Genomic DNA, 57,671 nt, shown 5'->3' on the forward strand with positions numbered 1-57,671 from the left:
AGATATAATAATAATATTATGGCGGTTGTGGCGAAGTGGTTAACGCACCTGATTGTGGTTCAGGCATTCGTGGGTTCGATTCCCATCAGTCGCCCCATATTATTGGGGTATAGCCAAGCGGTAAGGCAACGGATTTTGATTCCGTCATGCCCTGGTTCGAATCCAGGTACCCCAGTTAAATTTGCGGAAGTAGTTCAGTGGTAGAACACCACCTTGCCAAGGTGGGGGTCGCGAGTTCGAACCTCGTCTTCCGCTCCATTTTCTATTTACGGCGGCATAGCCAAGTGGTAAGGCACAGGTCTGCAACACCTCTACCACCGGTTCAAATCCGGTTGCCGCCTCCAATTATTTTTAAAATAACTACATATAATCTATAATAATATTATGCCGGTGTGGCGGAATTGGCAGACGCGCACGACTCAAAATCGTGTTCTTTCGAGAGTGTCGGTTCGACCCCGACCACCGGTATCCTAAATAAGCAAGTATATCAAGGGTTCTCATCTAATGAGGGCTCTTTTTTGTTGTCAAAATTTCTTTCATTAAGGGAAGAACCCTGATGGAATTTAAGGTGCAAAATATTCTAGAACCACAGTCGTTCAATGTTAGCTATGAAGGTGCTGGCTTTCTAAATTAGATATTGCAAACTTGGTAGAGGAATTATCTATAATTGAGATTGATGAGGGGTTTGAGTAGGTATCTGCAAATTTTAAAGAAGAGGGTAAAGTACTAAAAGAGAGGAGGGAAATTTCCCTCCTCTTTTTTATTATTAGTAATTATAGAAACAAAATTTGGATTTATTTATTTTCATTCTGAAGAAACACATAAAAATTTAACAGGTGTACTTGTGAGATTCAACCAATAATGTGGACTACTAGAGTCGATGATAATGGAGTCATGTTCGTTTAAATGATATTCTTCATCATTTATTTGTACAGTCAGTATGCCGTCTAAAACATACAGAAATTCTTTTCCGTGATGAGTAAATTGATTCCCCTTGTTTTCTCCGGGATTTAGAATTATAAAAAGTGGGTTAAAGCCAAGTCCTGTATGATTGCCGGACAAGTCCTTGTAAATGAATTGGTTGACGGTCAAATCCGCACTGCTATTAATTCCACGAATGACAGTTGGCTGCTTTTGTTTTGTTTCTGTGCTGAAAAAGTAACTAGGATTTACTTGAAGTACTTCAGATATTTTCTTAAGCGATTCTAGTGTTAGAGATGATTTCATACGCTCAACTTGTGATAAAAAACTGATGGATAGATCAGTCTTGTCTGCAATTTCCTTAAGGGTCAATTTTCTTTCTTTTCGTAGGCTTTTAATTTTATCTCCAATTGTTTTGTCCATAACAATACCTCATCTCAATTTATGTAAAGTATACATCATTATATATTTTAAAAAATAAAGTTGACAGAATATTACCTCTAATCTAATATTAGGTTATTATAATTTAAGTAATACTTCAAATATATTGAACTTTCACTTAAATTATAAAACATATGTTAATAAATAACTAGAGTCTCTTTTTATAAGTCATTTTGAAATAGTATTTTAAAAATTGGATTGGAGAGATTTAAATGATCATTAAAAAAGTATATACAACAGTTGATGTACATGTTGCAGGCGAACCATTACGAATTATAACGGATGGGCTACCCGAGATAAAAGGTGATACTCAATTGGAAAGACGTGCTTACTGCATGGAACATCTTGATTACATAAGAGAAGTACTGATGCTTGAACCAAGGGGGCATCACGGTATGTATGGATGTATTATTACGCCCCCTGCGAGCCCTCATGCAGATTTTGGAGTACTGTTTATGCACAATGAAGGTTGGAGCACGATGTGTGGACATGGAATTGTTGGTGTAATCACGATGGGGATAGAAACAGGTCGTTTCATCGTGACAGAAGAAAATCAGAAATTTATCATCGATAGTCCTGCAGGTGAAATAGTAGCCTATGCAAAATGCAATGGTTCTATTGTAGAAGCGGTTTCTTTTGAAAATGTTCCGTCATTTGTATTGGAAAAGGATATGCCTGTAAGTATTGATGGTTATGAATTCAATGTTGATATCTCATTTGGAGGTGCTTTCTACGCAGTTGTTAAAAGCAAAGAGATGAGTTTGAAAGTAAATACCAAAGATTTACCTGCAATTCAAAAATGGGGAACGAAAATCAAACGATATATCGAAGATAAAATAGATGTAGTTCATCCACTTGAAAGTGGCCTTCGTGGCATTTATGGTGTTATTTTCTCAGATGATCCAGTAGGAGAGAATGCAAATTTGCGTAATGTTACAATTTTTGCTGATGAACAAATCGACCGTTCACCTTGTGGTACAGGTACGTGCGCAAGACTGGCAAGCCTTTATGCACATGGTGAATTGGAAGATAAGGGAAGCTTTGTTCACGAAAGCATCACAGATGGCCAATTCATTGGTGAGATATTATCGATTAGCAATGTAGCGGGGTATGAAGCGGTTATTCCAAAAGTTACAGGAGAAGCTTTCCTGACAGGTTTCCACCAATTTTTAGTTGATCCACGCGACACTTTGCCAAGAGGATTCTTATTGGAAGAGATTTGATAGTTTCGTAGCTTTAAAGAAAGAAGGGGTGGTGCAAAAAGAAGAATAATTTTATTCAATTAACTATTTATGTTGCTGTATCATCACTTATTGATACTGGAAACATAGTAAATAATATTGAGGATGATTTAACGGGAACCGCAATTGTGCATTCACGTTTTGGTGATGAAATAGAATCTCTTGAAGAAGCTAAGGATGCATCCTTTCCAGAATCAAATATGGTGGTTCAATAATCTCGCAGAGCAACATGTATTTGTTAGGTAGTTCAGTACTGGAGGAAAAGATATGTTGATTTTAAGTGCACGTGAACAAAAGAATTTGATGGATATGAATGAGGTAATGGACTGTGTTGCGCAAGCATTAAATGAGTTTTCCGCCTCGAGAACAGAGACACCAATTCGGTTGTCACTTCCTTTTGGCCTAGCAAATACAGGGCTTGTCATGCCTTCCGTTGCCAAAGAGTTGCAAACAATGGGTGTTAAATATGTAACGGTGGTTCCCGATAATAAGAAAACTGGCAAAACCATTCAGGGTGTTGTTTTATTATCTGATATTGAAACTGGTGAACCGTTAGCTTTGCTTGAAGGCTCTTTTTTAACTCTTATTCGAACAGGTGCTTTATCAGGTGTTGCGACAAAGTATTTTGCACGTGAGAATGCGAAAGTATTAGGTGTTATTGGAACTGGTGAGCAAGCAAAAGGTTTGTGTGAAGCAGTTTTAGCTGCAAGAGATATTGAAGAAATTCATTTATTTAATCGTAGCGATTCAAAAGCAAAAGAGTTTGCTCAATTCTTAGAAGAAAAGTTTAAAGTGAAAGCAGTTCTTTGTGATAATCCTAATGAAGTGGTACGAAAAGCAGATATTCTAGTGACTGCAACGAGCTCGACAATCCCGGTCTTCACCGAAGCATTGAAACCAGGTACGCACGTAAACGCGGTGGGCTCATTCCGTCCAACGATGCAGGAATTACCGTCAAGTGCAATTGCTTCAGCACATAAAGTTATTGTAGAAGCAAAAGACGCAGCTCTGGAAGAAACAGGAGATTTACATGTGCCGATTCAAGAAGGAGTATTTTCTGAAACTGGTATTCATGCAGAGCTTGGAAAAGTGGTAAGTGGGGAGCGGCCAGGTAGAGAAAAGGATGAGGAAATTACCATTTTTAAATCTGTGGGTCTTGCGATTGCGGATATAGTTGTCGCTAAATATTTGTATGATAAGGCCATTGCGAATAAAGCAGGGGTACATGTGGAATTATAAGCAAATTTATAATCGCGAGTAATGAGGAATTTGAGAAGGTTCCTGTAACATTTTAAGAAATAGATGTTTAGAAGAGAGAGGGGAAAGAGTGCTCCTCTTTTTTTGTGCATTTCTACATATAGACCCCCCTAGCAATTTACTAGATGGTAGAAGTTCTGAGGTTAACAGTTCTCAATGGAATTAAAGTATTATATTGTAACTTAATTAAAGTGTACTTCCAGCAGACTTATAATACTTCGTGAATAAGTAAATCAAGGAATGCTTCTTTATTCGCTTTTCATATATAGAGTTTGATAAAGTAGAGATAAGAAACAGAATATATTATTAGGAGTTTTAAGAAATGAAAATACGTCCAAAGAGATTGCAGGTTGGAGATACGGTTGGGATTATTGCACCTGCTAGTCCACCAAATTTTGAGAAGTTAACAAAGTCATTCGCTTTTTTAGAGGAGCTTGGCCTGAAATATGTTATTGGAAAGTCTGTACAACTGCAGAATGGTTATTTGGCAGGAACTGATGAGGAGCGTTTATCTGATTTACACGAAATGATTGAAGATCCTAATATTGCTGCTATTCTCTGTGCTAGTGGTGGGTATGGTGCTGCACGTATTGCAGAACGCATTGATTATCAATTATTAGAGGAGAATCCTAAAATCTTCTGGGGATTTTCAGATATTACGTATTTACATACCGCTTTTGGTTTGTATTCTGATATTGTAACTTTCCATGGTCCAACTTTATCAAGTATGGGGCGAGAAGATGTAGCAGAACGTTCTAAGCATATGTTTAAGCAGTTGTTTGAACCTGCTGAGATTCACTATGAAGAAGATATCTCTATGCTTACAACAGTATCTGGTGGGGCTGTAAGAGGGGAACTAACAGGAGGAAATCTAACACTAATTGTCAGCAGTATTGGTACTAAGTATGAAATCGATACTAAAGGAAAAATATTGCTTATTGAAGATATTGGTTTAGAGCCGGCTCAAATTGATGGTCTTCTCAATCAGTTAAAGCTTTCACGCAAGTTAGATGAAGTAGCAGGTGTTATTATCGGAGAGTTTACGAACGCAGAGCCTAAAGAATACGTAGATTCACTCACAATAGATGAAGTATTTACTCATTATTTTGGCAAGTTAGGTAAACCAGTTGTGAAAGGCTTCAAAATTGGACATTGTGAACCAAATGTAGCAATTCCATTAGGTGTGGATGCTATTTTAGATGCAGATCGTAAGCATTTAGCTATTTTACCGGGTGTTCAGTGATACCTTACAATTAAATAATTTCACAGCTTAAATAATAGTTGGAAATTCAATGCTCTTAGGCATAATTCTTTAATCGTTACCTTATAATACAATAACTTCTTGTTAATAAAATTCGATTTACACAAAAAACATTTACAATATAACTCATCTCTCATAGAGGTGAGTTTTTTTATTTGTTTCTATTAGTATATCCAGTTAATGATTGAATGCAAAAGTAAATACATTATTTTTTAAATAATTGATATTAAAGTAAAAATCTGTTAATGTATTTTTATAATATTATCAGAATATTATAAAAATGATAGGGGTGATAGAGTGAAGTATTTTTTATCAGTAGACATGGAAGGGATTACGGGTTTACCGGATTACACATTTGTATCTCAATCAGAAAATAATTATGAACACTCTAGAAAAATTATGACAGATGAGGCCAATGCAATAATTGGTGCTGCTTTTAAAAGTGGAGCGAAAGAAGTGCTAGTAAACGATAGCCATTCCAAAATGAATAATTTGTTAGTTGAGGAATTGCATGAGGATGCAGATTTGATCACGGGAGATTTAAAGCCGCTCTCAATGGTTCAAAACGTAGATAAAACATTTGATGGTGTAATGTTTGCAGGATATCATGCGAGAGCAGGACAACCTGGAGTAATGAGCCATTCAATGACATTTAGTATTCGAACAATTTTCATTGATGATGTGGAAATTGGTGAAATTGGCTTTAATTCATATGTGGCTGGTTATTTTGGAGTGCCAGTTATTTTTCTAGCTGGTGATGATTGTGCTTGTCGTGAGATTGAGGCACTTATTCCTGGTGTTGTAACTGCAGCAGTAAAAGAATCAATTTCAAGATCGGCTGTGAAGACATTACATCCTAAAAAAGCACGAGCATTGTTAGCTGAAAAAACGGCTGAAGCGATTGCGAAAAAAGATTCAATTAAACCACTTGTACCACCAGCTACACCAACATTACGCATTGAATTTACAAATTATGGACAGGCCGAATGGGCAGCGTTAATGCCAGGAACGAGGATTATTGAAGGAACAACAATGGTGGAGTTTAAGGCAAAAGATATTCTAGAGGCATATAGAGCAATGCTAGTAATGGCAGAGTTGGCATACCAAACACGTTATTGCTGACAAGGAGGAGGTGGGTTTGAATGATTCAATATATAATAAAGCGCTTCTTCATGATGATTTTAACAGTGTTGCTTATTGCGACATTGACGTTTTTTTTAATGCATGCAATTCCAGGGTCACCATTTGATGATGATCGTACTTCAAATCCTACAATTCAAGAAAATCTAGAAAAATACTATAAGCTAGATCAGCCATTGCCGGTGCAATATGCGAACTATTTAAAGGCTATTGTTACCTTTGATTTTGGTCCTTCGATTAAGAAACCAAATGACTCAGTTAATAGCTTATTGGCCAGGGGATTCCCTATTTCATTTGAGCTAGGAATCATAACGATACTAGTAGCGGTTATATCAGGGGTAACGTTAGGCACTTTAGCAGCACTCCGGCATAACGGAATAATTGATTATCTTGCGATGACTTTTGCGGTTATAGGTATTTCTATTCCAAACTTTATTTTAGCAACTTTACTTATTCAAATTTTTGCAGGTGAACTGAAGTGGTTACCCGCGGCAACTTGGCAAAGCCCGCTTCATATGATATTGCCTACTTTAGCATTAGCAACAGGACCTATGGCGATTATTGCAAGGCTTACTCGCTCTAGCATGTTAGAGGTACTAACACAGGATTATATAAAGATGGCGAGAGCAAAAGGTTTGAAACCGTCTAGAATTATTATCCGGCATGCACTACGAAATGCCATGATGCCTGTCGTGACAATTATGGGGACGATGCTAGCAGGAATATTAACAGGTACCTTCGTTATTGAACGTATTTTCGCAATTCCAGGTATGGGAAAATACTTCGTTGAAAGTATTAATAATCGTGACTATCCCGTAATTATGGGCTCAACTGTTTTTTATAGTGCATTTTTAGTATTCATGTTATTCCTAGTCGATATTGTATATGGCATATTAGATCCGCGTATTAAATTGCACAAAAAAGAAGGTGAATCATCATGACCAATGTAAAAGACATTGAAATAAAAGACGAGTGGTTTAAGCCTAAAGCGAAGAACTTGGAAAACGCTGAAATGGTTGTAAGGCCGTCATTATCGTATTGGGCAGATGCTTGGCGTAAGCTAAAAAAGAATAAGCTAGCAATGTTAGGGATGTTTTTTTTAATATTTCTTGCCATTATGGCGATATTTGTTCCGATATTTTCTCCGTATTTAGTTACAGCAACTGATTACCCTAGTCAAAATAAAGCGCCTTCTATGACGCATTGGTTTGGAACGGATGAAGCAGGGCGAGATGTGTTTACAAGAACATGGTACGGCGCACGAATTTCTTTGTTTGTAGGTTTGATGGCAGCACTTATAGATTTTTTTATAGGTATTATTTATGGAGGTATTAGTGGTTACAAGGGCGGCAAAGTGGATTTAATTATGATGCGTATCATTGAAGTTTTATATGGTCTTCCACATTTACTTGTAGTTATTTTGTTAATGGTCGTAATGGGATCTAGCTTAACGACAATTATTGTTGCCTTAACAATTACAGGATGGGTAGGAATGGCACGTATTGTACGTGGTCAAGTGTTGCAATTAAAGAATTATGAATTTGTAACAGCTTCTAAGTCTTTTGGGGCTAAGACTTCACGCATCATACGAAAAAATCTGTTACCAAACACTATGGGACCAATTATTGTACAGATGACACTGACAGTGCCGAGTGCAATTTTTGCAGAAGCATTTCTAAGTTTTTTAGGCTTAGGCATTAGTGCGCCATTTGCTAGCTGGGGTGTAATGGCAAACGATGCATTGCCTGTTATTTTGTCGGGACATTGGTGGAGATTATTTTTCCCAGCACTATTTATTTCATTAACAATGTTTGCATTTAATGTTCTTGGTGATGGGCTACAAGATGCACTTGATCCAAAATTAAGGGGGTGAGTGGCATGGTACGTGAACAAGCGCTGCACAACAATTCTATGGGGCAGCCAACATTCGAGGGAAAAGAGAGATTGAAAGAAAAAATCTTACAAGTGGAAGATTTACAAGTGACTTTTACTACATTTGGCGGCGTAGTTCAGGCTGTAAGGGGTGTCACATTTGATTTGCATAAAGGTGAGACACTTGCCATTGTAGGAGAATCTGGTTGTGGTAAAAGCGTTACATCAAATGCGATTATGGGATTAATTCCACAACCCCCCGGGAAAATTACAAACGGCAAAGTAATCTTTAAAGGAAAAGATTTAACTTCTTTTAAAAAATCTGATCTTCGTAAAATCCAAGGGCTAGATGTGTCTATGATTTTTCAAGATCCAATGACCGCATTAAATCCAACGATGACAATTGGAGAACAATTGACTGAAGGGCTACGTACGCATCATAAGATAAGTAAGGCGGAAGCTAAAACTAAGGCTATTGAAATGCTCTTACTTGTAGGAATATCAAACCCTAGTGAACGATTAAATCAGTACCCCCATCAGTTTTCTGGTGGTATGAGGCAGAGAATTGTTATAGCAATCGCATTAATTTGTGAACCTACCTTATTAATAGCGGATGAACCAACAACAGCTTTAGATGTAACCATTCAAGCACAAATTTTGGAACTGTTTGAAGAGATTCAAAAGAAAACAGGCGTCTCCATTATCTTAATAACACATGACTTGGGTGTGGTTGCTAAAATAGCCGATCGGATTGCAGTTATGTACGCAGGCAAGATTATTGAAATAGGTACGAAGCGAGAAATATTTTATGAACCTACACACCCTTATACAAAAGGATTATTAAATTCAGTTCCTAGACTAGATTTAGTAGAGGAAGAATTAGAGCCGATTGAAGGAACACCACCTGATTTATTTGCACCACCAGCAGGCTGTGCTTTTACAGCGAGATGTCCATATGCGATGGAAGTATGTAATCATGTATATCCAGTGGCAACATCGCTATCTGAGAAGCATAAGGTAGATTGTTGGTTACAAGATGAACGTGCAAAAGGATTATTTAACTGAAAATGGTGAGGGGCACATTGTGCTTAATATATTTCACAAAAGAGTTAAAGGGGGATTATTTATGAAAAAGTGGTTAACAGTTTTATTCGTAGCAGTATTTGCAATTGTTTTATCAGCTTGTACGGCAAATAAAGAAGCAGGCAAAGAACCGTCATCCACTGAGGGTGGGGGAGATGCCAAGGAAAAAGTACTTTACTTAAATAACGGTAGTGAACCAACTTCTTTCGATCCGTCTGTCGGTTTTAATGCAGTATCTTGGAATGCATTAAATAACTTGATGGAAGGTTTAGTTCGCTTTAATGACAAAGATCAACCTGTAGAAGCGACAGCTGAAAAGATTGCTGTTTCTGATGATGGATTAACTTATACTTTTACAATCCGAGATGGAGCAAAATGGTCAAATGGCGATGCAGTAACAGCGGGAGATTTTGTTTTTGGATGGCTACATATGCTTGATCCAGAAACAGCTTCACCAGCCGCATTCTTAGCTTATCCAATTGATGGCGCTGAAGCTTATAACACTGGAAAGGGTAAAGCGGAGGAAGTAGCTATTAAAGCGACTGATGATAAGACATTTGAAGTGAAGCTGAATGCACCAACTGATGCGTTCTTGAGCATAATTACTAATCCAAGTTTCTTCCCGGTAAATGAGAAAGTTGCAAAGGAAAATCCAAAATGGTTTGCAGAAGCAGATTCATTTGTCGGTAATGGACCATTCAATTTATCAGAATGGGAGCATGATGTGAAATTTGTATTTAAAAAGAATGATCATTATTGGGATAAAGACACTGTAAAGCTTGATAAAGTTGATTGGGCAATGGTGAATGATACGAATACTGAATATCAAATGTACAAATCAGATGAGCTAGATGTATCGAGTGTACCTGCTGAGCTAGCAGAACAGTTAAAAAACGATAAAGAGTTACATGTAGAAGACCAAGCAGGCATATACTTCTACCGATTTAATGTAGAGAAAAAGCCATTTACTAACAAAAAAATTCGCCAAGCTTTTGCTAAGGCAGTAGACCAAGAAAATATCGTGCAATATGTAACGAAAAATGGTGAGAAAGCAGCGCATGGTTTTGTAACATATGGCTTCACAGGTCCAGACGGTAAAGAATTCCGAGAATCAGTTGGAGACCTAGTCTCTTTAGATAAAGAAGAGGCAAAGAAATTATTACAAGAAGGTATGAAAGAAGAAGGCTGGTCTAAGCTTCCAAAAGTGACATTAACGTATTCAACAAGCCCAGAACATCAAAATATTGCGGTAGCTTTACAAAGTCAAATTAAAGATGCACTAGGTGTAGATGCAAAACTACAAAACGTAGAAGCTAGTGTATTCTTAGCTGAACAAAAAGAGCTGAAGCATCAAACATCTCGTTCATCATTCTTATATGACTATGCAGATCCAATCAATGCAATTGAAAGTTTTATTACAGATTCCCCTATGAACCGTACAGCATGGTCAAACAAAAAATTTGATAGCTTGATTAAATCTGCTAAACAAGAAACAGATGCAACAAAACGATGGGAAACTCTACAAGAAGCAGAGCGTGTGTTAATCGACGAAGCGCCAATTGTACCATTATATTTCTATAATCAAGTGTCATTAGAGAAATCTAATGTATCAGGTATTGTTCGCCATCCAGTTGGATATACGGAACTGAAATGGGCAGACAAAAACTAAAGAGTAGCGGTGCCTATTATAGGCACTGCACTTTCTTGAATAAGTGAGGGAGTGTATATATTACGTTCCTTGATTTATTTTAGAAAGGGAGGAAATGATGATGAAAAATAGACCTATGAGACTTCAAAAGGGTGACACGATCGGAATTATAGCGCCATCAAGTCCACCAAACCTGGAAAGTTTACAACATTCACTCACATTTCTTGAAGGGCTTGGGTTGCATTATAAATTTGGTCCATCCGTAGAGAATACTCATGGTTATTTAGCAGGTACTGATGAAGAGAGACTAAATGATCTACATGCTATGTTCGCGGACCCTACAATTGCTGGCATCATTTGTGCAGGTGGTGGTTACGGCTCAGCACGTTATACGGATAAAATAGACTTTCAGCTCCTTGCAAATAATCCTAAAATCCTCTGGGGTTATTCGGATATTACATTTCTACATACAGCGATAGGAAAGTACTCTAATTTCATTACCTTTCATGGCCCAATGCTAGCTTCGGATGTTGGAAGACATACATTCCAAGAAAAGTCAGGTCAAATGTTCAAACAACTTTTCCAACCAATGGAGTTACAGTATACAGAGGATTACTCACCATTAGAGACAATGGTTGCAGGAGTGGCAAAAGGAGAAATTACAGGTGGTAACTTAAGTCTTTTATCAAACGGACTTGGAACAGAATTTGAAGTCGATACGAAAGGAAAACTTCTATTAATTGAGGATGTAGATGAAGAACCTTATAGAATAGATTGTATGCTAAATCAATTACGACAAGCGGGTAAATTGCAAGATGCAGCAGGCATTATTGTAGGTGATTTTAGCAATACTGAGCCGAAAAAGAGAAAAGTCTCATTGAATCTGGAGGAAGTGTTAACTCACTATTTAGGCGCTTTAAATGTACCAGTAGTAAAGGGCTTTAAAATTGGGCATTGTGAACCTCATTTTGCAATACCACTAGGCGCAGAAGCTATTTTGAATGCGAATGATAAAACACTGACCATTTTACCAGGGGTCCAATAAGTGAAGGGGTGACACGTCATGATTATCCAAGCTATTGATGTATTTCAAGTTGCGGTACCATTAAAAAAACCATTTAAAACTGCGTTACGCACAGTAACGGTCGCAGAATCCATTTATGTACGTGTAACAGTAGAAGATGGGCGGGTAGGTTGGGGAGAGGCACCACCAACATTTGTCATCACAGGTGAAACTTTAGCTAGTATTCAATATGCAATTGAAGAGGTGTTTGCACCATTATTAAACGGGCAGGATCTCCGATTTTATGAGCAGGTTTTTAAAAAGCTTCATACTGCTTTGGTTGGAAATACAAGTGCTAAGGCGGCAATTGATATGGCATTGTATGATCTAATTGCACAACGATCAGATCTACCCCTATATCAATTCTTGGGTGGAAATAAAAAGGAGATAGAAACCGATTATACAGTAAGCGTAAATGCTCCCGAGGAAATGTCAGCTGATGCAGCAAAATATATCGCTAATGGATTTCAAGTATTGAAAGTAAAAGTGGGTATCGGTGAAATAACTGATGATATTGCTAGGATAAAAGCAATTCGAGATGAAATTGGCTATACAACGAAACTTCGACTAGATGCCAATCAAGGTTGGAATGCAAAGGAAGCTGTGTACGCCATTTCTAAAATGGAAGACTTAGGTCTAGATATAGAATTGATTGAACAACCCGTAATAGCACATGATGTGCATGGGTTAAAATTTGTAACGGATCATACATTAACACCGATTATGGCTGATGAAAGTGTCTTTTCAGTTCATGATGCAAAAACTATTTTAGAAATGCGTGCAGCAGATTTAATTAATATTAAATTGATGAAAGCAGGAGGGATTTATCAAGCCCTGAAAATCAATGCATTAGCAGAAAGCTATGGGGTGCAATGTATGACAGGGAGTATGATAGAAACCAAAATTGGTATTACCGCCGCAGCACATTTTGCTGCTAGTCAACCAAATATACAATATTACGATTTTGATGCCCCTCTAATGTTGAAATTTGAAACAATCAAGGGCGGCGTAACATATAAAGAAAGAAATATTAGCTTCTCAGAACGTAGTGGATTAGGCATTGAAGAAGTATATACAGGGGGGACTAAATGACCACATTACATAATATTTGGCATTGCTCAGTTGCAGTAGCATCTATTTGGACGAAACCAGAATCAGCTCGAGATATTGATCAACCAGCTATTACAAACCCCGTACATCTGGTTAAATGGTTAGAAGCGCTTCCTTATAAAGAACGTTTAGACTTATGTGACAGTAATAGAGTTCAAACGCAGCTATTGTTTGGAGAACCTGTAATAGTAGAGGAAATTCAAGGAGAATGGGCAAAAGTGATTGCCATCTTACAACCTACTCATAAGGATGAAAGAGGCTATCCAGGTTGGGTACCTTTGGCGCAATTATCTAAACAAAAACTTTTGGATTCAACGGAAAGTATTATTGTGAATGTGGACAAAACACAATTATGGTCTGAAGATGGTACACCACAAATTGTCTTAACTTTTAATACAATATTGCCTGTATTAGACGAGAAAGCACAATATTTTATCGTTGATACACCAATAGGAAGAGGAAAAGTATTAAAATCGAGTGCAGTAAAATATACAGGAGACATTGTACAGTCGATGAATAAGGCTGTACAGTTTGGTCTTTACTATTTGGACTTACCGTATATTTGGAGTGGTATGTCATCGTATGGATATGATTGCTCTGGCTTTACTTATAATATGGCAAAAGCTTGCGGTCTACGAATTCCGAGGGATGCAGGTGACCAAGCTACATATGGTATGGCTATATCAAAGGACAATGAAGAGGAATGGCGAGTTGGAGATTTATTATTCTTTGCAGATGAAAAGGGTACCAAGCCGGTGAGGCATGTTGGTTTTTACTACGGTGAAGGACAAATGCTTCATTCTCCACAAACCGGTAAATCGGTTGAACTAATAAAACTTGCAGGCACAATATTCGAGGAAGAAATCTGTGCTGTTAGACGCTATGGACCGGGAGTGAAAACAACATGACAGAAAAAGTGATTTTATCGGTGCAAAATTTGAAAAAACATTTTGATTTAGGCAAAGGTACCACATTAAAGGCGGTAAATGGTATAAGCTTTGACGTGATGGAAGGTGAGACATTTGGGTTAGTTGGCGAGTCTGGGTGTGGCAAATCTACAGCAGGAAGAACAATTTTAGGGCTGTATAATCGTACAGATGGGAAAGTCTTATTCGAAGATCAAGATGTCCATTCAATGACAGAGAAGGAGCGCAACAACTTCTTGAAAAAGATGCAAATGATTTTCCAAGATCCATATGCATCATTAAATCCGCGTTCTACTGTCTTTGAAATAATTGCAGAACCAATAGAAATTCATCATTTAAATAAATCGAAAGAAGAACTAAAAGAGAGAGTATATGAGTTACTAGAGGATGTTGGTCTGAATCGTGATCATGCCAATCGTTATCCTCATGAATTCTCAGGTGGTCAACGTCAAAGAATCGGAATTGCCAGGGCATTAGCACTTGAACCTCAGTTTATAATTGCCGATGAACCGATTTCAGCTTTGGACGTATCTGTCCAAGCCTCAGTAGTAAAACTATTGCAGAAGCTCCAAAAGGAAAAAGGTTTGACGTATTTATTTATTGCACATGATTTATCGATGGTAAAATATATTTCAAAACGAATTGGTGTTATGTATTTAGGGCAAATGGTAGAATTGACGACAAGTAAACAATTGTACAATGAACCTCTACATCCATACACACAAGCTTTATTATCAGCTATCCCTATACCTGATCCGGATATAGAGGAGAAAAGGGAACGTATTATTCTTGAAGGGGAATTGCCAAGCCCTATCAATCCACCAACAGGCTGTGTTTTCCATACCCGCTGTCCAATGGCAAAAGCAGTTTGTTCACAACTACAACCAAAATGGTTAGAAAAAAGTGAAGGGCATTATGTAGCTTGCCATTTATATGATGAAGAAGTGCTTGCGATGGAGCAATTTGAGAAGATTGCCCACTAAATAACATATAAAAAACGCGCTCTCCATGAAGGAGAAGCGCATTTTTTCGTAACGGCAGATCGGGTGATACTTAACTAATAATTTGTGGGCCTTTGCATTGGTTGGTCATTGGTCACAGTTAATATGTTAAATGGTCATCGGTCATCGGTTTGAATTCAACTAATGAATGAGGTGATCATGCCAGTTACGCCTCGAGGAAGAGTCTCACTGCCTCAAGGTTAGAAATACTTGCTATCATCAAAATCGATTTCGATTGTATAGTTTTTTGCATTAATTAAATTAGATAACTTATGCGCGTCCTTCTCAAGTTCTACTGCCTTCAAACGGTATTCCTCAGGGTCAAATAAGGCAACACGGTAAACAGTTGTACCGTCAGAATAGCCATATTGAATTTCTTCTTTTTCTGATTGAGCAAACTCTTTATAGGTAGCTGCTCTAGCACGAAGTTGTGTTGCAAATTCTATTGCTTCAACAATTGTATAATCTTCACCTTTAAATGGAAGAGTATGATCAATATTCGCACGGTATACTAATTTATCTAGTAAGCGAATATCTTTGCGAACATCTTCAAGTTCAGTATCTACTTCTGTAAGTAAACGCTTAGAAGGTTTTGGTTCTTCACCTTTTTCCACTTGAACAAAAGCTACACGTTGTAATTCAGAGGATAGCTCATGTACTTTTTTCGTTAATATGCTTTTCAGTTTTACTGCTTCTGCTAATGTAATAGTACCCACTATAGAACCTCCTTAAATTTCAAGTGATTGTTGAGTATTGAATAATAGACCCGTTGTGAAGTCGCCACCATGCACTTGTGAGAACATTTTGCCTGCAGCCGCTAATAATGCATTGCTATTTTCAATAGACAAAGATGGACGTAAATAGAACACTTGAAGTGCTTTGGTCGTGTTCTCTGTCACAGCTGTTCGTTTCGAATCAACAAAGGGGCTACCAAAAGGTCCTTTTGCATCTGACGTAACAATAATATTATGTAACGAATTAAAGCGGCCATTTAATCCTTCATAGCCCGTTTCCTCATCACCAAGAGATACGGTCACATTACCATCTAAATTTTCAATATCATATATTCCAACTGGCATTTCGTATTGTAATGAAAAGAAATTATTTAAATCTACCGCTGAGTGAAATGGGGCTATATAGTTCTGCTTGGCAATACGACGCATCAAACTTTCAGCGGAGTGACGGTAGCGATTTGGATCAGCACCAAGCGATTTCCAAAGCTTACGCCATTCAGAAATGCCAGCACGCTCAGTTACAGGGCTGACCTGTAATTCTAGAAATAAGTTTTCTTGATATAACTGTGTACGTCCTTTAATCATTTGAGGAGATTCAGACACAACAATTTTGGTATAATGGATAATGCCGATTTTAAAGTCTGGTACTTTGTTAAGTAAAGTAGAATCTAATGCAACTTTTATCATGAACATCACCTATATCTTGTATTTTCACAAGTGTAACATATAGAAAGGAGTAGAACCAAGTGATTGTCAACGTCTTGCAAGAAGAGCTGATTGAGTACGCAAAAACCATTGGCATAGATAAAATTGGTTTTACATCCGCTGCACCATTTATTGAGTTAAAGAACTTGTTACGTCGCCAGCAGGAGCTCAATTTTCAATCGGGCTTTGAAGAATCTGATATTGAAAAACGTACTGAACCAACCCTTTTACTAGAAGAGGCACAGAGTATTATTGCTATCGCAATTGCTTATCCATCACGAATGAAAAATGCACCTAAAGGTAAGCGAGGTGAGCGCAGAGGTATTTTCTGCCGAGCATCATGGGGAATGGATTATCATACAGTGCTTCGCGAAAAATTAGCGTTACTTGAAGCATTTCTACAGGAAAAAGTTCCGCACGCTAAAATGCGTTCAATGGTTGATACGGGAGAGTTATCTGATCGTGCTGTAGCCGAACGAGCTGGCATTGGATGGAGTGCAAAAAACTGCTCAATCATAACTCCAGAATTCGGTTCTTACGTTTATCTAGGAGAAATGATTACGAATATCCCATTCGCTCCAGATGAACCAATCACTGACCAATGTGGGGATTGTACGCTGTGTATTGATGTATGCCCAACAGGTGCCATAGTACAAGCAGGTCAATTGAACTCGAACCGCTGTGTAGCATTTTTGACGCAAACAAAAGGGTTTTTACCTGACGAGTTTCGTACAAAAATCGGTAATCGAATTTATGGCTGTGATACTTGCCAAACGGTTTGTCCAAAAAACAAAGGTAAACTAAATTGGCTACACGATTCCTTTAAGCCAGATCCTGAAATTGCGAAACCTCTACTGGAACCGTTATTGACTATTTCAAATAAGGATTTCAAAGCGAAATTCGGCTATATTTCTGGTTCTTGGAGAGGGAAGAAGCCAATTCAGCGTAATGCTATTATTGCCCTCGCTCATTTCAAAGAAGAGTCAGCCCTACCAAAACTGATTGAGGTTTTACAGAATGACGAACGTCCAGTAATTCGAGGAACAGCTGCATGGGCTATTGGTAAAATGGGTGTAGTAGATGCAAAAGAAATTTTACAAGTAGCATTACAAAAAGAACAGGATCCTGAGGTTATAATAGAAATAGAAAAAGGATTAGCCTTTTTAGCACAAAAATAAAGGAAGTGTCAAAGTTGTCTTTGCATATCGTTTTATATCAACCAGAAATCCCTGCCAACACTGGTAATATCGCCAGAACTTGCGCAGGTACAAATACAAGCTTACATTTAATTCGACCATTAGGGTTTTCAACGGACGACAAAATGTTGAAAAGAGCTGGATTAGATTATTGGCATAGCGTAAATATTACGTATTATGATTCAGCAGATGAATTTTTTGAAAAGAATGATGGTGGATCATTTTATTATATTGAAACATATGGTGATAAAGCCTATTCAGATTTTAATTTTAGTAACCAAGATGAAGAGATTTTCTTTATTTTTGGAAAGGAAACGACAGGAATTCCGATGGAGTTAATAGAAGGAAACCAAGATCGTTGCTTGCGTATTCCACAAAGTGATAATATACGCTCATTAAATCTTTCAAATACTGCAGCTATTTTAATCTATGAAGCAATGCGCCAACAAAATTTCCCTGGATTAAAATAAAAAAAGGACAGCCTGTAAGTAGGTTGTCCTTTTTTATACGATGGATTACTTTTCAGAAGTGCCTTGTTTGTCTTCATATCCACCAGTGAAGATTGCAGTTAAAAATGCTACACAAACACCAAGAATTAAAATTAATTTCATGGAAGTACCCTCCTCATGGTTATAAAAAGTTCTTTATCAAGTATAGCCTACTTTATATAAAAATGAAATATTAGCAGTTATAAAATTATGGCAGAAATCGTTCTTTATTATTTGCAATGTACATATTAATCGAATAGGATGAAAGAAAGGTGCTAATAATTCCTAAGTAATGCATTTTTGTTAAAGGAGCGGATAATATGGATAACAATGAAAAGCAACCAGAAAACGGCTCAATGGCAACTTCTATGGAGGAGCTAAAACAATTAGGCAAGCAGATGGATAAAATGCGTGATGGTGAGGAGCTTGAGCGTGATGGTCGCGTACAAGATCCTGTACAATCAGATAAAGCACCATCAATTCATCCACGTGATTAAAAAAATGCCCATTGCATCTAAATATGCAGTGGGCATTTTTTTGTATGATTAAGATAAGAAAGTTAATTGGAATGCAAACAAAATAGCAAATACATAAAGTAAAGGATGTACTTTTTTTGCCTCGCCTTTCGCTATTTTTAGAATAGGGTAAGAGATAAATCCGAAGGCAATTCCTGTCGCAATACTTGAAGTAAGCGGCATGATTAAAATAATTAAAAATGCAGGGAAAGCCTCTTCGAATTTCTCCCATTCGATTTCTTTAATAGAACCAATCATCAACGTACCAACGATGATTAATATTGGTGAAGTAATCGCAGAAACCCCTGATATAGCACTAACTAAAGGTCCAAAGAATGAAGCAGCGACAAATAGAATAGCGACAGTTAAACTCGTTAAACCTGTACGGCCACCAGCAGCAACCCCGGCAGAAGATTCAATAAATGCCGTAGTTGGACTTGTCCCAAACATAGCACCAAAAGTTGTAGCAACTGAGTCGGCTAACAATGCTTTGCGAGCGCGTGGTAATTTACCATCTTTCATTAAACCCGCTTGTTTCGCAACCCCAATCATAGTACCAGTCGTATCAAATAGTGTAACTAAAATGAACGAAAATACAACGCCGTATAATCCATAAGAAATAACCTGGCCGATTGCTTCAATCGGGTTCCAGACTAATATGCCTTCAGGAAGATGAGGAACTGCAACTACCTTTTCAATATGCAATTGATTTGTTAAAGTTGCAACAATACCTGTAATAAACATACCAATAAATAGGGCGCCACTAACATTTCGTACCATTAATATTACTGTAACAAATAAACCGAATAATGTTAGTAGCACGCCTGGAGAAGTTAAATCACCTAGCATCACTAAGTTACTTTCACTATCGACAATAATATTCCCCATACGCAAGCCTAGGAAAGCAATAAATAAACCAATACCAGCAGCAATTGCACGTTTTAAATTCTCAGGAATTGCTAAAATTAGTTTTTCACGTAGTGGTGTTAGTGATAACAGAACGAAAATAATACCAGATACAAACACAGCAGCAAACCCGGTTAAATAATCAATGTTGCCTTCTGATGATACGACGATTGAATAAGTAAAATATGCATTTAACCCAATACTTGGCCCGATAACGAGTGGATAATTCGCAAATAGTGACATCCATAAAGTACCTATAACGATGGCAATTATTGTCGCTATGAAAACTTGGTCAAGTGGAACCCCAGATGCAGATAACATACTTGGATTCACAACAACAATGTATATCATAGTAAAGAATGTGGTTATTCCTGCTATAAGTTCCGTCTTAACATTCGTTCCATTTTCCTTTAAACGAAACATTTTAATACCCTCTTCCTTGGAAAAAAACAATTTTTATGACATTAAATATGATATTTATGCATTTTAGAGAAATAACAAGAATATATTAATGATTTCTATATGAGAAATCAACTGTTTTCCCAAAGTCTTTATTCTCGAAATAATTTGATTACATTTGTATAATGAAATTAATCAATTAGAAGGAGTTGTGCGATGTGTTGAATATTACATCTACAAAAACACTACATAATGGCGTGGAAATGCCACGTTTTGGACTTGGTGTGTACAAAATGACTGATCGCGAAGAAGCGATTCAAGCGATGACCACTGCAATTGATACAGGGTATATTGCAATTGACACAGCTTCACTATATAACAATGAAGTAGAAGTAGGGGAAGCAGTCAAAGCTTCTAATGTGAAACGTGAAGATTTATTCATTACATCAAAAGTTTGGAACGCTGATCAGGGATATGATGAAACTTTACGCGCTTTCGAGACTTCATTAAAGAAATTAGATATGGATTACTTAGATTTATATTTAACTCACTGGGCAGTACCTGATAAATTCAAAGACACATATCGTGCAATTGAACGCTTATATGATGAAAAACTACTTCGCGCAACGGGTGTTTCTAACCATCAGATTCACCATCTAGAAGAAATATTTGCTACAGCTAATGTTAAACCAATGGTCAACCAAATTGAAGTGCACCCATACTTAACACAAGTAGAAGTACGTAACTTCTGTACATCAAATGACATCGCCGTTACAGCATGGTCTCCATTAGCTAGAGGTAAAATTATAGATGATACAACTATCACTAGTATTGGCCAAAAATACGGAAAATCTTCAGCACAAGTAGTAATTCGTTGGCATTTACAACTGGGTAATATTGTTATTCCGAAATCAGTAACACCAAGTCGTATAAAAGCAAATGCTCAAGTATTCGATTTCGAACTTACAAACGAAGACATGCAATTAATCAGCGCACTAAACAAAGACGAAAGAACAGGAGCAGATCCAGATAACTTTAGTTTTAAATTTTAATGTTGAAGGCGTTCGCCAAGTTGAAACATGGGAAAACGTATATTTAGCATGAATTCTAAAGAGGTATGTTTTAGGAAATGTGCTAGAAGAATAAAAAACGCGAGAAGAAAATGTTGTGTTTTCTTCTCGCGTTTTTTTATTTTATTGCTTGAGAAGCGCCAAAGCTAGAGTGAGAAGCGCCAAAGCTAGAGTGAGTAGAGCTAAAGCCAGAGTGAGAAGCGCCAAAGCTAGAGTGAGTAGAGCTAAAGCCAGTGAGTAGCGCCAAAGCTAGAGTGAGTAGAGCTAAAGAAAGAGCGAGTAGCGCCAAAGCTAGAGTGAGTAGAGCTAAAGCCAGTGAGTAGCGCCAAAGCTAGGGTGAGTAGAGCTAAAGCATGAGTGAGAAGCGCCAAAGCCGGTGAGAAGCGCCAAAGCTAGGGTGAGAAGCGCTAAACCAGAGTGAGAAGCGCCAAAGCGGGAGCGAGTAGAGCTAAAGCCAAAGTGAGTAGAGCTAAAGCCAGAACGAGAAGCGCCAAAGCTAAAGCAAGTAACACCAATCCCTACCGAAATCTCCAAATAAAAAAGCATCTCCGAGCAATAAACTGCTCAGAGATACTATGTAAATATTTATTGATCAATAATCTCCATTTTCTTATCTGTGAATGGATGAGTAAATTGGAGTTTTCTTGCGTGTAAAGAATAATCGCCAGAAGCAGTTTCTCTTGCATCATATAAAGTATCTCCTACAATTGGATGACCGATATGTGAAAGGTGTACACGAATTTGATGAGTACGTCCAGTTTCTAATACAAGGTTGACGATTGTTGAGTATTGCAGATGACGTACGACTTCAAAATTAGTTATAGCCATTTGACCTTCGGGAGCTACGCGTCGGCGGGTACCGTGGTGACGATCTTTGGCAATTGCTTCACGAATTGTCCCTTTGCGTTCTTTCATATGACCTTGAACTTCTGCTTCATATACGCGAAGGATTTTCTTCTCTTCTAGTAAGCGATCGAAAATAGATTTTGCGATTGGGTGTTTTGCAACAAGTAAAAGTCCAGCTGTACCTTGGTCTAGTCGATGCACATGCTCTGCGTATACTCCGCCTTGTTCTTGTATATATTTCATAACATGATTCATGCAAGTAAAACGATCCCAAACGTCATTTGGATGTGTAGCCATACCTTTTGGTTTAGAAACGATTAAGCAATGTGGATCTTCATATACTACTTTAACTTCGCATTCACGAGTTGCTTCATATGAAGATTCTGGTACATCCATAGTTATGACAATTTCCATACCTTTTGGACGAGGGTCTTTCCATTGTAGAAGTTCGCCGTTTGTGTCTGAAATGGCTTTTGTCATGCGTAATTCATGTACAGTTTTTTTGCCTAGCTTCCATTGTTCACGTAGTAGTTCTTCGATAGTTTGGTTATCTTGTAGAATAGTGAATGTCCAAGATTGTTTCATTATTATTCCTCCATTAAAAAGAAGGATTATGTTGTTTGTACAACATAATCCTTTCTAGTTGTATTATTTCACGAGATCAGTTTGTTTTAGGAATGCTTCGAAAGTAGCCTCGTCTGCATCGCCTGCCATACGTTGAATCTCCTTACCATCTTTAAAATAAGAAAGTGTAGGTGTGCCTTCGATACCGTACTTGTCAAATAAGTTTTCATACTCCAGTAAATTCAATTGATCGATGTGTACACCTAATTTTTTTGCTAATGGCATTAATTTAGGTGTTGCAGCTCTACAATGTGTACACTCTGGACTGAAGAAGTATACCACTGTTGGGTCGCCTTTAGATAGCTTTTTCTCAAGTTCTGTCGGTGTAATGATGTTTTGATAGTTTTTATCGCTAAGTAAATCAATTGTTGATTGTTTTAAATCATTAGTACCGTAAGGATTATCTTTTAATTTTGCTTCGTTTCCTTGGTTGTTTAAGACAATGATTAGTCCAAATAAGACAACAATTACGCCGGCAATGATTAGTAGCTTTTTCAATTATTTTTCCTCCTTAGATGCTTTTAACATGTAAAAGCTTGCTCCTGCGATTAAGACGAATGCTGTTAAAGCAAGGAATGGTATGGTGATGAAGCCAAACCAATTGATGTATTCCCCTGTGCAAGGTACACGGCCACATGTTATTGCAGAGCTAGTTAAAAATTCGAATTTTTGAATAGCGTAATGGTAGATGGAAATACAGCCACCGATTATAGAAAAAACAGCTAAAGTTACAGCAATACGTGCATTTTTTTGAATATAAGCTACTGTTGTGATGAGGACAATTGGGTACATTAAAATACGTTGATACCAACAAAGCTTACAAGGTTCGTACTGTTGAATTTCTGAAAAAAATAGGGAGCCAAGCATTGCGACCAATGAGACGATCCATATGAATAGTAAACTATTCTCAACTTTTTTTGTCATAAAAAAATCTCCTAGTATTAGAGTATTTCCCTTTGAATTATAGAGGGAATGAATATACATGTAAAATATTTTATCCTTGACAAAAACTTCTCTTTTATAAAAAAGGCAATCTTGTGAAAGAGGCATTTCAACTTCTGAACAACTAGATCGGTTGTTACAATTTTAAAAAAGTGTGATTATTCGTCCAATGACACAGTATGACTACATTTCAAGAGAAATTAAACAAAGATCATTTCTCGGAATGGAACCATGGGGCATGAACAATTAAATAGGAACTTATGCATTTTTCCTAAAAGCGCTCCGGAATTAGAAGTTAACATAATTGGTTCTTGCTCAAGTCTCATAATTAACCTTGATGAATATGATGACCGTCATACAAGGATTATTATTATATTACCAATGATAATCCATTTGGCTATAATTTATACGGAATAGAAGTTATAGTAGACGATCCCGATTATTACCGCTTAAAGGTAGTACAACGTCTTTATGATGCACGAAAAGATTCGGCTCGTCAATTTAATTTGACATCCATCATTATTGGTACTAATTATTATAAGCATGAGGCTGAGTGTTCATCGATGATGTCGATTTCGAAGTTTTGCGTCGTCAAAACCAAGATAGTATTGTTGCTCATATGTAAGACCTTCCTCATGATGTATATCGTTAACAATATTCAAAAGAATAATAATTTTATACCACTTTATTTCATGAACAGAAAAGGTGCTTTTTTTATTTTCTCGGTCAAAAGAATGAGAGCTATTTCATGCGAATGTATGACAGGCAGTGGTATCATAGTAGGTACAATATATTTATAGATGAAAAAAGGAAGGCGGCAATTACATGCAGCAAAATGATCATTCGAACATTAGTTTACTCAAGGAAATTGCCGAACTTCTAAATGAAGAAACTGAAATTCAAGCAATGTTACAAGGTGCTCTGAGAAAGTTTTTAGCAGGTACGAATTTTGAAACAGGTTGGGTATTTTTTATCAATAAAAAAGGAAGACATGAGCTCATAGCGCATGAAAATTTGCCACAAGCTTTAAAGCATAATAACTGTCACTTTTTAGAAAAAGGCGGTTGTTGGTGCGTATCACGTTATCGAAATAATGAATTAAAAAAAGCTTCGAATATTATTGAATGTCAGCGCATTGAAAGCGCCAATGCTGCTGAACTAGAGGGTGATGGGGGCATTACCCATCATGCCACAGTACCCTTGCAATCTGGACAAGAGCGTTTTGGGCTATTAAATGTAGCTACGCCAAATACTGTCAGTTTTTCTGATGACGAGCTAGCTCTTTTAGAATCAGTTGCCTTCCAAATGGGATCCGCAATAAAACGAATTTTACTAACAAAACAAGAACAGCAGATGGCACTAGTTGAAGAGAGAAATCGATTGGCGAGAGATTTACATGATTCAGTGAATCAATTATTATTCTCTGTTACGTTAACATCTCGTGCCGGAATTGAAATGGCTGAGCAACCAGAAATGAAGGAAACGTTTAAGGAAATTCAGAATTTAACACAAGAAGCCTTAACAGAAATGCGTGCTTTAATTTGGCAGTTACGCCCTAAAGGTTTAGAGAGTGGTCTAATGGAGGCGATTAAAGGTTATGCTGAAATGTTAGGTATAAACCTTTCTGTGAATGTATCGGGTGTTTTACAATTACCTTCCCGGGTGGAAGAAACGTTATTTCGTATTACACAGGAAGCACTAAATAACGTGCGTAAGCATTCGGGTGTTAAGGACGCAGAGATTTTTGTCATTATTACACAGTCAGATGTGCTATTAGTTATTAAAGATGAAGGTAGAGGATTCCAAGTTGACTCTCTTGTGAAATTGCCATCAATCGGTTTGCAAAGCATGCGAGATCGTGCAAAGGCACTTGGCGGTAAAGTTGATTGGGTGAGTAATATTGGAAGAGGAACGGAAATTTTAATCCGTCTACCATATTAAGGGGGATTTCGATGATTAGAGTATTAATCGCAGACGATCACCATGTTGTAAGAAGAGGATTATTATTTTTTCTGAAAACGCAAAAGGACATCGAGGTTATTGGTGAAGCACAAAATGGTAAAGAAGCAGTAGCATTAACGTCGGAATTAAAGCCAGATATCGTTTTAATGGATTTAGTTATGCCTGAATTAGATGGTATCCAAGCTACAAAACGTATTAAGGCAAAATTTCCTGACACACAGGTACTAATGCTGACGAGTTTTTCGGATAGTGACCATGTCATTCCTGCAATTGAAGCAGGGGCTGCAGGTTACCAGTTAAAAGATATTGAACCAGATGAACTGGTGACATCAATCCGTAGAATAATGGCAGGAGAAAATACATTGCATCCACAAGCGACAACTCAACTTATTAAAAGTCGAGAGATGCAAGAAGATTTGCCACATATGAAGCATACTTTGACACCTCGAGAACGTGATGTTCTAGCTGAATTAACAAAAGGAAAGAGTAATAGAGAAATTGCATCCTCACTTTTTGTTACAGAAAAAACTGTGAAGACACATATTTCGAATATTTTTTCAAAATTGGAAGTACAAGATCGTACTCAAGCTGCACTTTATGCAGTCAAACATGGGTTAACTGAATCGAGTGAGCAACAATAAGAGAAAAAGCTGTCCCTTAGTCATTGAAATGACTGATAGGACAGCTTTTTTTAACGTTTTTTCTGTGGTTTTTGGCGTAAGGTTTTTGAAACCTGTTTCCATTTATTACGTTCAGCAATTTGTGCTTGAGCGTTAGTCTTTCTTTCGATATAAGCTAATTCTCGCTTTAACTTTATATAGCTATTGTATCGTTCGTTAGTTAGTGTACCCTCATGAATTGCATTTTGTACTGCGCATCCAGGTTCACGCTTGTGTTCACAATCTCTAAAGCGGCACTGAGATGAAAGTTCTTCTATATCTTTAAAACTGCTATCTAAGCTTTCACTTTGATCCCATAATTGGAATTCACGCATTCCCGGGGTATCAATTAATAAGCCGCCACCTGGAATTTTGAATAGTTCTCGGTGTGTTGTCGTATGGCGACCTTTATCATCATCCTCACGAACTTCTTGGACAAACATTACTTCAGTGCCACATAGTGCATTGGTTAAAGATGATTTACCAACACCAGATGAACCTAAAAGTGCAGCTGTCTTACCATCAACTAATAATTGTTGAAGCTCATTAATGCCTTCACCAGTAAAACTACTTACTGTATAGATGGGTACGCCAAAAGCAACAGATTCTGCTTCTTGAATAAAGGGTGTGACATCTTCACATAAATCTTTTTTCGTTAATACGATGATTGGTGTGGCACCTGAGTCCCAAGCAGCGATTAAATAGCGCTCTAAACGTCGAAGATTAAAATCTAAGTTCAAACTCATGATTAAAAAAACGATGTCAACATTGACCGCTATTAATTGTTCCGCAGTAGTTAATCCTGCAGCTTTGCGGGAGAACAAAGAGGTACGCGGTAATACGGCATGAATAATCGCTTTTTCTTCACCGGGCATTTGCTCAACTAAAACCCAATCACCAACTGCAGGGAAGTCACGACGTTCAAAAGCAGTATGTTGGAAGCTGCCAGATGGAGTAGAAAGCCATTCACCTTGTTCTGTGATAACACGGTAGGAGTGCTTATGCTCTAGCAATACACGTCCGGGAATTGTTTTTGCTAATTTATTTGAAGCTTGGGCAATTTTATATTTTTCTTCCCAAGTTGTATTCCAACCGAAATCTTGTAATTTTGTCATTTGTAAATCCTCCTATTGTGTGTGTAGAGATATTGAGCTGAGGCGATTAATTTTCTTGAAAGGGTCCTCAGCATTTAATCTAGTTATCCAGCTTCAGGCGCTAACTGCTCGGGTCGTTTCAGTCGGGTACTCAAAGTCAAAGAGCGACTTTGGTTTCCGCCTTCCAACGACCTCGCCGCTAAACGAGCGCCTTCAGCATTAAAAATAAAAAAACTGTAGCTGCAAATCGGCAGCTACAGTTTATACACGCACAATAAAAGAAAGTATCCTTAAAAAGCATACGGATGGCGAGTATTTTGTAACAAACCGATTTGCGTTGATGCAATGCTCATTAAATTTGTCATAAAACCTCACCTGCTTTCCTTAAAGTTGTTATTAGATTAACAAAATGGAAAAATAAAGTCAACATAAATATTCAATTATTATCAAAAAATTACATTAAACCAGTATTATGCTCATGTACTAAACCATCTGGTTCAATATGAACAAGTACTACTGTCAATGGTTTTACTAGACGTATCGTATTTTCAATATCTTCGGTAATTTGATGGCTTTTCCAAACATTTAGCTCAGGATTAACAGTGACCGTTAAATCTACAAACACCATATTCCCATGATTACGTCCTTTTAAATCTATGAGATGAATAACACCATCAACATTACGGACAAGAGTGGATAACGTTTCAACCTCTTCTTCGTCAAAGCCGTCAGTTAATGTATGAACAGCTTCAAAAAATATTTCATAGGCTGTTTTAATTATGATAATACCAACGATAATGGCGGTAATGGAATCAATTATCGGAAACCCAACGATAGCACCTAAAATACCAATTGCAGTACCAAAACTGACAAGCGCATCTGAACGGTTATCAAGAGCAGCTGCTTTTACAGCTGAACTTTTAGTGCGTTCAGATAACTTTAAATTATATCGATAAACAATGTACATAATAATACCACTAATAATAGCGACAACTGCTGTTAGCAGGGAAGGGGAAGAGTGGTTGTTTTCGATAAAGCTTTTGCCTGAATTGAATAACACTTGTAGTCCAACGACTGCCATGATGAATGATGCTACAAGGGAAGCTACCGTTTCGGCTCTTAAATGACCGTAGTGGTGATCCCCATCTGGTGGCTTTTGTGAAATACGTAATCCAATCAGAACGGCAACAGAAGCGATTATATCTGTAGTATTATTTAGTCCATCAGCTTTTAATGCAGTGGATGCACCGATAAAACCAATGGTAAGCTTCGCGGTGCTGAGTATGAGATAAGTGGCAATACTTAGCCAAGCGCCTCTTTCCCCTTGTCTTAAATTTGTGTATAACTCCACAATGTTTCCCCCCTGCAAAATTTCTAGGCAATACAAAACGACGCACACTTATAGTAGTGTGCGTCGTTTCTTGTTAAATTTTCATAAATATTATTCAGAAGATGAATTTTCATCTTCTAGTGATTCGTTGTTGGATTCATCTGGTAACTTAATAACTTCTAAGTATAAGATATGATGACCATCTACTTCTTTTACGATAAATTCATAACCTTGTTCAGTAATTGCTTCGCCTTTAACGGCATCGAAGTTTTTGGTCATAAACCAACCGCCGATAGTATCGATATCATCTTCATTGATGTCAATTTTAAGGAAATCATTTACGTTTTCAATTAACATTTTGGCATCAAAGATAAAATGGTTCTCATCTACTTTACGAACTTCAGGAATCTCGTCTGCATCAAACTCGTCTCGAATATCACCGACAATTTCTTCGATAATATCTTCGATTGTTACAAGACCAGATGTACCACCGTATTCATCCATTAAAATGGCCATATGAATACGTTCTCGTTGAATTTTCAACAATAAGTCACTAACTGGGATTGTTTCGATGACGCGAATGATAGGTTGCATATATTCCGTTACTAATTTTGAACCATTAGTTGGGTCTTTAATGTAAGCAGTTAAAAGGTGCTTCATATTGACGAGACCTATAATATGGTCTTTGTCTCCATCAATAATAGGGTAGCGTGTATACTGCTCAACACCCATCACTTCGAAGACTTCTCTAAGAGTCATTTCTTTTTCAATACCAATGATTTCAGTACGAGGTACCATAATTTCTTTGGCAATACGATCGTCGAATTCAAAAATGCTATTCACATATTTATATTCAGACTGATTTATTTCACCGCTTTTCAAACTATCCGATAAAATCATACGTAATTCTTCTTCTGTCATTGCCACTTCTGATTCAGATACATCCTTTAAACCGAAAAGTGAAGACAATGAACGAGCAGAGAAGTTTAATGCTTTAATAAATGGATACATGATGTTGTGGAATGTAATTAAAGGACCAGCTGTTGCTAATGCTACAGATTCTGCCTTCTGAATGGCTAGTGTTTTTGGTGCTAATTCACCAACTACAACGTGAACAAATGTCACGATAGAGAATGACAACACGAAGGATAGAACGGATGTCACACTTCCTTCAAGTGCGAACAAATCAAATATCGGTCTCAATAAAATCGAGACTGTTTCTTCACCGAGCCAACCAAGCCCTAAAGAAGTAATCGTAATTCCCAACTGACAAGCGGATAAATATTCATCCAAATTAGATACTACTTTTTTTGCTTTTAATGCTTTTTTGTTACCCTCAGCTATAAGCTGATCAATTCGAGTTGTTCTGACTTTAACGATAGAAAATTCAGTTGCTACGAAAAAAGCCGAACATGCGATCAAGACAGCAAATGCTGTCAACCGTATGGCTATGTCCAAAGACTTCCTTTGTTCCAGACCCAAATGAGGGGAGAGAACAAAGTGTACACCTCCTGTAATATAAAAAATAGTTAAGTAATACAATGATATGACAACTAAGTTGAAAAAACAAATCATCTACATGATTTGTTTTGACTATTAATAATAATTGTTTATTGAAGTAAGAAATATCGTCAAAAGTAAGAATATAATTAAATTACTCAATTTATTCTAAAAGTATTGACAATTCAAAATTCGGAGTGCTAATATTGAGAGGCACTAAATAATTTATGGAAAAGGAGGTATGGATTATGAAAAAGTTAAGAAGTTTATTTAAACAATTAAATAATGAATCCACACCTACCTATTCAGCAATTAAGTCTGTAATTTAACTTTTATAACTAATTGGTATGGGTGTAGATACCTGTATCTTTTTTAAAGCGTATGCTCTGAAAGGGGTGTGCGCTTTTTTTGTTGCCTTTTTAAGTGAATTACGAGTGCCAAATTATAAAAGGAGAGCTGAATATGTTTATTCAAAAGCGGAAAAAGAAATTTAATAAGGATTCGATTGAAGACGGTTAGTGTAAAAACAGAATAAGAAAGTAGGAATAATAAATGTTTGAGGTCTTATTTAAATTAAAATGGTTTTTTAAAGAAAATCGAAAGCGTTACGCAATAGCCATCGCATTGTTACTAGTGGCTAATGTAATTGAAGTGACGCCACCGTGGATTATTGGTCAATCGATTGATGCTATCCACTCAGAAACATTAACAAGTCATTCCCTTATGTTTTATATTGCTGCTATGCTAGTCATTTTGGTATTGTCATATGTCGTCAACTTTATATGGCAATATCAATTGTTTGGTGGAGCGAATGTAATTGAACGTAAGCTGAGATCAAAGCTCATGACAAAGTTTTTGAAAATGTCTCCACCTTTTTATGAACGAAATCGTACAGGAGATTTGATGGCGAGAGCGACAAATGATTTACGTGCTGTCTCAGAAACAGCTGGTTTTGGTATTATGACGTTAATTGATTCGACTTTATACTTATTAACAATTTTACTAACAATGGGATTCCTTGTTTCATGGAAGCTAACAATAGCAGCTATATTGCCATTACCGATATTAGCAGTCGTTATGCAAATTCTTGGTAAGAGAATTCATGAGCGTTATATGAAAGCCCAAGACGTGTTTGGTGAAATGAATGATAGCGTACTTGAAGCTGTAGAGGGTGTCCGTGTTGTTCGTGCATACGTTCAAGAACGTGCTACAGAGCAACAATTTAGTGAAATGACAGAAGACGTTTACAAAAAAAATATGCATGTTGAGAAAATTGATGCATTATTTAATCCAATTACAAAAATTTTAACTGGACTTAGCTATATGATTGGTCTTGGTTTTGGTGCTTATTTAGTGTCTAAGCAAGAAATGACTTTAGGTGAGCTAGTTACATTTAATGTATATCTAGGTATGATCGTATGGCCAATGTTTGCGATTGGAGAACTCATCAATGTTATGCAACGTGGGAATGCATCACTTGATCGTGTACAAGAAACATTAGACGAGAAAGAAGATGTTGTTGATCCAAAAACGCCAACAATCATTCAAAATCCGGAGTCTATTGTATTCAAAGATGTGACATTCCAATATCCACAATCATCTTCTATTAACCTGGCAAACCTTGAAGTTTCTTTGAAAAAGGGGCAAACGCTAGGAATTGTTGGGAAAACAGGTAGTGGAAAGACGACTGTCGTTAAACAGCTATTACGTGAATATCCAAATGGTGAAGGAGATCTATTTGTCTCAAATAGTCCTATTCATGATCAAACAAAGGAACAGGTTCGTAACTGGATAGGCTATGTACCTCAAGACCACGTACTATTTTCTAGAACAGTGAAAGAGAATATTTTGTTTGGTAAATCAGATGCGACAGAGGACGAATTACATGAAGCAATCCGTTTAGCAAACTTCGAGCGTGATTTAGAAATGCTACCACTCGGTTTGCAAACATTAGTTGGAGAAAAAGGGGTTTCGTTATCGGGAGGGCAAAAGCAACGTATTTCAATTGCTCGCGCATTAATTCGTGATCCAGAAATATTAATTTTAGATGATTCCTTGTCAGCAGTGGATGCTAAAACAGAAGCAACAATTATTCAAAATATCCAAACAGCTAGAAGTGACAAAACGACCATAATTGTGACACACCGCTTATCGGCAATTCAACATGCGGATTGGGTCATTGTATTAGAGGATGGTCGCATCGTTGAAGAAGGTACACATCAAACATTGCTTGAAGAAGAGGGCTGGTACAAAGAACAGCATGACCGTCAGCAAGTTGAGGGGGTGAAATAATGGGTACTGGTAAACGATTATTTCAATATGCTTTAATGTACAAAAAGCTACTTATTTCAGGCCTGTTATTATTAGCTATTGCAGTTGCCGCAGATTTAGCGGGACCATTAGTAGCAAAGAAAATTATTGATGATCATATTGCAAAAGCAGAAGTCGCAGGTATTGATTTTCAGCCGATTGCAATTTTATTGGCTGTATTCTTCGGATTAGCAGTTGTTGCCGCTATTTTTAGATACGGTCAGTATCTTTTACTTCAAATGGGTGCAAATCGTATAATTCAAAAAATGCGCAATGAAGTCTATGAGCATATCCAAACATTGCCGATTCGTTATTTTGATAATTTGCCTGCCGGAAAAGTGGTTGCGCGTGTTACAAATGATACGGAAGCTATTCGTGATTTGTTTGTAACGGTAGTCTCACAGTTTGCAGCGAGCTTTATGACGATCTTCGGGATTTATATCGCGTTATTCTTCCTTGATTGGAAGATGGCATTAATCGCATTATTTGTTATTCCAATTTTAATTGTTTGGACGATTGTGTATCGTAAGTATGCTTCTAAGTACAATCATATTGTACGAGGAAAAGTATCTGATATGAACGGTATGATCAACGAATCGATTAATGGGATGACTATTATTCAAGCTTTTAGTCGCGAAAAACAAATTGAAGATGAATTTGCGGCACTAAATGAAGAGCATTATCGTTATCAAAATAAGCTGCTTATATTAGATGCAGCTACATCTCACAATTTAGTAGGCGTTATTCGTTCGCTTACATTTGTACTTTTTATCTGGTATTTTGGCAGTGCTGAAATGAATGGTGCAGCTGCTATTTCAGTCGGTATGCTATACGCTTTTGTTGATTATATTACACGATTATTTAATCCTGTAACTGGTATCGTCAATCAGTTGGCTCGCTTAGAAAGAGCAAACGTTGCAGCAGAGCGTGTCTTTGAACTATTAGATCAACCAGGGGAGCCTGTAGTCGATAAACGTATACCACGATATAAAGGAAATGTTCGCTTCGAGCATGTGTGGTTTGCTTATAAGGAGCAAGAATATGTGCTGAAGGATATTGATTTTGAAGCGAAGCAAGGAGAGACAGTCGCGCTTGTTGGTCATACGGGCTCTGGGAAAAGTTCTATCATGAATTTACTTTTCAGTTTTTATGACGTTTCAAAAGGTGCGATTACAATTGACGGTATCAATATTAAAGAGCATTCTCGTCAAACCATTCGAGAGCATATGGGAATTGTATTGCAAGATCCTTATTTATTTACAGGTACGATTGAATCGAATGTTAGTTTAGGAGATCCTAGAATTACGCGTGATACAGTACAGAAAGCATTGGATGCAGTTGGTGGTGAACGCGTTTTGAAAAATTTACCGAAGGGTTTAGATGAACCTGTGATTGAGAAAGGTAGTACATTATCTTCGGGACAACGTCAGTTAATTTCATTTGCCAGAGCGCTTGCCTTTGACCCTGCGATATTAATCCTTGATGAAGCAACTTCCAATATAGATACGGAAACTGAAGAAATCATTCAGCACGCAATGGATGTATTGAAAAAAGGACGTACGACATTTATCATCGCACATAGACTTTCTACTATTAAAAATGCAGATCGCATTTTAGTATTAGACCGTGGTGAAATTGTAGAACAGGGTACTCATGATGAGCTACTGAAACAAGGTGGACGTTATGAACAAATGTATAAACTACAATCAGGTGAAAAAAATATTAGTTAATATGAAGACCCTTCAAATGCTCAAGCAATTGAAGGGTCTCTTTTAATGGAAAAATCAGTGCATTATAGTGGCGATGAAAATAGAAAGAACGGCGCAAAAGGTAATAGAGGTAAGCCAGTTCAATTTTGAAGTGGTTTCCAAAAATACATTTAATATGCCACTAATAAGTAGTGACACGAAAAAGGAGAAGAATAAATAATAAACTACTTCTGGCATACAAACGTTTCCTCCGATTCAAGAACTGTAATAAGTACTTTTATTAAGATTAGTGTATTTGAAGCATGTAGCTATTGCAAATGTTTGCCGATACTCGTATATTTAGGGAGACGAATTAATTGGCTATGTGAAAGTAGGTGTCAATCCTGAGCTGGTGGCAAGATTGGTTACATAGTATCAAATCTTTTAATCGAAATATTAAGTTGTTCATGGTTGGGAATATACTAATCCAAATAGGAATGGGCATATTCAGTGTAATGTACAATTTATATATTAAGGAATTAGGTATGAAGGAAGCTGTTAATGGAAATGTTATTGCGATGACAGCGTTAGCAACAGCTATTATGCTAATTCCAGCTGGTCTCCTAAGTGATCGATTTGGACGTAAGTGGGCGCTTATTATCGGAACAGGATTAACAGCAATTACATTTTTCTATAGAAGCATTGTCACTGTTGAACAACCGATGCTTTGGTCAGCATTCGCTACAGGCATTGTGTGGGCTGTAGCTCAAGTTTCAGGGGTACCATTTTTAGCTGAAAACTCCAAGGCTTCAGAAAGAATGAAATTATTTAGTATTCACTTTTCAATCATGACAATTGCAGGTTTTATTGGGAATTTACTTGGTGGAGTTGTAGCTGACTGCGCAAGTTTTCTTATGGAATTGTCTGCTGTTGAAGGAATTCGGGTATCGCTTTATAGTGGTGTCGCATTCTTCGTCATTGGATTATTTCCATTGTTCCGCTTGAAGATGGAAAGTAAAGTTGTTATAGAATCAACATCTATTAATAAAAATATAGTAAAAGTATCAGAAAAAAGCGCGAGCTTCAAAGAAAATATAAGAATCATTGTACTATTTGGGATAGCTCAATTGATTATTGGTATAGGATCAGGGCTGGTCATTCCATATTTAAATTTGTATTTCGCTAATCGTTTTAATGCATCCAATACATACATAGGACTTATTTTAGCATTAGGATCAGCAATGACAGCTGTTGCAATGTTGATAGGACCTGCATTAGTTAAACGTGTAGGTGAAGTTAGAGCTATTATCATATTTCAGTTTTTATCCATTCCATTTTTATTTTTAACTGCGTTTACAAATTCTTTATTTGTAGCATCGATTGGTTTTTTATTCCGCCAAGCATTGATGAATGCAGCGAACCCGATCCAATCAGCCATTGCTATGGAAATTGTGCATGATAAATATAAAGGGTTAGGGAATTCAGTCAATCAGATGGTATTCCAAGTTGGCTGGGCATCAATGGGTCTGCCAGCTGCATTTTTTGTTACGAAGTTTGGGCATTATTGGGGATATGCTTATACCTTTACGATTACAGGCATATTGTATCTGATTGCTTCTACCTATTTTTATTTGGTGTTTGGACGCAAAAAAAAACTCTCAGTGGAATGAGGAAAACATAAGAATAAGAACATCTACTTGTTGTGCTTGATATAAAAACAACATGTAGGTGTTTTTTATAGTTCTTTCATTAATTTTTCTTTAATACATCAATTACCATCGCCTTTCTAACATTCGAAAATTCAAATACGATGGCAAAACTGCTATTATAGAAATTAGTGTTTTTAAAAAGGGACCAATTTCGAAGAGAGGAAGATATGTTCATGGGACAAGTAGTAGCTAAAATTGAAACGGTGCGCACAAACCTAATCATGACAAACAAAGCACGTGAAGGAATTTTAGCATGGTCAAAAGATGAGCATGCTTTTTTTCATATTCAAAAATCGTTTTTAGTACATATTGAAAGAATGAGTAATTCTGCACAAGGAGAGACAGCGATTACAATCTATTTTGACAATGTAGCCAACACGAACCTTGCCGAAAAGCTAGATAGTCAAGTTGTAGTGATGAATTGTATTGTGAAATATGAAGGACTACTGGCAACTAATTTCCGTGTTATCAGTTCAAGAGTCCCTGTTCGTACAAATAGAAGATTTGCAACACAGTTAGAGTTCGTGACAGCCCCTAAGAATACCGTAGGATTACCAATTGAACTCCATTCTAAAATTCGCCAGTTGCCAATAGCAGAAGAACGTTCAGAATATGTTAGAAAACGTATTTCTAGCTGGGAAGGTTATTTGAAAATACAAGAGCGTGATGCCACGATTGAGGATATGACAGCATCATTCTCAAAGCTTTCGGTCAATGAAGACTTCAGTCGAATGACATTAAATTGTAGTGGTTTAAAGGATAATGAATGGAATAAAGCTAAAGGATTAAGTGCGAAATTTAAAGGCTCTCGAGATGAACTTGGTGAAGTATTGAAAGTGAATCGCGCGAATAGAACAGTAGAAATTGAGCTACGTCCATATATAAGGGAGCAACTGCGCAAAAATCAGCTAAAACCAAAAACAAAGGAAGTCATCTTTAGTAATTTTGCTACTTTAAGTCAGATTCGTAGACTACGTAGAGGGTTTGCAGATTTAGAAAAAGGATTAGCTGCAAATGCCAATCTAGAAAAGATTTTATTTGAAGATCGACCTCGTATTCAAGCACCGAAGAAGCGAGCTAAACTAGAGTTTCATAACCGGTTAAATGAATTTCAACAAGAAGCTGTGATTGGAGCAATGTCAGCTGAAGATTTATTTGTTATTCAAGGTCCACCAGGAACTGGTAAAACAACGGTTATCTCAGAAATATGCCAGCAAAATGCGAAGGCAGGTTTGCGTACATTAGTAGCTTCTCAGTCTAACTTAGCTGTTGATAATGCATTAAGTCGACTGCTTTCAAATAAAGACATTCGCATTTTACGCTTTGGTCGAACAGAAAGTATTGAAGAAGAAGGCAAAAAATTTATTGAAGAAAATGTGGCTGAGTATTGGAGAGAGCAAACGTTACAAGATATCGAGCAGGAGCTAACGTTGCATGCTAGTCAAGAATCGGAGCTTACTGCAACATTAGAGAAATGTGAGGAAGAACTTCAAAAATTCAAAGCCCAGCTAATATTTATAAAGGAAAAAATAGTAGAACAACAACAGGCAAAACTCGATTATGAAGTAATAACTAACGAAATTCAAAAACTAAAAAAAATGTTGGGTATTTATAGAAGAGAACTTCGGGACCTTGAAGAACATTTTGGAGAAGTAGCAAATAAATATGAGCATGTTTTATTGAAGGTAGAGGAGTTAGAGCGTTTCATTGAAGCAAATGAATCCAGTGAAAAATTACTTGAGCGAACTAATCGATTAGCGGATGAAATAGGGCTTACTAGAAATCAATTGCTTTATCGTCAAGCTGAAGAAGAATTGAATGCAGTTAACGAAGAGTTAAACAATTCTCGTAAAGAATACATGACTTGGCAAAAAAACATTTTAGAACTACATCAATTGCAACATGAGTTGAAAGACTTTACTAAAGTTGATGAACTCACTGATTTTATGCAACAGTACGACATTCCAATGGGTTTTATCATTGAACGCCAGATTAATGCATTAGAGAAAATTAAAAATCAAATGGTAAGTTATCATGATTGGATGGCTGTAAATAATAAGTTGAAAGCAGCGATTGACTATGTAGAGAAGCAAATGGGGCAAGCTTCTCAAATTATTTTGCAACAAGTTAACGCACGTCCAGAAGATAGCTATTCATCCTATTCGATTCGAGAAGTGCATGAAGCGATAGATTATATGAAGCAATTTTTAATAACACAAAAAGTTGTTAACCCTGTACAGTTAAAACCGCATTTAGAAAGACTTTATTTAAGAAGAAAGTTTGTATGGGAACAAGGTACAATTCTACAACAACTAAAACAAGAAGCAGTCAGATTATTTGAGATGATCAAGCGAGAAGTGATTAAACAAACAACTGAAGTATTAGCTAACGCACAGCAAAAGAAAAGTACTTTAACGAATAAAGGGATGCTACTAAAAGATAAGCAAACTCAGCTCCAAAAAAGATATGAACAATTAAAGTTAAGTTTGTCTGATGTACCTATCTCTAGCCATTCAGAGCAACTAACAGCAATATTACACAAGTTAGAAATAGAGGAGCAGCATGTTAAATCAACCTACCAAGCAGTTTTACAAACCATCCCTCAATTAGAGCAAATGCAGCAACAGCACCAAAAGTTAATGGAAGAAAGAACTTCTTTAGCTAGTGACATTGAAGAAAAGAAACTAGCAATTCAAGAGATTAATTCACAAGGCTTACAGCAGGAAAAGGATTTAAAAGCTTTGGAAGAAATCCTGGATCAAGATTATGAAGACCAACAATTACAAGCAGACTATGCTATTAAAAAGCTTACAGAGAAAAAAACAAAACTCCAGCATAACAAAGCACAGCTACCTATTAAACAAGCGCTACAAAAACAATGGTATACATTACTACAAGAAGCCAATGAACATGATTTAGATGAAATTCGAAAAATGTATGTACGACATGCCAATGTTATTGGGACAACATGTGTAGCTTCAGCTCGAAAAGAATTCATGGATAATTATCCAACATTTGATGTCGTTATTATCGATGAGGTGTCTAAAGCAACACCACCAGAATTGTTGCTGCCAATGTTAAAAGGGAAAAAAATTATTCTCGTAGGAGATCATCATCAGCTACCGCCATTAGTTGGAGACGATACATTAGAGGAAACGTTAAAAGCGATTATCGAAGAAAGTGACGCACTAGAAGAAAGTGCTGAACTAAAAAAATTATTAAAAGAGTCTTTATTCGAACGCCTTTTCAAAAACCTCCCTAGAGATAATAAACAAATGCTAGCGATACAATATCGTATGCACGAGGATATAATGAAGACAATCACCCCTTTTTATGAAAATGAAGATGACCAACTGCAATGTGGTCTAATCAATTCAGATACCGTTCGAGATCATTTCCTAGAGGGGCATTATGTAAAACGGTCTGATCACTTATTATGGCTAGATATGCCAAATGAAAAGCCTTATTTTGAAGAACAAATGAAAAATGGTAAAAGTCGTTTCAATCAAGGTGAATTAGATACAATTCGCCATATGCTATTAGATTTAGACCATGCAACTGAAATGGCTAAAGCGGCAGGGAAAATAAAACAAGATGAACGCAAAAGCATAGGTGTTATAAGTTTTTACGGGGAGCAAGTTAAGAAAATTGACCGCCTTATTCAGCAAGAGCTAAATCTACAACATTTACATCTACGCACCGGTACTGTTGATAAGTTCCAAGGGATGGAAATGGACGTTATTATCGTAAGTATGGTTCGTAATACGCAACATAAAGGTGGAGATATCGGTTTCGCCAATGATTATCGTCGATTAAATGTAGCGCTATCGCGTGCGAGGGAGCTACTTATTCTTGTAGGTAGTACAGAAATGTTTACACAAAGAGCGAAGCAGAAAAATGCGCGAGAAATGTATAGTCAATTATTAATAACAGTGAGAGAACAAAATGGCCTCCGTGACCAAGACGGCAATGTAAAACAGTAAAGTGGAAAGGAGAGCCAAGTATGAAAGCGTTAGAAAAACGATTGAAAAGAGAAGTTTTACAAAATGGCAAAGTAGAGATTTTAAAAACCTCAATCTGGTGCGTGCCAGTGCAATCAATTGATGTCACTTATCAACCAGTAAAGCGATTGAAGATGGATATATTGATGAAAATGATGCTACTCACTTTCCAACAAGCTGAAATTTCAAATGCTAGCGAATTGGGTGAATTACTATTAGTAGAGGATCTCTTCATTCAAGACCTTCTCATAAATTTAACGAAAACAGGGCTAATTGAAAGAGGAGAGAAATACTATCATTTAACATCTAAAGGTAAAATCCAACTTGAAAATGGCGTGTTTGAAGAAGAGCAAGAAATAGAAACACAGCAGTTGCTTTACAGTGCTTGCCACGAAGCATTCTTGCCTGCGGAAATTGATCAGATGGATGAGTATGACGAGTTACCAGATCTGTTTCGTTATGCTTTAGAGGAACCAGAGGAGACATTAAAGTTTGTAGAGGAAGAGTTAATAGAAGTTCTGCAAAATAGCCGTACATCTGAAGACGAAGGTGAAGAACAAACAGTCATTACTGATATCTTATCAAAAGAAGCACGCCAGATTAATGATGTGCCTTGTCTTGAATATATCTTATACAACCGTGAACAGGACCTTCTTTTTGTTCGAGTATGGAATACATTATTATCTCAATGGGATGATAAGTTGGAGAAGCTACTAGTTGAAAAAGAAGTTGTTATGTGGCGAGAAGAGTATTTGAAAGTTTAGTTACAAGTTAGCCTTATTAAAGGCATTATTATTTGGGGCTCCTTGGAGGAGTTCTCTATTAATAATGCTTTTTTTTGTGGCATAAATATTTAATTGTAGTTAAGTAATCGATGATTTTATTAGCCTATTTAAATATCAATAAATTAAATGAAATATTTACCTTTTATGTACTTTGGTGGAGAATTAAGGAAGGCTATTCAATGAACTGGGGGTTATATTTATGAAACAGATACTATTAGTATTAGCTGCTTGTTTGTCTGTTTTTGTATTAACGGGGTGTAGTGAGAAAGTAGATAAAGAATTAAGCGAGAACTATATTCAACATTTAGAGCTCTCAAAACGTGAAAAAAGTTTAATTCAAGCCGTCACTGGTGATGGTGATAATCCAACATTTATACATGAATTTAAAGTTGATGAGAAGTGGAAGTCAGTAAAATTATGGGTAGAGAAATATGAATATGGTCAACTAAAAGAAAAGGATGCAGTAGCTATTAGCGTGGGAATTGAAGAAAAAGGGAAGTTTGTCGTAAGTTTCAGGAGACTTCCAAATGGAAAACCTAACGCCATTGTTAGAGTCTCTCTAATAGATGATAAAGCGATTTATTCTAGTGAAGGTAATATCAAACTGCCAAAAACAGGCTCTTCTGGTTCAGCAAATATTGTTTCAGAAAAAGTAAAGGTAGGGCAAGATATGGTGTTAGCACAAGTGATTTATTCTAAGCAAGATCAAAATATTTCTATTGGTGATTGGAATTTATATAATAATCCTAATGAATTAGCAGAAAAAACGTCAAAGTATCCTGCTGTCTATTTTGTACTCTGCTCATTTTCTGAAAAAAATATGTAGGAGAAATTAGTCTGAGGTCAGTTTGGATTTTGTCATTTTGCTCTGCGTAGTATCGATTTTTCTTATTTAAATAGATATGAGAAGTAACGACCTCGCAGCTGAACGAGCGCCTGAAGCATTTAGTTAGATATCCAGCTTCAGGCGCTAGCGGCTCGGGTCGTTTCAGTCGGGCGATCAAAGTCAAAGAGCGACTTTGGCTTCCGCCTTCCAACGACCTCGCAGCTGAACGAGCGCCTGAAGCATTTAGTTAGATATCCAGCTTCAGCGGCCAGCCCTTCGAGGTCACTTCAGTCTCTCGGTCAAAAGTTAAAGTGATGCTTTTGATTCGAGCCTTCCAGTGCTTGTCAGGGGCCAACAGGAAGTTGGTTATGTAGCCGTTGCCACAGGACGTGGCGAACTTAGGCTATCTTCCATTAAACGGGCCGCTTCAGCATTTAATTAGTCATATACATGATAAAGCATTAGTTCATGGATCATTTTTTTTACGGTTTCTTCATTTGGTGGTATTGACCCGGACCAGATGATGGAGCCGTCTTTTTTATATTCGCCTTCGTATCGTTGATGCTTGTAGAAGAAGGCGATTTGCCAGCCTGGTAATTTTGTATTTTCGAACAAAGGTTTGAAACTGAAATGTTGAATCATATGTATACCCCTTTTCATAGTGCCGGTCCCGTTCGCATATAGTGTGAAAAAGCGTATAGGAGATGGCGGTATGTTTGAAGAACAGCTAAAGAAAGCGATTCAAGATAAATATCAGATGTATTTTTGGTACAAATCGATGCTTGGGCTGACGAAGGATCCTACATGGAAATCTTATATCGAGCATGCAATAACAGACGAGAAATGTCATTATGAGATGTTCCAACAACTTTATTATATGATGACTGGAGAATATGTACAAAATTTAACGAAAAGACCACCATGCAAAAATCTTAAGGCTTGTGCGAAAGAGGCTATCGGTGAAGAACTTGAGGCGACGGATTTATATAAAGAAATGTTCTTAAATACTCCACTTCAACAAGGGCAATACCCATTCTTTATTGCTATGCAAGATGATATGGAACATGCAATACGCTTTTCAACAATTTACAATTCCCTATAAATTGAATGAAATCCCTAACTTCAATAGCTATTAATTCTCACCTACTTGACTGTCTGTTATAATGTAGGAGAGTTTTTGAAGAAATGGGTGAAGAATATGGGTGTGTTCGTAACAATACTATTCATGGCTGTCATTGGAGCAGTTATTGGTGGATTTACGAATCATTTAGCGATTAAAATGCTCTTTAGACCTTATAAAGCAATTTATATTGGTTCTTGGCGTGTACCATTTACACCAGGTTTAATTCCAAAACGCCGAGATGATTTAGCAAAACAACTAGGAAAAACAGTAGTGAATTATTTACTCACACCTGAGACATTCCGTAAAAAGTTCTTTTCAAATGATATTCGATTGAAAATTGAACAATGGTTAAATGAAAAAATAGAAACAACTTTGTTTACAGACGATAAAACAATCAATGACTGGCTGAAGCAAGCGGGTGTTGAAAACATCCACTTAGCGATTGAAGAAAAAGTTGATGCTTTAATCATTGATCAAGTAGATAAAGTACAAAATGTCCTATCTACAAAAACGGTTCGCGAGCTTTTACCTGAAAGATGGCAAGATAAGGCGAATACGAAAATTCCAGATATCGCTCGCTATATTTTAAATAAAGGCGATGTTTATTTTGAATCAGAAGAAGGCAATCAAACGATTAAACGATTAATTGATGATTTCCTTGATACAAAAGGAACGCTTGGTGGTATGATTCAAATGTTCTTAGGCGATTCTTCATCAATAGTTAACAAAGCTCAAAAAGAAATTAAAAAATTTCTTAATGCAGATGGCACATTTGTGCTCGTTTCGAATATGTTAACGAATGAATGGGTTAAATTACAAGATCAAACGGTTACTCAACTAGTTGGCGATTTAGATTTTAATTCGACAACAAAAGCGGTTCAAAACTATGTGAAGAATGAATTGAGAATTGAAAATCGTTTAGACCAGCCAATTGTACATTATTGGGCACATGGTGCTGAGTGGATGCAACAAAATGTTGTACCACAGGTAGTTGACAATGCTTTTGTACAAGCAGAAGCGAAACTGGAAGATGTCTTAAAACGATTAAATTTAGAAGAAGTAGTACGTGAACAAGTAGATACATTCCCTGTTGAAGTACTTGAAGATTTAGTACTGGGCATTTCAAAAAAAGAATTTAAAATGATTACAGTATTAGGTTTCGTTCTTGGTGGTATTATTGGTGTTATTCAAGGGATTATTATGACGCTGATTAATTAAAATTGAAAGTAGGGTATCAAAATGATTAATATTTATAATGACATTAACAAATTAGAAGCAACATTCCGCCAAACGGCAGAATTTGACACATTAAAAGCTGCTGTTGAAGAAGTGAAAAACGATTCAGAGGCACTGACGTTGTTTCAAAACTTCCGTAAAGTCCAATTGAATTTACAAGAAAAACAAGCAAAAGGTGAACAAATCCAAGAAGATGAATTAACTTATGCTGGAAAAACTGCTCAACTTGCTCAACAAAATAGTAAGATAGAAAAAATGCTTCAAGCCGAAATGGCTCTAAGTGGTTTAATTGAAGAAGTAAATCGTATTCTAATTAAACCAGTTCAAGAACTATACGCTGAAATCTAATCACAAATATAATTTGTGAAGAATACATCAATACATTAGATCATGCAAAATAATAAAGAAAATTGAGAAGGAGATACTACAAGAATTGTAGTATCTCCTTTTTTTATTTTTAAGTAAATTTAATTGACTTAGTAATTTCAATTTATTAAGAAAGCTACAAACAACAAGATATTAATAGGTTTCTCTTTTTAGATGTGACAATGAATGTACTTAAATATTTAGTTTCAGGCTGAAGGAATTACATATGTATAGTGTCCAAAAAATATATAATTGCAATTTTAAAAAGACTTAGTTATTAGGTGCAATGATTATAATTAGCATGATTTTTTAATCAATTAATATAGTGAGAGTATTCAAATGTATTATATTATGTATTATTTGTAAAATAAATAGCCGTGTTGGATGGGTTTTGTAAAATATGTAAATGTTGCCGAGGTAATATAGAATCTATGAGAGGCATACCATATAATCGAAGTGGTTGAACTTAATAGATTTTCTATTAGGCAAATACAACCCTAAAAATAGAGAGGTGTGGGATAGTGAGGAATTACAGTTATAAATTTGTAAAACCTTTAACATCATTAGTGTTAGGAGCAACTTTATTAACAAGCGCCGTCATTGCTCCGATAACCAGTGCGGAGGCAGCAGTGTCTTCTAGCTACAAAATTATCAAAGGGAAGCTAGTTTCAAAATCAACTAGCAAAATAGTAAAAGGGATTAAGACTTACAAAGGTAAGGTTTACAAAGATGGCAAGTTACTAACAGGTTTAAAATCAGGGGTTTATTACAAAAAAGGTGTTAAATGGACTGGTTGGTATAAAGGCAAATGGTACGAAAAAGGTAAAGCATTAACGGGGTTTGGTAAAAACACTAGTAAATTATATATTAATGGAAAGCTCGCAATGGGTAATTGGTATAAAGGTAAATGGTATGAGAACGGAAAAGCTTTAACTGGACTAGGGAAAAATACAGGAAATTTATACGTTAATGGTGTTATAAACACTGGAAAGTATTTATACAAAAATAAATTATACGATGGTGCAGTTTTAAACAAAGGTCTAAAGCTATATGGAGACAAACTATATAGTGGTGCAGCCTTAAATCAAGGTCTAATATTTTTTGAAGGTAAACTATACAATGGCACGGCATTAAATCAAGGTTTAGCACTATTTGAAAGTAAACTATATAACAGTGCAGCGTTAAATGTAGGCATCGTACAGTATGGAGGTAAATGGTACAACGGCTCTGGCTTAGCGTCTGGAACTATTACAACCCCAGACGGAAAAACAATACAGGTTGAGAATGGTGTTGAAAGTTCACCAGGTAACGGATCGTCATCAGGGAATAATGGCGGAACAAGTGATCATGCCCCAACTGCATCAAGTGTCAAGATTGTTGGAGCTGCAAAAGTAGGTGTAACATTAGAAGTTACTTATACTTATACAGATATAGATAAAGATGTAGAAAAGGGTACAACATTCCAGTGGTATGCAGATGGAAAAGCAATTACTGGCGCAACAACTTCGACATTTAAACTGACAACAGATCAAGTAGGTAAAGTAATCTCTGTACAAGTGACACCCAAAAATGATAAAGCGATAGGAAATGCCGTAACAGCAACTTTACCAAATGTAGTAGTAACTCCTCAATAAAATTAAACGAAACGTTACTTTATAAGCTAGAGAAATATCTAGTGAAATAAGTAGAAATAATCATTCATGAATAGAATATTTAATAAGAAAAAACCTTCATAATGAATGTTTCTAACTGTTATTTTCCAATTGGTAGGTGTAATTCCTACTCTTGCACAACAGTCTTTTGAAGCAAGTGCCTAATCCTCCTGGACCCAGTGATGCGCTGATCAGCAGAAGGGGTTAAGTCAGGTGAAGTCGTACTCGAAAAAAACGAGGCGGGGCTCTTTAAAAGACAGCTATGGTTAGGCAGACGAATCCATGTAGGCAGTGTGAGGTAGTGAATGTTGCGAAACGCTAGGAGTTCAACATTCATCCTTATAGATGAAATGATGTAATGGGGGTTAGTAAAATTGACTGTTAAACTAACCATTCTCACAACTGAATAGTGGAGACCTAAGGCTGTCAAAATAAGGGATGGATATAACGGAACGTTTGAAGTTCTTCTTGACGAGGTGAATCAGCACTGAAGAAGCAAGAAGAACGGCAGCGGGTTCGTAGTAGTGATGATTGCTGGCCGTTTGGATTTGTATGGTAACATACGAAAAGGATAAAACCAGCTGGAGCGAAGGAACCCAGTCAGCAGAGTATTCTCTAAATTGCTAATCTCCTCAATAAATAATTCAGAATGTTCAGTTTTCATGAGTATTTAATGAGGTAGAAAAAAAGTGAAAAGACAATCATTCTACTGATAGCACGCCGTATGCGATGAAAGTCGCCTGTACGGTGTAGGCCCGAAACGAAATCCACAAGATGTGGTATAAGACGGGAATAGCGAAGAAAACTTTACTTTATCATTAATGCATACCAACGACACACATGCACATTTAGATAATATAGCGAAAAGAACAACTGCCATCAAAAATGTTAGAGCTAAAAAGCCAAATTCATTATTACTAGATGCAGGTGATGTTTTTAGTGGCACGCTATATTTCAATGAATTCCAAGGAAAAGCAGATTTGGAATTCATGAATTTATTACGTTATGATGCAATGACCTTTGGTAATCATGAATTCGACTTAGGCTCAAGTAAAGAAGGGCATCAGGCTTTAGCTGATTTCATCAAAGGTGCAAATTTCCCATTCATTAGTGCCAATGTAGACTTTTCTGCAGATGATCGCTTTAAAGGTCTGTTTACAGATCTAATCTCGAGTAAGCCTGAAAAAGGTAAAATTTATAATGGAATTATTAAAGAAATCAATGGCGAAAAAGTAGGGATTTTTGGTTTAACAACGGAAGAAACTAAGGATATTTCAAGCCCTGGCAGTATAGTATTTGAAAATTATATTAAAGAGGCTGAAAAAGCAGTTAAAGCGTTTGAAGGGCAAGGCGTCGATAAAATTATTGCTTTGACACATATCGGTTATGATGACAATGCGAAAATCGATAATGATTTAACATTAGCTTCAACAGTTAAGGGCATTGACGTGATTGTTGGTGGGCATAGTCATACACAGTTAGATGAGCCAGTCGTTATAGATCAAGATAATAACAATAAAACAAAAGATCCAACTGTTATTGTTCAGGCGTATCAATATAGTGATTATTTAGGCAATGTTGATGTTGAGTTTGATAGTAAAGGTAAAGTTATTACAACAAATGGAGAATTGATTAAACTTAGCAGCCTTGCAGACGACGTAGAAGCGGCTAACATACTTAAGAAATATTCTGATCAGATTAAAGAAGTATCTAATAAACCAATCGGAGCAGAAGCGTTAAGTGAACTGAGTAACCCAAGAACATCAGACACGGGTCCAAGTGTCCGTAATAGTGAAACAGCACTTGGAAATATCATTACAGATGGTATGTTAGCAAAGGCAAGAGCACAAACCAAAAATAATAATATCATTATGGCACTACAAAATGGTGGAGGTATTCGATCAGGCATTAATGCAGGTGAGATCACTGTTGGAGAAGTTATAACAGTACTACCATTTGGAAACACATTAGCAACAATGAAGCTTACAGGAGCTGAATTAAAGCAAGCATTTGAAATAAGCTTTAAGGAATCTCCAAAAGAAAGTGGAGGCTTCCTTCACGTATCTGGTGCAAAAGTTGAATTTGATTCATTAAAACCAGTGGGCGAACGAGTTGTATCGATCAAGTACAAAGATACAAATGAAACTTACGTGGATATAAAAGACCAAGAGAGTTATACAGTAGCAACAAATGCCTTCACTGCAAAGGGTGGAGATAAGTATGATGTCTTTAAAAAAGCCTATGAAGAAGGTCGTGTAACAGACTTGGGACTTTCGGATTGGGAAAATTTAGCGGAACATTTAGCGTCTCTTAAAAAAATCAAACCTACACTAGAAGGACGTATTGTAGACGTGAAAAAGGGTGAAGATCCAGATATTAGAATACCAGGTGCGGAATTCTCTGGTACTACTGAATCTCCAAAAGTTTACAATGGGAATGTGATCGTTGATATTACAGATGTTGCTTCTATATCCAATGCGATAATTAAAGGAAACTTAATCATCACTGGCACAGTATCTGAAGATATTATCATTTCTAATATTAAAGTGGAAGGTAACTTAGATTTATCCGCTGTTAAAGGGGATAGTGATAATAGTTTTGAAAATATCGAAGTAACTGGTGAAACAAACATATGATTTTTTAACGAAATCGTCAGTAAGTGAACGATTTGGCTTCCCCCATTTAATACATGTTAGCGCTACAAATAAACTCTATAAGTGTAGAAGGAGACTGACTCTATGAGTAAAGGGAACTGGAAAAAGACATTTAATGCTTTGTTGTCGGTAAGTTTAGTGACAAGTTTCATATTGCCTTCACTGTCAACACCTGTAAAAGCTGCAACTACTTCGACGGATTTAATTATTTCTGAGTATATTGAAGGAAGTGGTTTTAACAAAGCAGTTGAAATTTACAATGGTACCGGTGCTACAGTTAATTTAAATGACTATACGTTAGAGCTTCATATTAATGGAGCTGCGGCGGCAGCTCAAAAAGTGGAATTGGTAGGAACTTTGGAAAATAACGATACGTATGTTGTATATCATAAAGATGCAAATACGGCTATAAAGAGTAATGGGGATCTTGAAAACTCTTCTGTTGTTAATTTTAATGGTGATGATCCAATTGTTTTAAAAAAATCTAGTGAAATCGTTGATTCGATCGGACAAGTTGGTTCACAAATTAAATTTGGAGAGAACATGACACTTGTACGGAAGAGCTCCGTAACGACTGGGGACAAGATTATCAATGATACCTTTAATAGAGATGCAGAGTGGTCAACTTATCCAATTGATACAACTGAGTATTTAGGCTCTCATACAATGGGGGATACTCCAGTAGAGCCTGGAGAACCAGGAAATCCAGGGGAAAATACAGTCATTTCAATTGCTGATGCACATGCTAAAGCAATGGGAGAAACTGTAATGATTAAAGGTATCGTCGCTGCAAAGTTAAAGAATACTATTTCAGTTCAAGATGCGACTGGTGGTATTGCAGTTCGTCCGGTAAGTTTAAATGCAGTGGTTGGAGATGAAGTTACATTAACAGGTAAATTAGCAGATTATCGTGGATTGCTTCAATTAGATGGAGCAACCATTGTAGAAAATAAGGAAAATGTAGGAGAACCTCAACCAAAAGTAATTACAGGTGCAGATGTTAAGGAAGAAAACGAATCACAACTTGTGACAGTGAAGAACGTTTCACTTACCACAGTACAAGATGGAGGTAGTTGGGCAAACTTTACTGGGAATGATGGAACAGAATTCATCGTACGGGACGAAACGAATGCTCTAGGTTTAACAGCCAATACGAAATATGAGTCTATTACAGGGATTGTTCAACAATTCGATAATGACTACCAAATTATCCCGCGTTCTACAACAGATATCGTTGTTGATAGTACAACATTAGCGCCTGCTGTCGCTACTCCAGGAAGTGGGACATATGTTAAAGATACAGCTGTCACTTTATCTACAACTAGTGCAAATGCAGAGATGTATTACACGCTAGATGGTACTGATCCAACTATTACTAGTACCAAATATGAAAAGCCAATCCAAATTACTAAAACTACAACACTTAAAGCCATTGTGAAAGATCAAGATGGTAAATTAAGTGAAGTGTCGACTTTCAATTATACAATCGCAGATCGGTTTGAAATTCATGATATTCAAGGAGATAAACATGTTACTCCATTTAATAATCAAATTGTGGAGGGTATTGAAGGTGTTGTAACTTATTCATTTAAGCTAGGCACTGCAAATTATTATTCGATCCAAACGCCAGATGATATGGCGGATAACAATCCGAATACATCAGAAGCTATTTTACTTTATAGCGGTAACAAAGCTTGGCCGATCAAAGTGGGTGATTTAGTATCTGTTACAGGAAAAGTAAGTGAATATGCATACGATGGATATAGTGATCGTCAAGATACAGACTTGAAAACAACTCAAATAAATGTTCGTGATGATCAGGGTGGAAAGGTTACAGTCATTAAAAGCGGTATTAAGCTGCCAGCGCCAATCACTATTGATGAGGATAAGATGTCATTAAAAGCAATCGATAGTGATAATTTATCCGTTTTTAATCCAACAGTAGATGCAATTGACTTCTGGGAAAGTATTGAGGGTATGCGTGTACAAATCGGAAACGTGAAAGCTGTAGCTCCACAAGATAATGGTGACTTGGTGACGGTTCTTGAAAGTGCAAAAACAAATTCACTTCACGGCGGAGTTTTATTTGAGGAAAAGAACCAAAATCCAAATCGTATCCAATTCCGTTTAGAGCCAAATGGAACTGCACGTGATTTTGAAGTAGCGACAGGAGATCGATTTAATGGTCCGATTACGGGTATAGTTGGTTATTCATATCAAAACTTTAAAATTTATGCTTCTTTAGAGGAAATGAAAGCAGCACATAAAAAAGGAAATGCAACACCTGAAAAAACAACGATTGTCAAAGCAGATGACAAGTTAACGGTTGCTTCCTATAACTTGGAAAACTTCTCTAATAATAAGACATCAACTTCTGATAGCAAAGCTAGTAAATTAGCTAGAGCAATTGGTATTGATATGCAGAGCCCTGATATCGTTGGTGTGACTGAAGTACAAGATAATAATGGTGAAACTGCAGGAGATAGCAAGGCAGATCAAAGTTATGCAAGATTGATTACAGCTATAAAAGCTGCAAGTGGTGTGGAATATAAATATGTAAACATTGACCCAGTAAACAATCAAGATGGTGGAGCGCCAAATGCTAATATACGTGTCGGATTCTTATATAATCCAAGTCGTGTGACATTAACTCAGGGGAATCCACAAGGGGATGCAGCGACTGCAGTAGGTTATGAAAATGGAAAGCTTACGTTGAATCCAGGTCGAATTGATCCAACAAATGAGGCATTTAATAGTAGTCGTAAACCATTAGCAGCACAATTTAATTTCCAAGGTGAGAATGTAGTGGTCATTGCAAACCATTGGAATTCTAAATCAGGTGACACACCATTATTTGGTTCTATTCAACCACCTGTTTATAAAAGTGAAATTCAACGTAAAAAAATTGCACAAATTGTTTCAAATTTTATAAATGATATTAAGGCAAAAAATCCAAAAGAAAATATTATTTCTCTTGGGGATTTCAATGATTACCAATTTACTGAATCTCTAAAAATTCATGAAGGTAAGAATATGACCAATATGATTAATAAAGTAGAAGAATCCGATCGTTACACATATCTTTACCAAGGGAATTCCCAAGTGTTAGATCATATTCTAGTTTCTAACAACTTAGCAAGCAAAACCGCAATTGATATCCTTCATATCAATGCTGATTTTACAGATATGGCTGGTCGGGCAAGTGATCATGACCCTGTTTTGGTACAAGTAGATTTCGATGAAGAATCAGAAGTTGAACCAGTGAAACCAGAAAAAACGTATGATTTGGTTAATTTTAAAACAAAGAAATTGACTATTACGAAACCAAGTGTTGCCGTAAATTTAGATGGGGCATCTATCATCACAGAAGGTGTCTTATTAAAAAGTAATTATGCAGAACTGAATGGTGCTGGATTCAAAACAACAAAAGTCATAATAGCCCCTAACAAAGAAGGGACTATAATAGATTTAAAAGGTACAGAAATGAAAGAGATAATTATTGATGGACAAAACGTTAGCGAAATAAGAGGTGCAGAAAATATTCAAAGCATTGAGTTTATTAACGGTGCCAAAGCAGAACAAATTAAATTTACAAATACAAAAGGGGAACCCATTGAGGTTCCTTCTTTCCCTTCTGAAAATAAAGCACCAGTTGTAACGAGTAAAATTCCAAACAAAACGTTAAAGACTGGGGAAATTGTGTCGGTGTTACTTACAGACCACTTCTCTGATCCTGATGGTGACAAACTAACATTCACTGCAACAAAAGGTACTGTCAATCAAGCGACTGCCACGTTGACACTTTCACTTGAAGAAGGAAGCTATATTATTGGTGTTACAGCTACTGATGGTAAAAAAGAAGTAACAACCAATTTCTCAGTAACAGTTACTGCAGCCGATGTTCCAACTGACGATTATTATAAAGACGCAATGGGGAAAACTGGTCAAGCTTTAAAAACAGCATTACATGACATTATAGATGAGCATAAACAATTGACTTACGACCAAGCATGGGAAGCGTTAAGAGAAACAGATGAAGATCCAAATAACTCAAATAATGTGATTTTGTTTTATTCAGGAGAATCACGCTCTAAAACCCGTAACGGAGGAAATGTTGGTGACTGGAACCGAGAACATACATGGGCAAAATCACATGGAAACTTTGGTACAACTAAAGGTCCCGGTACAGATATCCACCATTTACGTCCAACTGACGTTAAAGTTAACAGTAGCCGAGGTAATCTAGATTTTGATAACGGCGGTAGTCCAGTTGCAGGGTGTAATGGTTGTTTTAAGACTTCTAATTCATTCGAACCACCTAATAGAGTAAAAGGTGACGTTGCCAGAATACTATTATATATGGCAACACGCTATGAACAAGGTGATAAAGTAGATCTCGAATTAAATGAAAAATTGAATAATGGAACTGCCCCATATCATGGCAAGCTTTCTGTATTGTTACAATGGCATTTACAAGATCCAGTTGATGAGTTTGAAATGAACCGAAATAATGTCATTCAAGAATGGCAAGGCAACCGTAATCCATTCATTGATCATCCTGAATGGGTAAAGCTCATTTGGGGAACACAAAGCAACAGCAAAATAAGCACAGTCAACTTAGCATCTTAAGTACTACAGGTCAGTAAAATAACCGTTATATAGACATTTGTGTATATTTCTTTATGGATATTAATAAAACATAAATTATCTTGTGGAAGTTGATTTCTGCATTATTCAGAAATAATTTTTCTTCGATTTGCAGTTTTAGATGTATCTCTTAAAGGGGAAAATATATATAACTAAAACCATGTACTGACAATTGTCAGTACATGGTTTCAATTTTACATAGCAGTTAAATTTTTAGTCGCGTTATGGATGCGTTCAGAATTCTTCTGAATAGAATTTAGGTTTCCGTTTATATCTCGCACGCCTATAAATAATTCGTTATTCAGAAATTTTATAGTATTCATAAGTCCAACAATTTTCTCGAAGGATGAATCTGTTGCTAAAACTTGAGTACAAGATTCATCAACAAGATGCTGTAATTTTTGTGAAGTCATTTTTTTAGTGCTTCTTGATGGTGCTTTTCATAGGCTTCTAATACAATTTGTTGTTCAAAGTTAATAATTTTGCCTATAGCATTAATAATTTTGAGTTGTTCCTCATGATTAAAATGAGTCTGTTGTACAATTGAGAAAAAGCCATTGAGTAAATCTTGGAAAGCACTCTTATACCACTTAGGTTCGAGCCCAACTTTTGCATGGACAAAAGCAATTATTAACGTTTTATCAAAAATCTTCATCAATGTGTCCATTGAACATTGATGAAATATGTCCCTTCAAAGCAGTTCTTAAACTGCTAATGGAACTGTTTTGATTATTTTTGATTAATATTTTTACCTAATGAATTTTCTTTTTCGAGATTTTCATAAAACTTTGCTACAATGGATTCAATGTTTTTGACTAGAGTAGGTTTCATAATGCGTAAAGTAGCTATTAGTTAGCTGAATCATATCCATCTGTATATAAATGGATCGGTTGAGCGAATTAGATATAACGATGTTATAAAGTTCTTGAAAAACTAATATTTCTAGAGATGTATTTATAGGCTTTGACTTTCTTGTGAGAAAAGACAATTTACTCGCTCCTTTAACATTGTAATAAGAATGGTATAAAGTTTTTCCATTGTATATGAAAGTAAAAACGAAAGAAGTGAATAGTTGATATGAAAGTCCTTGGAATTAATGGAAATTACCCTCAGGATTGGGTGCGAGTCTTCAATCATATTACAAATTTGTTTTTTGAGGATTCGAAAGTTTCGAAAACGGATAAAGACACTGATTTAAATGTTTATTTTGAATGGCATATAGACGCCAATCATACAGTAACAACAACCGCTGAATTACATTCAGATGGTGAAACGTATATAAGTAAATTTGTTCAAGAGTACGCTGATGAAGCTAATGAAAAGGAACAAAACATTCGACTGAAGAGAGCATTATCTCATGTACTTTTAGACACACTTGAAAAACTGACGGGTATTCACCAGAAATGGGGTATCTTAACGGGTATACGTCCTACAAAGCTGTATCATAAATTTAGAAAAAGTGGATTAACTGATTTAGAAATTCATACTAAGTTAAAAGAAGAATTTAGACTATCAGATGAAAAAATAACTCTAATGAAAAAAATAGTAGATCGTCAGCTCACGACTATTCCAGATTTAGATACAATAGGTAATGAAGTGAGTATTTATATTGGTATTCCATTTTGTCCTACAAAATGTGCTTACTGTACATTCCCTGCGTATGCTATCCATCGTAAAAATGGCCGAGTAGAGTCGTTCTTAGATGGGCTTCATATTGAGATTCGTGAAATGGGGAAATGGTTAAAGGAACGTGATATGAAAATTACATCTATTTATTGGGGTGGAGGAACACCAACATCTATAGAAGCTGATGAGATGGATGCATTATATCAAACGATGTATGATTCATTTCCACACGCTGAATCAATTCGTGAAGTGACCGTGGAGGCAGGACGGCCAGATACAATTACGCCTGCAAAATTAGAAGTCTTGAAAAAATGGGGAATTGACCGTATTAGTGTCAATCCACAATCCTACACAGATGAAACGTTAAAGGCGATTGGACGTCACCATACAGTTCAGGAGACTATTGATAAGTTCTGGCTTTCTCGTAATATGGGAATGAATAATATTAATATGGATTTAATTATAGGCTTACCAAATGAAGGTCTAGAAGAATTTGAGAATTCACTAGTTGAAACAGAAAAAATGCAACCGGAATCACTAACTGTTCATACATTATCATTTAAACGTGCTTCAGAAATGACACATAACAAACAGAAATATAAAGTTGCGGACCGTGAAACAGCTGAGAAAATGATGCATCGTGCTCATGAATGGACTACAGATAATAACTACGAGCCGTATTACTTATATCGTCAAAAAAATATTTTAGGGAATCTTGAAAACGTTGGATATTCTAAAAAAGGTGAAGAAAGTATATATAATATCGTGATTATGGAAGAAGTTCAAACGATTATAGGACTTGGTTGTGGAGCTTCAAGTAAATTCGTTAATGCAGAAACAGGGAAGATTACACAATTCCATAATCCTAAAGATCCTGCAGCTTATATTATGACATTTGAAGATGCTATTGATAAAAAGCTAGAAATTCTTGATGAACTATATAAAGAAGAACCTAAATTAATATAAAAAAATAGGTGAACATCTCTAATCAAGTGATGTTCACCTATTTTTATTTATTTCTTAACCAAAGGGCGATTTGAAGAATGATTGCCTCTTGGAATATGGCAGGATTATAACCGGTTATTTCATGGATTTGATTTAAGCGATATGTCAGTGTATGTCGGTGAATACCTAATTCTTCAGAACAAACTGTGAGTTGTTGATTATGTGAAAAATAGACAACCAACGTATGTATAAGTTTATTATTTAAATCTTTTAATGTACGATTCGTGAAGAGGAAAGCTTCCTGAGAATCACTTTTTTTTAGCAAAGAAAAAACTTCAACTTCTTCAAAAAAGTTGATCGTTTTTGTTTTGTCACCGTACTCAATGGCGTTTCTTGCTGTTTCATAAGAGTTAAATACTTTTTCTAATGTTTGAACTGGTTGACCGATGCCCATTTTAACAATGAAATATTTTTTTACTTGAGTTAACAACAGCGTTAGTTTGTCTACAATCGCTTTAGCATCCATACCAGATAATAAAATGAAATGCTCATTTAATTGATATCTACCAAAGATGACAGATTCATGGATGAAAAAATCCTCCATATGTTCGACAAAAGATTGGTATGCTGTTAGTTTTGGTTCGATGTCCAATGTAATTCCATAAAAGGGCGGTGCATGAAAGAAGCCAATTTTAGATAAACGTTCTTTCATTACTTTTTGCAAAGGCTGTTGAGTCATCAAATCTTCGAAAATAGTTTCACGCAATTTACGTTTCCATTCGCTTTGTGAGGCTATAAGTGCTTGGTGCACCATCATTTCAGTTGTTAACTGAACAAGCGGGGCCCATTCTGCAATATCATCTGGATTACCAGTAATACCAATTACACCTACAAGCTCATTTTGAAAGAAGATGGGTAAGTTAATACCAGGCTTTGCATTTTGAAAAAGATGAGCGTTTTCCTCTGTAATAATGAGCGTTTTTTCTGTTTCCGCAACAATTCTAGCCCCTCCATGTATACTTTCTACACGTAACCGATCTCCTGAAGCCAAAATTCTACCATTTGTATGTACAACGTTTATATTACGGTGCAAACGTAGCATGGTCTGTTCTACTATTTGGTTTGCTAATTGTTTTGAGATCATAATTTTCCTCCGAAGTGTATAAAAACTAGTTGTTATAATACAGGGAATTTATACGTTAAGTATAATGTAAAATACTAAATTTATCACTATAATTATTGTAAGCGTTTTATTTTAGGGGGGATTGTTGTGAAAATCGTTGTTAGTCCTGACTCTTTTAAGGGTTCACTTACAGCTATCGATGCCGCAAAAGCAATGGTAGCTGCTATTCATGAAATAGATCCAGAAATTGAAACTGTACTATTACCTGTAGCAGATGGGGGGGAGGGAACACTAGAGCCACTAGTGGAAGCTACAAATGGCCAAATTATTAGTGTAAAGGTACAAGATCCAATAGGTCGACTTGTTGAAGCTGAATACGGCATTTTAGGGGATGGAGTGACTTGTGTCATTGAAATGGCAAAGGCGTCTGGTTTAACACTTTTGACGAATGACGAAAGAAATCCACTTATCGCTTCAACTTATGGAACTGGACAGTTAATCCGTCATGCATTAAATGCTGGGTTCCGTAAATTCATTATTGGTATTGGGGGAAGTGCTACTAACGATGGCGGTACTGGTATGCTTAATGCACTTGGTATGAGGTTTTTAGATGTTGAAGGAAAGGAATTAGAACTTGGTCCAGAAGCACTTAGTACGCTACATAAAATTGATAATTCCTCTTTCGATGAACGCATAAAAGTATCTGAGTTTGTTATCGCATGTGACGTTGATAATCCATTTGTTGGGACAAATGGGGCGACTACTATTTTTGGACCACAAAAAGGGGTAACACCAGAAATGGTGCAACGAATTGATCATAATTTAACGATATTAGCAAATAAAATCGAAGCTATGACAGGTGTTGCACTGCATGATGAACCCGGTGCAGGCGCTGCAGGCGGACTAGGTGGAGCGTTTTTAGCATTTTTTTCAGTAGTATTAAAACCAGGGATTGAAGTCGTTATGAAAGCAATTGATTTTCATGGTGAAACTTTAGGAGCATCATTGATTATAACTGGAGAGGGAAAATCAGATTCTCAAACACT

At 36.5% G+C, this 57,671-nt stretch carries 45 protein-coding genes and 5 tRNA genes (1 of these 50 running past the window's edge); 37 read left to right on the forward strand and 13 right to left on the reverse strand.

Features of this window, described 5'->3' with window-relative positions:
- Positions 1 to 21: 21 nt before the first annotated feature.
- The 5 genes from BK137_RS12190 (at position 22) to BK137_RS12210 (ending at position 468) form a co-directional block, all read left to right on the forward strand.
- A tRNA-His gene (locus BK137_RS12190) sits at positions 22 to 97 on the forward strand.
- Between the two features lie 6 nt (positions 98 to 103).
- A tRNA-Gln gene (locus BK137_RS12195) sits at positions 104 to 175 on the forward strand.
- 8 nt (positions 176 to 183) lie between these two features.
- Positions 184 to 258 (forward strand) — tRNA-Gly (locus BK137_RS12200).
- 12 nt (positions 259 to 270) lie between these two features.
- Positions 271 to 344 (forward strand) — tRNA-Cys (locus BK137_RS12205).
- A gap of 42 nt (positions 345 to 386) precedes the next feature.
- Positions 387 to 468, forward strand: a tRNA-Leu gene (locus BK137_RS12210).
- A 336-nt stretch (positions 469 to 804) separates the two neighbouring features.
- On the opposite strand, the gene BK137_RS12215 is transcribed toward BK137_RS12210, so the two are convergent.
- Positions 805 to 1,344, reverse strand: a complete 540-nt coding sequence (locus tag BK137_RS12215) for a helix-turn-helix domain-containing protein (RefSeq protein WP_038189098.1) — start codon at positions 1,342 to 1,344, stop codon at positions 805 to 807.
- A gap of 230 nt (positions 1,345 to 1,574) precedes the next feature.
- Here BK137_RS12215 and BK137_RS12220 point away from each other — a divergent pair, with 230 nt between their 5' ends.
- The 12 genes from BK137_RS12220 to BK137_RS12275 all read left to right on the forward strand — a co-directional run bounded on the left by BK137_RS12220 (position 1,575) and on the right by BK137_RS12275 (position 14,946).
- The gene (locus BK137_RS12220; RefSeq protein ID WP_038189094.1) at positions 1,575 to 2,585 is read left to right on the forward strand and encodes a proline racemase family protein; all 1,011 of its coding nucleotides are present in this window, start codon (positions 1,575 to 1,577) and stop codon (positions 2,583 to 2,585) included.
- A gap of 285 nt (positions 2,586 to 2,870) precedes the next feature.
- A complete protein-coding gene (locus BK137_RS12225; protein ID WP_038189091.1) occupies positions 2,871 to 3,842 on the forward strand; it encodes an ornithine cyclodeaminase family protein in 972 nt (323 codons plus the stop codon).
- Between the two features lie 340 nt (positions 3,843 to 4,182).
- Positions 4,183 to 5,103 carry a S66 peptidase family protein gene (locus BK137_RS12230; RefSeq protein ID WP_038189088.1) on the forward strand — a complete coding sequence of 307 codons (921 nt, stop codon included), beginning with the start codon at positions 4,183 to 4,185 and terminating at the stop codon, positions 5,101 to 5,103.
- Between the two features lie 315 nt (positions 5,104 to 5,418).
- On the forward strand, positions 5,419 to 6,243 hold the full coding sequence (locus BK137_RS12235; protein WP_038189085.1) for a M55 family metallopeptidase: 825 nt from the start codon (positions 5,419 to 5,421) through the stop codon (positions 6,241 to 6,243).
- A gap of 20 nt (positions 6,244 to 6,263) precedes the next feature.
- On the forward strand, positions 6,264 to 7,202 hold the full coding sequence (locus BK137_RS12240) for an ABC transporter permease (protein WP_038189081.1): 939 nt from the start codon (positions 6,264 to 6,266) through the stop codon (positions 7,200 to 7,202).
- A complete protein-coding gene (locus BK137_RS12245; RefSeq protein WP_038189078.1) occupies positions 7,199 to 8,134 on the forward strand; it encodes an ABC transporter permease in 936 nt (311 codons plus the stop codon). Before BK137_RS12240 ends, BK137_RS12245 begins: the two co-directional genes overlap by 4 nt.
- A 38-nt stretch (positions 8,135 to 8,172) precedes the next feature.
- Positions 8,173 to 9,198, forward strand: coding sequence for an ABC transporter ATP-binding protein (locus tag BK137_RS12250; RefSeq protein WP_051448817.1), 1,026 nt, complete (start codon positions 8,173 to 8,175; stop codon positions 9,196 to 9,198).
- Positions 9,199 to 9,259: 61 nt separating this feature from the next.
- Complete coding sequence (locus tag BK137_RS12255; RefSeq protein WP_038189075.1) at positions 9,260 to 10,885, forward strand: peptide ABC transporter substrate-binding protein; 1,626 nt, start codon at positions 9,260 to 9,262, stop codon at positions 10,883 to 10,885.
- 100 nt (positions 10,886 to 10,985) lie between these two features.
- Positions 10,986 to 11,909 carry a S66 peptidase family protein gene (locus BK137_RS12260; RefSeq protein WP_038189073.1) on the forward strand — a complete coding sequence of 308 codons (924 nt, stop codon included), beginning with the start codon at positions 10,986 to 10,988 and terminating at the stop codon, positions 11,907 to 11,909.
- 18 nt (positions 11,910 to 11,927) lie between these two features.
- Entirely contained in the window at positions 11,928 to 13,019 is a 1,092-nt protein-coding gene (locus BK137_RS12265; protein WP_038189070.1) for a dipeptide epimerase, read from the forward strand.
- Positions 13,016 to 13,945: a C40 family peptidase gene (locus BK137_RS12270; RefSeq protein ID WP_038189068.1), complete on the forward strand. Its 930-nt coding sequence runs from the start codon at positions 13,016 to 13,018 to the stop codon at positions 13,943 to 13,945. The genes BK137_RS12265 and BK137_RS12270 overlap by 4 nt, the downstream gene beginning before the upstream one ends.
- On the forward strand, positions 13,942 to 14,946 hold the full coding sequence (locus tag BK137_RS12275) for an ABC transporter ATP-binding protein (protein WP_038189066.1): 1,005 nt from the start codon (positions 13,942 to 13,944) through the stop codon (positions 14,944 to 14,946). The genes BK137_RS12270 and BK137_RS12275 overlap by 4 nt, the downstream gene beginning before the upstream one ends.
- A gap of 218 nt (positions 14,947 to 15,164) precedes the next feature.
- Here BK137_RS12275 and BK137_RS12280 read toward each other — a convergent pair whose 3' ends face one another.
- Both BK137_RS12280 and BK137_RS12285 read right to left on the reverse strand, forming a co-directional pair.
- A complete protein-coding gene (locus BK137_RS12280; protein ID WP_038189064.1) occupies positions 15,165 to 15,680 on the reverse strand; it encodes a DIP1984 family protein in 516 nt (171 codons plus the stop codon).
- 12 nt (positions 15,681 to 15,692) lie between these two features.
- On the reverse strand, positions 15,693 to 16,382 hold the full coding sequence (locus tag BK137_RS12285) for a B3/B4 domain-containing protein (RefSeq protein ID WP_038189174.1): 690 nt from the start codon (positions 16,380 to 16,382) through the stop codon (positions 15,693 to 15,695).
- A gap of 62 nt (positions 16,383 to 16,444) precedes the next feature.
- Here BK137_RS12285 and queG point away from each other — a divergent pair, with 62 nt between their 5' ends.
- The 3 genes from queG (at position 16,445) to BK137_RS22295 (ending at position 18,584) form a co-directional block, all read left to right on the forward strand.
- Positions 16,445 to 17,581 (forward strand): tRNA epoxyqueuosine(34) reductase QueG, encoded by a 1,137-nt coding sequence (queG, locus tag BK137_RS12290; RefSeq protein WP_038189063.1) that lies wholly within the window; start codon positions 16,445 to 16,447, stop codon positions 17,579 to 17,581.
- Positions 17,582 to 17,595: 14 nt separating this feature from the next.
- Positions 17,596 to 18,069: a tRNA (uridine(34)/cytosine(34)/5-carboxymethylaminomethyluridine(34)-2'-O)-methyltransferase TrmL gene (gene trmL, locus BK137_RS12295; protein ID WP_038189061.1), complete on the forward strand. Its 474-nt coding sequence runs from the start codon at positions 17,596 to 17,598 to the stop codon at positions 18,067 to 18,069.
- 338 nt (positions 18,070 to 18,407) lie between these two features.
- On the forward strand, positions 18,408 to 18,584 hold the full coding sequence (locus BK137_RS22295) for a hypothetical protein (RefSeq protein ID WP_164491935.1): 177 nt from the start codon (positions 18,408 to 18,410) through the stop codon (positions 18,582 to 18,584).
- Positions 18,585 to 18,632: 48 nt separating this feature from the next.
- Here BK137_RS22295 and BK137_RS12300 read toward each other — a convergent pair whose 3' ends face one another.
- Positions 18,633 to 19,931: an NCS2 family permease gene (locus tag BK137_RS12300; RefSeq protein ID WP_038189059.1), complete on the reverse strand. Its 1,299-nt coding sequence runs from the start codon at positions 19,929 to 19,931 to the stop codon at positions 18,633 to 18,635.
- 197 nt (positions 19,932 to 20,128) lie between these two features.
- Here BK137_RS12300 and BK137_RS12305 point away from each other — a divergent pair, with 197 nt between their 5' ends.
- On the forward strand, positions 20,129 to 20,959 hold the full coding sequence (locus tag BK137_RS12305) for an aldo/keto reductase (protein ID WP_038189171.1): 831 nt from the start codon (positions 20,129 to 20,131) through the stop codon (positions 20,957 to 20,959).
- 603 nt (positions 20,960 to 21,562) lie between these two features.
- On the opposite strand, the gene BK137_RS12310 is transcribed toward BK137_RS12305, so the two are convergent.
- The 3 genes from BK137_RS12310 to BK137_RS12320 form a co-directional block, all read right to left on the reverse strand.
- Complete coding sequence (locus BK137_RS12310; RefSeq protein ID WP_038189057.1) at positions 21,563 to 22,408, reverse strand: RluA family pseudouridine synthase; 846 nt, start codon at positions 22,406 to 22,408, stop codon at positions 21,563 to 21,565.
- 63 nt (positions 22,409 to 22,471) lie between these two features.
- On the reverse strand, positions 22,472 to 22,945 hold the full coding sequence (locus tag BK137_RS12315; RefSeq protein WP_038189055.1) for a thioredoxin family protein: 474 nt from the start codon (positions 22,943 to 22,945) through the stop codon (positions 22,472 to 22,474).
- Entirely contained in the window at positions 22,946 to 23,371 is a 426-nt protein-coding gene (locus BK137_RS12320) for a disulfide oxidoreductase (RefSeq protein WP_038189053.1), read from the reverse strand.
- 843 nt (positions 23,372 to 24,214) lie between these two features.
- On the opposite strand from BK137_RS12320, the gene BK137_RS12325 reads away from it, so the two are divergent.
- Positions 24,215 to 25,330, forward strand: coding sequence for a GAF domain-containing sensor histidine kinase (locus BK137_RS12325; RefSeq protein WP_038189052.1), 1,116 nt, complete (start codon positions 24,215 to 24,217; stop codon positions 25,328 to 25,330).
- Positions 25,331 to 25,341: 11 nt separating this feature from the next.
- Positions 25,342 to 25,992 (forward strand): response regulator transcription factor, encoded by a 651-nt coding sequence (locus tag BK137_RS12330; protein WP_038189051.1) that lies wholly within the window; start codon positions 25,342 to 25,344, stop codon positions 25,990 to 25,992.
- A gap of 50 nt (positions 25,993 to 26,042) precedes the next feature.
- On the opposite strand, the gene rsgA is transcribed toward BK137_RS12330, so the two are convergent.
- From rsgA to BK137_RS12345, 3 genes are all read right to left on the reverse strand, one after another.
- On the reverse strand, positions 26,043 to 27,125 hold the full coding sequence (gene rsgA, locus BK137_RS12335) for a ribosome small subunit-dependent GTPase A (protein WP_038189050.1): 1,083 nt from the start codon (positions 27,123 to 27,125) through the stop codon (positions 26,043 to 26,045).
- Positions 27,126 to 27,558: 433 nt separating this feature from the next.
- A complete protein-coding gene (locus BK137_RS12340; protein ID WP_038189049.1) occupies positions 27,559 to 28,455 on the reverse strand; it encodes a cation diffusion facilitator family transporter in 897 nt (298 codons plus the stop codon).
- Between the two features lie 90 nt (positions 28,456 to 28,545).
- Entirely contained in the window at positions 28,546 to 29,892 is a 1,347-nt protein-coding gene (locus BK137_RS12345; RefSeq protein WP_038189157.1) for a hemolysin family protein, read from the reverse strand.
- A 594-nt stretch (positions 29,893 to 30,486) separates the two neighbouring features.
- Between BK137_RS12345 and BK137_RS12350 the strand changes: the two genes are divergently transcribed.
- The 6 genes from BK137_RS12350 to BK137_RS12375 all read left to right on the forward strand — a co-directional run bounded on the left by BK137_RS12350 (position 30,487) and on the right by BK137_RS12375 (position 41,253).
- Positions 30,487 to 32,226: an ABC transporter ATP-binding protein gene (locus BK137_RS12350; protein ID WP_038189048.1), complete on the forward strand. Its 1,740-nt coding sequence runs from the start codon at positions 30,487 to 30,489 to the stop codon at positions 32,224 to 32,226.
- On the forward strand, positions 32,226 to 33,974 hold the full coding sequence (locus tag BK137_RS12355; protein WP_038189047.1) for an ABC transporter ATP-binding protein: 1,749 nt from the start codon (positions 32,226 to 32,228) through the stop codon (positions 33,972 to 33,974). The genes BK137_RS12350 and BK137_RS12355 overlap by 1 nt, the downstream gene beginning before the upstream one ends.
- A 362-nt stretch (positions 33,975 to 34,336) precedes the next feature.
- Positions 34,337 to 35,602, forward strand: a complete 1,266-nt coding sequence (locus tag BK137_RS12360) for an MFS transporter (RefSeq protein ID WP_038189154.1) — start codon at positions 34,337 to 34,339, stop codon at positions 35,600 to 35,602.
- 212 nt (positions 35,603 to 35,814) lie between these two features.
- Positions 35,815 to 39,624 (forward strand): AAA domain-containing protein, encoded by a 3,810-nt coding sequence (locus BK137_RS12365; RefSeq protein WP_038189046.1) that lies wholly within the window; start codon positions 35,815 to 35,817, stop codon positions 39,622 to 39,624.
- A 20-nt stretch (positions 39,625 to 39,644) separates the two neighbouring features.
- Complete coding sequence (locus tag BK137_RS12370) at positions 39,645 to 40,406, forward strand: hypothetical protein (protein ID WP_038189045.1); 762 nt, start codon at positions 39,645 to 39,647, stop codon at positions 40,404 to 40,406.
- Between the two features lie 220 nt (positions 40,407 to 40,626).
- A complete protein-coding gene (locus BK137_RS12375) occupies positions 40,627 to 41,253 on the forward strand; it encodes a hypothetical protein (protein ID WP_038189044.1) in 627 nt (208 codons plus the stop codon).
- Positions 41,254 to 41,691: 438 nt separating this feature from the next.
- Here BK137_RS12375 and BK137_RS12380 read toward each other — a convergent pair whose 3' ends face one another.
- Positions 41,692 to 41,895, reverse strand: a complete 204-nt coding sequence (locus BK137_RS12380) for a YheE family protein (RefSeq protein ID WP_038189043.1) — start codon at positions 41,893 to 41,895, stop codon at positions 41,692 to 41,694.
- Positions 41,896 to 41,965: 70 nt separating this feature from the next.
- Between BK137_RS12380 and BK137_RS12385 the strand changes: the two genes are divergently transcribed.
- From BK137_RS12385 to BK137_RS12410, 6 genes are all read left to right on the forward strand, one after another.
- Entirely contained in the window at positions 41,966 to 42,355 is a 390-nt protein-coding gene (locus BK137_RS12385; RefSeq protein ID WP_038189042.1) for a ferritin-like domain-containing protein, read from the forward strand.
- 96 nt (positions 42,356 to 42,451) lie between these two features.
- A complete protein-coding gene (locus tag BK137_RS12390) occupies positions 42,452 to 43,594 on the forward strand; it encodes a DUF445 domain-containing protein (protein WP_038189151.1) in 1,143 nt (380 codons plus the stop codon).
- Between the two features lie 21 nt (positions 43,595 to 43,615).
- Positions 43,616 to 43,960, forward strand: coding sequence for a YlbF family regulator (locus BK137_RS12395; protein WP_038189041.1), 345 nt, complete (start codon positions 43,616 to 43,618; stop codon positions 43,958 to 43,960).
- A gap of 539 nt (positions 43,961 to 44,499) precedes the next feature.
- Positions 44,500 to 45,612 carry a hypothetical protein gene (locus tag BK137_RS12400; protein ID WP_038189040.1) on the forward strand — a complete coding sequence of 371 codons (1,113 nt, stop codon included), beginning with the start codon at positions 44,500 to 44,502 and terminating at the stop codon, positions 45,610 to 45,612.
- 839 nt (positions 45,613 to 46,451) lie between these two features.
- A complete protein-coding gene (locus BK137_RS12405; RefSeq protein WP_051448811.1) occupies positions 46,452 to 48,266 on the forward strand; it encodes a bifunctional metallophosphatase/5'-nucleotidase in 1,815 nt (604 codons plus the stop codon).
- A gap of 102 nt (positions 48,267 to 48,368) precedes the next feature.
- Positions 48,369 to 52,913: an endonuclease gene (locus BK137_RS12410; RefSeq protein WP_038189039.1), complete on the forward strand. Its 4,545-nt coding sequence runs from the start codon at positions 48,369 to 48,371 to the stop codon at positions 52,911 to 52,913.
- 427 nt (positions 52,914 to 53,340) lie between these two features.
- Here BK137_RS12410 and BK137_RS12420 read toward each other — a convergent pair whose 3' ends face one another.
- Positions 53,341 to 53,598 (reverse strand): protoglobin domain-containing protein, encoded by a 258-nt coding sequence (locus BK137_RS12420; RefSeq protein WP_038189037.1) that lies wholly within the window; start codon positions 53,596 to 53,598, stop codon positions 53,341 to 53,343.
- Between the two features lie 410 nt (positions 53,599 to 54,008).
- Here BK137_RS12420 and BK137_RS12425 point away from each other — a divergent pair, with 410 nt between their 5' ends.
- A complete protein-coding gene (locus BK137_RS12425; RefSeq protein WP_038189036.1) occupies positions 54,009 to 55,523 on the forward strand; it encodes a coproporphyrinogen III oxidase in 1,515 nt (504 codons plus the stop codon).
- A 43-nt stretch (positions 55,524 to 55,566) separates the two neighbouring features.
- On the opposite strand, the gene BK137_RS12430 is transcribed toward BK137_RS12425, so the two are convergent.
- A complete protein-coding gene (locus tag BK137_RS12430; RefSeq protein WP_038189035.1) occupies positions 55,567 to 56,646 on the reverse strand; it encodes a CdaR family transcriptional regulator in 1,080 nt (359 codons plus the stop codon).
- A gap of 126 nt (positions 56,647 to 56,772) precedes the next feature.
- Here BK137_RS12430 and BK137_RS12435 point away from each other — a divergent pair, with 126 nt between their 5' ends.
- Positions 56,773 to 57,671 carry the 5' portion of a glycerate kinase gene (locus tag BK137_RS12435; protein WP_038189034.1) on the forward strand. Its footprint extends 235 nt past the window's final position, so only the first 899 of its 1,134 coding nucleotides appear in the window; the start codon lies at positions 56,773 to 56,775; its stop codon lies beyond the right edge, outside the window.

The sequence above is a fragment of the Viridibacillus arenosi genome (assembly GCF_001955655.1).
GTDB lineage: Bacteria > Bacillota > Bacilli > Bacillales_A > Planococcaceae > Viridibacillus > Viridibacillus arenosi.

Excerpts from the sequence above, each read along its gene's own strand:
- BK137_RS12405 (WP_051448811.1), top strand. The coding sequence starts at position 46,452 with ATGCATACCAACGACACACATGCACATTTAGATAATATAGCGAAAAGA.
- BK137_RS12410 (WP_038189039.1), top strand. The coding sequence starts at position 48,369 with ATGAGTAAAGGGAACTGGAAAAAGACATTTAATGCTTTGTTGTCGGTA.
- BK137_RS12420 (WP_038189037.1), bottom strand. The coding sequence starts at position 53,598 with ATGGACACATTGATGAAGATTTTTGATAAAACGTTAATAATTGCTTTT.
- BK137_RS12365 (WP_038189046.1), top strand. The coding sequence starts at position 35,815 with ATGGGACAAGTAGTAGCTAAAATTGAAACGGTGCGCACAAACCTAATC.
- BK137_RS12300 (WP_038189059.1), bottom strand. The coding sequence starts at position 19,931 with ATGTTTCGTTTAAAGGAAAATGGAACGAATGTTAAGACGGAACTTATA.
- BK137_RS12260 (WP_038189073.1), top strand. The coding sequence starts at position 10,986 with ATGAAAAATAGACCTATGAGACTTCAAAAGGGTGACACGATCGGAATT.
- BK137_RS22295 (WP_164491935.1), top strand. The coding sequence starts at position 18,408 with ATGGATAACAATGAAAAGCAACCAGAAAACGGCTCAATGGCAACTTCT.
- BK137_RS12385 (WP_038189042.1), top strand. The coding sequence starts at position 41,966 with ATGTTTGAAGAACAGCTAAAGAAAGCGATTCAAGATAAATATCAGATG.
- BK137_RS12330 (WP_038189051.1), top strand. The coding sequence starts at position 25,342 with ATGATTAGAGTATTAATCGCAGACGATCACCATGTTGTAAGAAGAGGA.
- BK137_RS12255 (WP_038189075.1), top strand. The coding sequence starts at position 9,260 with ATGAAAAAGTGGTTAACAGTTTTATTCGTAGCAGTATTTGCAATTGTT.
- BK137_RS12215 (WP_038189098.1), bottom strand. The coding sequence starts at position 1,344 with ATGGACAAAACAATTGGAGATAAAATTAAAAGCCTACGAAAAGAAAGA.
- BK137_RS12350 (WP_038189048.1), top strand. The coding sequence starts at position 30,487 with ATGTTTGAGGTCTTATTTAAATTAAAATGGTTTTTTAAAGAAAATCGA.
- BK137_RS12270 (WP_038189068.1), top strand. The coding sequence starts at position 13,016 with ATGACCACATTACATAATATTTGGCATTGCTCAGTTGCAGTAGCATCT.
- rsgA (WP_038189050.1), bottom strand. The coding sequence starts at position 27,125 with ATGACAAAATTACAAGATTTCGGTTGGAATACAACTTGGGAAGAAAAA.
- BK137_RS12355 (WP_038189047.1), top strand. The coding sequence starts at position 32,226 with ATGGGTACTGGTAAACGATTATTTCAATATGCTTTAATGTACAAAAAG.
- BK137_RS12425 (WP_038189036.1), top strand. The coding sequence starts at position 54,009 with ATGAAAGTCCTTGGAATTAATGGAAATTACCCTCAGGATTGGGTGCGA.
- BK137_RS12220 (WP_038189094.1), top strand. The coding sequence starts at position 1,575 with ATGATCATTAAAAAAGTATATACAACAGTTGATGTACATGTTGCAGGC.
- BK137_RS12310 (WP_038189057.1), bottom strand. The coding sequence starts at position 22,408 with ATGAAACAATCTTGGACATTCACTATTCTACAAGATAACCAAACTATC.
- BK137_RS12320 (WP_038189053.1), bottom strand. The coding sequence starts at position 23,371 with ATGACAAAAAAAGTTGAGAATAGTTTACTATTCATATGGATCGTCTCA.
- BK137_RS12265 (WP_038189070.1), top strand. The coding sequence starts at position 11,928 with ATGATTATCCAAGCTATTGATGTATTTCAAGTTGCGGTACCATTAAAA.
- BK137_RS12370 (WP_038189045.1), top strand. The coding sequence starts at position 39,645 with ATGAAAGCGTTAGAAAAACGATTGAAAAGAGAAGTTTTACAAAATGGC.
- BK137_RS12395 (WP_038189041.1), top strand. The coding sequence starts at position 43,616 with ATGATTAATATTTATAATGACATTAACAAATTAGAAGCAACATTCCGC.
- BK137_RS12230 (WP_038189088.1), top strand. The coding sequence starts at position 4,183 with ATGAAAATACGTCCAAAGAGATTGCAGGTTGGAGATACGGTTGGGATT.
- BK137_RS12375 (WP_038189044.1), top strand. The coding sequence starts at position 40,627 with ATGAAACAGATACTATTAGTATTAGCTGCTTGTTTGTCTGTTTTTGTA.
- BK137_RS12325 (WP_038189052.1), top strand. The coding sequence starts at position 24,215 with ATGCAGCAAAATGATCATTCGAACATTAGTTTACTCAAGGAAATTGCC.
- BK137_RS12225 (WP_038189091.1), top strand. The coding sequence starts at position 2,871 with ATGTTGATTTTAAGTGCACGTGAACAAAAGAATTTGATGGATATGAAT.
- BK137_RS12390 (WP_038189151.1), top strand. The coding sequence starts at position 42,452 with ATGGGTGTGTTCGTAACAATACTATTCATGGCTGTCATTGGAGCAGTT.
- BK137_RS12430 (WP_038189035.1), bottom strand. The coding sequence starts at position 56,646 with ATGATCTCAAAACAATTAGCAAACCAAATAGTAGAACAGACCATGCTA.
- BK137_RS12275 (WP_038189066.1), top strand. The coding sequence starts at position 13,942 with ATGACAGAAAAAGTGATTTTATCGGTGCAAAATTTGAAAAAACATTTT.
- BK137_RS12250 (WP_051448817.1), top strand. The coding sequence starts at position 8,173 with ATGGGGCAGCCAACATTCGAGGGAAAAGAGAGATTGAAAGAAAAAATC.
- BK137_RS12240 (WP_038189081.1), top strand. The coding sequence starts at position 6,264 with ATGATTCAATATATAATAAAGCGCTTCTTCATGATGATTTTAACAGTG.
- BK137_RS12245 (WP_038189078.1), top strand. The coding sequence starts at position 7,199 with ATGACCAATGTAAAAGACATTGAAATAAAAGACGAGTGGTTTAAGCCT.
- BK137_RS12380 (WP_038189043.1), bottom strand. The coding sequence starts at position 41,895 with ATGATTCAACATTTCAGTTTCAAACCTTTGTTCGAAAATACAAAATTA.